The sequence below is a fragment of the Chryseobacterium sp. SG20098 genome (assembly GCF_031844745.1).
GTDB classification, from domain to species: Bacteria; Bacteroidota; Bacteroidia; order Flavobacteriales; family Weeksellaceae; genus Chryseobacterium; species Chryseobacterium cucumeris.
In genome coordinates this window covers 3,900,001-3,957,671 of the sequence record NZ_CP134622.1, presented here as the reverse complement: position 1 = coordinate 3,957,671, position 57,671 = coordinate 3,900,001, and the positions used below count along the sequence as shown (strand labels likewise).

Genomic DNA, 57,671 nt, shown 5'->3' with positions numbered 1-57,671 from the left:
TAATCTGATCATTTGGTACGAAATTCATCCTTCGTCAGAAATCGAAGATTCGACGTAGTCAATGACAAACGGAGTGCTTATTTTTTCTGGTTTCCAAGCAGGCCGAAAAGAATTTTCTCTCTGATTTCTTCGGTAATTTCATCCGTAGAATCGCTGCTTCTTTTGAACCAGAAATAGGAATTATTTAAAGTATGAAGGATAAATCTGGTGGTAAATGATGGTGATTTCAGTTCCCAGTTTTCTGCTTTGTAGATCTCAGAAATCAGTTCTTCTACTTCCTGCTGGTAGTTTTTCCTTAATTCTACAAATTCGGGAAGCCTTTCTTCAAGATGTTTCCATTCATTGGAATAGATATGGGTAACATCACGATTTTTAAGAACAACAGATAAGTGTTTATCCAATAAGAGATTCAGTTTTTCTCTGGGAGCGATATTGGTATTTTTTACTTCCTGAAGTTCATCGAAAAACTCCTGGGCAATACCGAAACAAATCCATTCCAGAATTTCTTCCTTTGAACGGATATGTGCATACAGTGATGCTGCTTTGATATTGAGTTTCGTAGCCAGGTCTCTTACTGAGCTCCCCATATACCCTTTCTCTTTGAAAAGTTCTACGGCTACTTCTAATATTTTTCTCTGTTTTTCTTTTAGTTCCATCTGGTAAAATGCAAAAGTAATTATTCTGAATTAAACTGTTCATTTTTTGAGCATAAAAAGAAAAAAGACCCATCGCCTAGAGTCTCAAGCTTTAGTTATTTTCTGTTACTATGACTTTTTGTTCATGGATTTCCAAGAAATAATTACGAAATCGGAAATTCTGTCAAGTTAAATTTCCGTTAAAAATACAATATCCGGAAAATTTGTCCTATTTTTTTGTAAATTTAATAATTGAATAGTTTTTGCGATACAGTCATCGAATAAATGATTAAATAATTGATGGCATTAAGAAACTAAGCCTCAGAATTTGGTTTCTTGATGTTTTTAAAAACTAAACTTTAAACAAACCATTACCAAAAATATATAAAAATATGAACTTAAACCAATATACCGTAAAATCACAGGAAGCCATCCAGGCAGCACAACAGGTTGCTATGGAACTGGGCAATCAAAGTATCGAACCTCAACATCTTCTTGAAGGAATCTTCCAGGTAGATGAAAATATATCACCTTTCTTATTAAAAAAATCTGAAGCAGATGCTAATTTAGTAAGAGAGCGCAACCGTGAAAATTTAGAAAAACTTCCAAAAGTACAAGGAGGAAACATTTATCTATCACAATCTGCCAACAAAGTATTGCTGGATGCACCCAACATCGCTAAGAAAATGGGTGATGAATATGTAACGATTGAACATTTATGGTTATCCCTTTTGGAAACCACTTCTGAAGTATCAAAAATGCTGAAAGATATGGGTGTGACCAAAAATCTTTTGGAAGGTGCTATCAAAGAATTAAGAAAAGGAAGCAAAGCAACTTCTGCCAGTTCAGAGGAAACTTATCAATCCTTAAATAAGTATGCTAAAAACTTCAACGAGTTGGCAGCAGAGGGCAAACTGGATCCGGTGATCGGGCGTGATGAAGAGATCAGAAGGGTTTTACAAATCCTTTCCAGAAGAACCAAAAACAACCCCATCCTTATTGGAGAACCGGGTGTGGGTAAAACAGCGATCGCGGAAGGAATTGCCCATAGAATTATCAGTGGTGACGTTCCTGAAAACCTGATGGATAAAACTTTATTCTCGTTGGATATGGGAGCTTTGATCGCCGGAGCAAAATATAAAGGTGAATTTGAAGAGCGTTTAAAATCCGTTGTGAATGAGGTAATTAAGTCTGATGGACAGATTATTCTTTTCATTGATGAGATCCACACTTTGGTAGGAGCCGGAGGTGGTGAAGGAGCAATGGATGCAGCCAACATTCTGAAACCTGCTCTGGCAAGAGGAGAATTAAGAGCGATTGGTGCCACTACATTGAATGAATACCAAAAGTATTTTGAAAAAGATAAAGCGTTGGAAAGACGTTTCCAGAAAGTAATGGTGGAAGAACCGGATACTGAATCTGCAATTTCCATCCTTCGTGGGATTAAAGATAAATATGAAGCGCACCACAAAGTAAGAATCAAAGACGAGGCAATTATTGCTGCGGTGGAAATGTCTCAAAGATACATTTCAGACCGTTTTTTACCCGATAAAGCGATTGACCTTATTGATGAAGCTTCTGCAAAACTGAGAATGGAAATCAATTCCAAGCCGGAAGAGCTGGACGTTCTGGACAGAAAACTCATGCAGATGGAAATTGAGCTTGCTGCTATTTCAAGAGAAGGCAACCAGACCAAGATTGATCACCTTAAGGAAGATATTGCAAAAATATCCGAACAGAGAAATGAGATCAATGCCAAATGGCTGAAAGAAAAACAGAAAAGTGAAGATCTTACCCAGATCAAAAAAGATATAGAATCTCTGAAACACGAAGCGGAAAGAGCTTCCAGAGCCGGAGATTATGCAAAAGTAGCGGAGATCCAATACGGAAAGCTTCGTGAAAAAGAGGAAGAACTTACCAAGGTTGAACTTGAAATGCAGAATCATCAGAATGAGCTGATCAAAGAAGAAGTTACTGCTGAAAATATCTCTGAAGTGATTGCGAAATGGACAGGTATTCCTGTCACCAAATTGCTACAATCAGAAAGAGATAAGTTATTGAATCTTGAAACTGAGCTACACCACAGAGTTGTAGGACAGGATGAAGCTATTCAGGCAGTTGCTGATGCGATCAGAAGAAACAGAGCCGGTTTAAGTGATGATAAAAAGCCAATTGGATCTTTCTTATTCCTGGGAACAACCGGAGTCGGTAAAACCGAGCTGGCAAAAGCACTGGCAGAGTTCTTATTCGATGATGAAAACAATATGACCAGAATTGATATGAGTGAGTATCAGGAACGTCACAGTGTGTCGAGATTGGTAGGAGCGCCTCCAGGATACGTAGGTTATGACGAAGGTGGACAATTGACTGAGGCAGTAAGAAGGAGACCTTATTCCGTAGTGCTTTTAGACGAGATTGAAAAAGCACACCCTGATGTTTTCAACACATTGCTTCAGGTTCTGGATGATGGACGTCTGACGGATAATAAGGGGCGGGTAGTGAATTTTAAAAATTCTATCATCATCATGACTTCTAATTTAGGTTCACACCTGATTCAGGAGAATTTTGAAAACCTTACAGAGGAAAATCAGGATGAAATTGTGGATAAAACAAAAGATGAAGTTTTTGATCTTTTAAAACAGACCCTGCGTCCGGAATTCCTGAACAGAATTGATGAAATTGTACTTTTCCAACCTCTAAGAAAAAAAGAAATCGGAAAAATTGTTCAGTATCAGCTGAGAGGGTTTAATGAAATGTTGTCTAAACGAAACATCATTATGACTTTCACTCAGGATGCGGTAGATTATCTGATGGATAAAGGTTATGATCCTGCTTTCGGAGCAAGACCATTGAAAAGAGTAATCCAACAGGAAGTTCTAAACAAATTATCTAAAGAGATTCTTGCCGGAAATGTGAATGACGGAGACAGAATTACGCTTGATTATTTTGTAGAAACAGGATTAGTTTTCCGACCTACCGAACAATAAAATAGTTTTTTTCATATACATTATTTTTGTGAATAAGTGCTGCAGAATACTCTGCAGCACTTATTTTTTTCACTTTTTATCCTAATTAAGTGAAATAAACTTATCTTTACTATACTAATAACTAAAACAGAATCAGTATGAAAAAGCTAAAAAGAAATGATTTGAAGAAAATTGATGGCGGTCTTATCACTCCTATCATTATGTGTGATGAAAATATGAATTGTCCGGTCAATTTATGTTGTACATCAGGATACATTTGCAGGGATTGGAGAAAGTATCCATGCATTTAAAGAATAGGCGGAGAAAGGTATTTTCTCCGTTTTTTTTGTAACATCCATACAGATTTCAATCGCATGAAAGCTGTATTCTTTACATACAATCCGTAAAAACACGGTAAAAATAACAGTGTAATTCCCAATTAGCAAATACATTTTCTATAATATTTTTTACGAGATTTGCATATTAATTGAGTTTTACCGTAAACCACTAAGCTATGAATACAGAATCAAACAACCCATTACAGCCTGGCACTATGTCAAAAAGCCTTATCCAGGCTCTGATTGACAACTACCGTCAAAATCATCTAAATGTTATTAACACTGCTTTAGGGACACAAGATGCTCATTCCATCTGGTTTGACCTTCCGAAATTAAAAAATTTCATTGCTACTATTGAAGCTGAAGCTGCAAAAGTGAATCCGGATGTATCTACGGAAGATTTAGGAATAAGATTTTATTATGCTGCTTATCCAAAAGAAGACAACTGGTCTATAATGGACTCTCACCCTGTTCCTACCGAATATGCAGGAAAGCATACATTAGTAATGATTCCGACGTTAAAAAAAGCTGATGAAACAGGAGAGTTTCATGATTACGATTTCAATCAATCTCCAGATATCGATGGCAAACCTTTAGCATTAAATGCACGATCTGCCAAAGGTATTGGAGGAGAAGAAGATGATGATACAGGTCTTGGAGAAAATAATGGACAACTAACGCCTCCCAAGAACTCGTTTGGTGAATTATATTAATAATTAAATAACAAATACATGACGGATTTCCAAGAGTTTGCAAGCAAAAGCATGCTTTGGGCTGAGGGACTTGCTGCGTTTGTTGGCCTTTTGTATTACAATCGTATAAGAAAAGAATATTGGAAATTTTTTGTATTTTTCTTAGTTTTTATCTTTCTTAGTGAAGCATATGGCAGATGGGGAAAATTTGCTTATTTTTCTAAAGCCTATTTTTATAATTATTTTTTAATGCCTATCCAGTTTATTTTTTTTTACTGGTTATATGCAGCCAAATCCTTAGGAAAGCCAAAGCTTTTTTACGGATTATCCATCCTTTATCTTCTTTCATTTATTCCCAATGAATTGTATTTTTCGGGCAATAAAATTGTATTTGCTTTTAACTATACTTTTGGATGCCTCATCTTAATGCTTTTGGTAGTGATGGAATACTACAAACAAATTAACTCCCAGGATATTCTTCACTTTAATAAAAACAGAATGTTTTATATTAATTTAGGTATAACACTTTCTTATATAGGAACGCTACCTTTTATGGCATTTTATTCAATTCTGTTGAATTATATGGAAATCTGGGATATTTATTTTAGTTATTTTCTAATGTCAGGTGTGGTCATGTATATTTTATTTGCAAGTTCTTTCATATGGGGAAAACAGAGCTCTTAATTGTTATCATTCTATTCAATTTACTTTTTGTAATGTTTGTAACAGCGGTATTAATTTATATCAGAAGTTACAAACAACGCAAAAAGGAGCATCTGAATGAAATTGAAAGAAAAAATGAACTTCATCAGAGAGAACTTCTGTCTACCCAATTGGAAATACAACAAGCCACCATGCAGCAGATTGGTCGGGAACTGCATGACAATATCGGCCAGAAACTTACCCTCGTAAGTCTGTATGTACAACAGATGCTTTATGAAAACAAAGTTTCTGAAGCAAGTGAAAGAATTGATCAGGTTTCACAGATTATTAATCAATCTCTGCAGGATCTTAGAAGCTTGTCAAAAACATTGACAGATGATAATATCAACCAGAAGGAAATTGTAACTTTGATACAGGAAGAAGTGGATAACACCAATTCCTTCAAAAAATGTCATGTGAGTTTTGAACACAATTTCAAACAACTGGATCTGGGCTTTGTTCATAAAAATGTTTTACTAAGGATTACTCAGGAATTTATTCAAAACAGTATAAAACATTCCCATTGTAAAAATATTTTTATAAACCTGAATACTTCAGAAGATACTCTTTGGGAGCTTGACATTCGTGATGATGGAATCGGGTTTGACACCTCACAGATCAAGTCCAACGGAATAGGACTCACGAATATGAAAAACAGAGCTGAAATCATAGGAGCAAGTTTCTGTATGGAAAGCCAGGAAAATGCAGGAACACAAATCAATATTATTTTAAAAAAACAGTCATGAAAAAATCTATTGTCATTGTTGACGACCATATACTTATTGCAAAAGCTCTGGAAGGAATTATTGGTAACTTCAGTGAATTTGAAGTAATCTATGTAAGTGAAAACGGGAAAGATCTTATCCAGAAATTCGAAGAGGGCAATACCATTCCTGATATTATTCTTTTGGATATCAGCATGCCTATTATGGACGGTTTTGAAACCGCAGCCTGGCTTAGCAAAAATCATCCTGATATTAAAATCATGGCTCTCAGCATGCAGGGAGATGACAATAGTGTGATTAAGATGATTAGGAGCGGTGCCAAAGGTTATCTGCTAAAAAACACCCATCCAAGAGATCTTGAAACTGCACTTACCCGTCTCAATAGTGATGGCTTTTTTTATCCGGACTGGGCTTCAAAGATCATATTCTCCAATCTTAACAAGGAGACAGAATCTGAGATCGCAATAAGAATTTCGGACAGAGAAAAAGAATTCCTGAAATATACAGTCACTGAACTCAGTTATAAAGAAATTGCAGATAGAATGTGCTGCAGCCCAAGAACAGTAGAAAGTTATCGTGATCAGCTATGTGAAAAGCTGGATCTTAAAACCCGTGTAGGGCTTGCCGTTTTTGCCATTAAAAATGGTTTCGCAAATTAGACTCTACCATAAAAAAATTCTTTCAAAAGCAAATTTAAACGAAAAGCATTCTTATAAAATAATTAAAACTAAGATCATATTAGCATACTGTTTCAAATTAATTAAAATTCAATACATTTCAAAAAACATTAAATTAAAACCAACAACACTCAACAATATTTAACGAAATCACAAATAAAAAAGAAAATCATTTGCATATTAATTTTAAATAATATAATTTCACATTCTCAACCTAAATGATTTTGATATGAAAAAACTATTATTTGGAGCTTTTATGCTCACTGTAATGGCTGCATGTAACAATGACAGCATTACCAATCAAAATGAAAACAAAACCGACGAAGCTGCAACTCTTGCAGGTTTAGCTCAAAGAGGCTGTGCTTCTGAGGAGATCAGACAAGAAGCATTGAAAAAAAGCCCTGAACTTCAACAAAGATTTGCGGCATTAGAAAGCAATACAGAAAAATTCGCCAATGATGTGAAATTCGGAAAAGTTCTTGCTGATGGTACTGTAGAAATCCCTGTTGTCGTAAATGTTATCTACAAAACTACAGCTGAAAACGTTTCTGATGCAAGAATTGCAGAGCAAATTGCAGTATTGAACGCAGACTATGCAGGTACGAACAGTGATATTAATAAAATTCCAACCGAATTCCAACCCGTAAGTTCTGGTGATACAAAAGTAAAATTCAGACTGGTAAACACCGTTAGAAAATCCACTTCAAAAACAAGCTGGGCAACTAATGATGATATGAAAAAAGCCTCTAAAGGAGGAATTGATGCTACTAACCCTACCAATTATTTAAACTTATGGGTTGTGGGCAAAATGACCAGCCAGGGACGCACTATTCTCGGATATGCCACTTTCCCTGAATCTGCAGGTTTATGGAATGATGGTGTTGTAATAGCCGCTCCATATTTTGGAAAAACCGGAGCTTCTTCTCCTTTCAACCTGGGAAGAACTGCAACACATGAAGTAGGTCACTATCTGAACTTAAGACATATCTGGGGTGATGCCAATTGTGGAAACGACCAGGTAAGTGATACACCTACACAAACTACTGCTAATTATGGAAAACCTTCTTACCCGCTATACAATACCTGTAGCGGTGTACAAAGATCTGTAATGTTTATGAACTACATGGATTATGTGGATGACGCAGCTATGTTTATGTTCTCTGCAGGACAAAAAACAAGAATGCAATCTGTAGTAGCTTCTTCTGGAGCAAGATCCGGCTTAAGAGTGTATTAAAAATAAAATCTTTTTGCATATTTACAATCTGTCTCAAGTTTGAGACAGATTTTTTTTCTATCCGTCCTCAAATGAAAAATACTAAAATCAATGGTTTCTTGTTTTTAAAACCTGTATCAGTCGGATTTATTATAAAAAACATTCTACAAAAAACATAAAAACGATAAAATTATTTACCATTAAAATACACTTGAATGTGAAATATAAAACAAATAATAGATTTTAGCTAAAATTCAATACATTAATAATTCAATTGATTTTAATTCAAATAAATCAACCAAAGATTGTTTATTTGTTAAATATTTGTGAAAATAATTTGCATATTAATTTCAAATGATATAATTTCACGCCCTCAACCAAATTATATTATAACGATATGAAAAAATTCTTATTTGGAGCCCTGATTCTGGGCCTTATGTCGGCATGCAACAACGACAGCTTAACCAACCAAAATGAGACTTCTCCGGATCAGGAAAACATTGTTCCGAGTGCTCTTAAAAGAGGTTGTCCATCAGAAGAAATCAGACAGGCAATGCTTCTGAAAAACCCTGCATTAAAACAAAAAATGGCTGATATTGAATTCAGTACTGAAAAATTTGCAGAAAATCTTAAAGTGGGAAAAGTTCTTGCAGACGGAACTGTTGAGATCCCTGTTGTTTTTAACGTAATTTACAACACTTCTGCTCAAAATGTTTCCGATGCAAGAATTGCAGAACAAATTGCAGTCCTTAATGCCGATTATGGTGCTACTAATTCTGATATCACGAAAATCCCTTCTGCATTCCAACCTTCAGCAGCAGGTGATGTAAAAATCCGTTTCAAATTAGTAGCTACCAACCGTAAGCAGAGCACGAAGACAGGTTGGAGATCTGATCTGGAACAAATGAAAAAAGCCAGTACTGGAGGTATTGATGCTACTGATGTAAATAAAAACATGAATATCTGGGTTGTTAATTCAATTCTTGACGAAAACAACCAACCTGGAACTCTAGGCTACGCTTATTATCCTGAAAATGCCGGGCAATGGTATGATGGTCTTGTAATTGGATATCAGTATATCGGAAAAACAGGTGCATCTGCTCCATTCAATTTAGGAAGAACAGTAACGCATGAAGTAGGACATTATCTGAATCTTCCTCACCTTTGGGGATCATCCGATGCGGGTTGTCAGACAGATTACTCTAATGACACTCCTACCTCTCCTGGTCCTAACTATGGAAATCCGACCTATCCTCTAAACAGAGTTTGCGGAGGGGTAAGCCGTTCTCAGATGTTCATGAACTATATGGATTATGTGGATGACAAATCTATGTATATGTTCTCTGCGAATCAAAAAACAAGAATGCAGGCTGTAGTATCCGCATCAGGGCCAAGAGCTGGATTAAGATAACCAACAACCTCGATTAGAAAATTATAAAAATATTAAAATAGTCTATCTCAATTTTTGGGATAGATTTTTTTTATATTTTTATACGATTTAAATTTCAACACCACTAAGATGAAAAAAATAGCATTAGCATCAGGAATACTATTGCATTTATACTTTATTAAAGCTCAGGATACGATCAAAATTAAAACACTGCTGGATACCATCCCATCCAGAAATCTCAAAGAAGATCTGGCAATTATCAATTCAGGATATTCTATTCAGGAGAAAACTCCTTTTTTTCAAAAAGAATGGGTAAAAAAATCTGTAGCTCCAGCTATTCTTTTTACTGCTGCTGCTGCAACATGGGGAGAAAAAGAAAATATACGTGAAGTAAGAAACCGCTATCTTCCCAACTTCAAAGTGAAATATGATGATTATCTGCAATATGCTCCTGCTGTAGCTGTTTACGGGTTGAAACTAGCAGGTATAAAGGGGCGTAACAATATAGGAAGAGCAACTTTATCTTATGGTACAAGTTTAGCCATCATGGCCATTTTAGTTAATTCCATTAAATACACAACAAAAGTAGAACGTCCGGATGGATCCAAAAACAACTCTTTTCCATCAGGACATGCGGCAATGGCTTTTACCAATGCCAGTTTTCTGCATAAAGAATATGGTTTGGTAAATCCAGCCTACAGTATTGCGGGCTATGGTTCTGCAACTCTTACGGGACTTGGACGAAATTTAAATAACAGACACTGGGTTCCGGATATTCTGGCTGGTGCGGGTATCGGGATTATATCAACAGAACTGGGATATTTCTTTATTGATAAAATTTATAAGAACAAAGGAGATAATTTAAGCATCTTATCAAGAATACAGGGAAATGATTACCCGTCTTTTCTTGCACTGAAAATGGGAACTGCTTTAGGAACCACCAATTTCCTGAAGGAATCTGAACTGGATGATAAAAAACAAATTGGTTTCGAGGGAGGACTGGAAGGTGCTTACTTCTTTTCAAAAAAATGGGGTGTGGGTGCCGATGTATCCTTCAGCAGCTTCCCTATTAAATCCCAAAGAATAACATTTGATGACGAACAGGATTTTGGCAATCACGAAATCAAAACACAATCTATGGGATTTCTTTCTGCAGGCATCGGACCTTATTTTTCTCATGAACTATCAAAAAAATGGCAGCTTACTTTAAAGGTAACCGGAGGATATGCTGCAACAGCAAGTGGAAAAGTATTTTTAAAAGGAAACGATATTGATGCTCCCAACAACGAACTTCAGATCGCCAGATACAAACCCAGACCGGCTTTCCGCTGGAATACAGGGGCTTCCATGACCTACAAGTTCAATCCGGGATTAGGCCTTACTTTCTATACAGATTATAATAAGATCAACTCCACAATTCAATATTCCTTCAGCGATGAGATCAAGGAAAGTGAAGAACTGGATCAGGAACTGAACAACCTGATTGCTAAAGAAAAAATCAGTTATATTACATTAGGCTTAAGATTAACTGCCTATTTCTAAAAACAAAAAAAGCCTTCGTATTCTGAAGGCTTTTTTTTATAACTTTTTACGATTATCATCCGGAGTATAATCCATAAAGATATCTCCATCCAGCTGTACAGATTTTACTTTCTTTTTAATAGGAATCACCAGATCAGTCAGTTTCTGATCTTTTTCCCAAACTGAAGGAGAAAAATGAATTTTCTCCGTAGTTCCATCATCATAAGACAATATAGCATCAAACGGAATGGCAAAACCTCCTACATTTGCAACGTTTATGGTAAGCATGTCATTCATCTGGGATGCTCCTGTTACTTTTAAGTCAATATAATTATTGGTATAAAACCAATTCTGGAAGAACCAGTTCAGATTTTTTCCTGATCCTGTATTCATAGAATTAAAATAATCCCATGGAACAGGATGTTTTCCCTTCCAGTTGTCCATATAATGGTGCAATGCTTTTTTGAAGAGTTCATCTCCCAAATAATCTTTCAAAGCCAGATAAGACAATGATGATTTTACATAAGAGTTGTTTCCGTATCCGGCGCCACTTACCTGCGTACTCATCGTGATCACTGGTTGATCCTGCTCAGCAGAAGGATCATTGATCCATTTTTTAACACGGAAGTTTTTATAAAATTCTTTAGCTGCAGCCTCACCTTTTTCATCAATTCCTATAAGATATTCCAGCGTGGTTGCCCAGCCTTCATCCATAAATGCATATCTTGTTTCATTGATTCCCATATAGAAAGGGAAATAAGTATGGGCAATTTCATGATCTGCCGTCAACCTGGCATCATTAAGATCATCAGGAATACTGGTATCATTAATCATCATAGGATATTCCATATCTGCATATCCCTGAATAGCCGTCATTACATTGTAAGGATATTCTACACCCGGCCAGTTTTTTGAAAACCAATCCAGATTATAGCGCATCCAGTCTACATAATGTTCAAAATCTTTCGCTCCGTTTTTATATCCTGCCTGAACGCTGGCTCTTTTTGTTTTTAACTCAACACTGGCAGCATCCCACACATAATGGTTACTCATTGCAAAACAGAAATCTGTAATATGATTTGCTTTAAATTTCCAGATATTCCACTTGTTCTGCTTGGTTACTTTTCCGGACTTCATTTCCTGCTCTGTGGCAATATGCATCAGCTTATCACTTTTCAGGGAAGCTTTATACCTTTTTAAATATTCCGGCTGAAGAACAGCTTCCGGGTTCAGAAAATCTCCGGTTGCCCAAACTACATAATTTTTTGGTGCAGTGATGGCAAAACTGTAATCATTGAAATCATTGTAAAATTCCTGTCTGTCTGAGTGCTGAAGCATATCCCATCCATTATAATCATCATACACGGAAATTCTTGGAAAAGAGTATGCCACATAGAATGTTTCAGGATCAATCTGCCCTTCTCTTCCACTCTGAACTGACAATGGATATTCCCACTCTATTTTAACCTCAGCTTTTGATTTAGATTTTAAAGCAGATTTTAATTGTACTTTTTCAACAGTACTCCAGTCATCACTGTTGATCTCATATTTTATGTTGTTTACAGTAAAGGATTTAATTTTCAGTCCGGATGAAAGGAAATCTTTGGATACAAATCCTGATCTTGGCGACTGTGGTTTGTGAAGGTTATTCACAAATCGTATAGCCAGTTCATTCAGATTATCCGGGCTGTTGTTGGTATAAACAATAGTTTCTTTTCCGGAAACTATTTTTGTAGCAGCATCTACTTTCACCTCTACATTATAAACTCCTTTATTCTGCCAGTAGTTTTTTCCTGGCGCTCCGGAGATATCACGTGTTCCTCTCTCGTACGCTTTTTTGATATTCCTCGGCATATACAATTCCTGAGCTGACAATTGCAGTAAACAAACTGCAATCAGCATTCCGGAAAAAATTTTCTTCATAGCAATCTTTTTAAAGATAAGCATCAAAAATAGCGAAAATGTACCATCAGACGATTATTCTTTCGCGATAATATTTCACTGTAATAAACTTTTACATTAAAATATTCTACAATCGATCCTGTTCAGCGGTCTTCTTAATTGTTTTTGCATTTTTAACCGATTGATTTCCAAAGTTGAATTTCAATGAAAATGTTACTCCCTGAGTATCGGTATAATCAAGAAAATAATTATCCTGATTTGCATATTTTGTACTGACTTTCTGCTCTGTAGATCTGAAAATATCGCTAAAAATAAGGCTGGCTTCCAGTTTTTTACTAAAGAATTTTCTATTCATTACAAAATAGGCTGACCATAAAGAAGATATTCTGAAAGTTCCCTGTATGCCTGGAGAATAGTAACGGTGTCCCATTTCCATTTTCCAGTCGCTGCTTTTATCCAGCGTAAAGCTTGTTGAGATGTTAGATACCCAGTTCCAGACTTTATTTTTATACAACATTCCATCAATTCCTTTGAAATAATTTTCATTATGCTCAAGATTTTCAGAAAGGATAATATTCCACCAGGATTTCACCTGGAAATTTTTGTACAAGCTTACTCCAAAAGCTTCTCCTTTCTCAATATTGGTAAAATAATAAATTAAACTGTTGGTACTTGGTTCCTGATAGGAGATTTCCATGGAAGGATATATTTCTTTTCTGTAATACAAATCCAGATTCCAGTCTTTCCAGGAATAAGTAAGATTGAGATTATGAGTAATTGTAGCTTTTAATTTTGGATCTCCCTGATAATAGGAAAAAAGATTATAATAAGATTTTGCAGGATTCAACCATGAATAGGAAGGTCTGCTGATTCTTTTCCCATAGGAGAACCCAAATTCCTGTTTGTTTTCTGTGGTATATTGTGCATAAAAAGTGGGAAAGAATTTCCAATAGTTACTTTTATTCAATTCATGAGGTTCTGAAACCACCCCTTCAAGATTTGTCATTTCCGCACGAAGTCCACCTTTGAAGCTCCATTTCCCGACATTGTAGGCTAACGAAGAATATAGGGCAAAATTGTGTTCTTTATAATCAAAAACACTGCTTTTTTCCGGCCTGTATTGTAATGCTCCGTTCTCATTATCTGAAAAATCAAGCTGACTGCTTGTCTTTACAAAACTATATTTTGTACCGGATTCAAGTTCAAGCCTATCATCTTTCCACTGATAATCGAATTGGGTAGAATACAGCTGAACATCCGCTTTATTCTGAGTGAGGAAATTATCTTCTTTCGGTGGCTGTCCTGCAAAGTTTAAGTATGTAATTACATTTTGGTATTTATCCACATTATTTCCGGTAAAATAATTGATCCATGAAAGACTGCTTTTCTTATTCAGCTTGCGATCTATCTGAAAACTTACCGAGTTATTGATGGAACGGGAACGGTGATCATTGATTGTTGTATAATCAGATTCCACTATATCCTGCTGGTTATAGATCAATGTAGGAACATTATAAGTTCCGAAGGACTTTGGAGAAAAATACCCTGAGTAGTTGAGGCTTAGATTGGTTAAACTGTCCAGTTCATATTCCGCATTAAAATTCAGGGTATTCTGGTTATTGTTTTTATCCTTCCTGTTCATCGTACTTACCCATCGGGTTTGGCTTTCCGGATAGTTTACATAATCTGTTCCTTCCCGGTAGTACGTTCCCAGCCCTTTATAATAGCTTCCCATTAAGGAAAGTTTATCTTTTTTATAATATTGAGAGAGACCAAATACACCCTTCGCATATTGTGTCTGCACATATTTGGATGAAAGAATACCACGGTAGCCTTCAATTTTATTCTTTTTCAGAACGATATTCAGTACTGCGCTTCCTGAAGCTTCATATTTGGCAGGCGGATTGGTAATCACTTCTACAGATTTCACTTCATCTCCCTGTGTATTTTCCAGAAGATTTTTAAGCTCATCCCCTGTCAGCATTACTTTTTTATCATTAATCGTCACCAGAATTCCGGTACTTCCCTTTACACTCAATACACTGTTGTTAATAGTAACACTGGGTGTATTTTTTAGAATTTCCCAGGCATTGAGTGAGGAAATATTACTGTTTTCCACATTAAATTCAAGACGGTCTACCTTTCTTTTCACCAAAGGTTTACGTTTCGTCATGACTACTCCTTCTATTTCCTGAGATTCTTTTTTAAGAACAATGTTCAGAGGTTCAAACTCTTTTAAATCCACTTTTTTCTCAAATAAAGAATATCCCTGATTTTTAATGACCAGCTTTATATATTCCTCTGCAATATCCTCCAGTACAAATTTCCCATTGTCATCCGTTTCTAATTCTTTAATTAATTTATCCTGAGTATTATACACTTTCACTTTTACAGATGAGAGCTTTTCGTTTTCAGTATTCACCACTGTTCCTCCAGCTTTTTGTTTCTGGGCAAGAATCAAAATGGGAAAACACAAAAGAAAAAGAATTTTATACATGGTTATTTTTTTATCCTTTCCAACAAAAACTGCTGTTCTGTTCTATGGGGACAAAATTCCATATTGACTGGAAAAAATACGGTTAACAGAAGGTTAATGATGGGTTAATGTCTTTTCTGGTTTCAAAACATCCAGATTCAGACAGAAGGATAAATCTTTATTTTGGAAGATTCAAAACTATGGTTAATGGAAGGTTAATAATAAAATAATCATTTCCTGAAAATGGCTAAAGTTTTATCTTTGTTTTAATGATAGCCAAGAGTAAAATTCTCATCCCGGTTTTTGCCGCTCTATTCCTGCTTTTACTGGGAATTCAGGTTTATTTTATGTATAAAACCTATCAGGTAAAAGAGAGGGACATCTACAGATCTGTGAATGATGGGCTTACCAATTATACAGATAATCTTGAGGACATTCAGGAGGCTAAAGAAAGAAATGATGATTCTCTTCAGGAAATCATTATACAGTATCATAATAAGGAGATCAACAAAAAAGATTTTCTCCGTTATTTCATAGAAAACAGAAAATCTGCCAGAGAAAGGCTGATTCATTATATCGACAGCCGCTACCAAAAAGACGGTTACGAAATCTCTGCAAGAATACGGTATCTTTCCATTGTTCATCTACCGGACAGCTCAAAAGTGATTACCGAACCTATTGTCATTTTTGAAACGCAGGATAAACTAAAAAATCCACGCATTGCCAGTAACGGAAGCTGGGAAACCTCAACCACCAAAAGAGATGATACGGAAACAGGGCAAGTTGAAAAAAAGAATACTTTTCTTGTGAAAACCCAGACCGATTTTGAAATCAGAAATATAAAAAGCATTGTTTTCAAAGAGCTTACCTTATTGATCATTTGTTGCATTATTCTTCTTTCAGGAGTTCTTCTGCTTTATATTTTCACGATAAGAAATCTTATTCAGCAGCAGAAGCAGGTGGAAGTTCTCCACAACATTGTGGATAACATTTCACATGAGTTTAAAACGCCTATCGCTACTTTAAAAATAGCTTCGAAAGCATTAAAAAAAGAATGGAATCCTGAAACGCTTCCTCTTATTGACAGACAGATTTCACGTCTTGAAAGCCTGATGTTTCAGCTTCATAAAGATGAAATTCCTGATGATATGACCGCCATACAACCTGAAGACTGGAACTTTTTTATTCAGGATCTTTCCGTTACTTATCCAACTACAGATTTTAAGCTTGAAAATACAGTTTCACAAGAGCTTCCTTTTGATAAAAACTTAATGGAAACGGTCATTAAAAACCTTTGTGAAAACAGTATAAAATATGGAGCATCGGTTATTACAATACATGTGCGAAACGGTTCTCAACAATTAGAATTTGAAGTTTCCGACAACGGTCAGGGCATGGAAACAAAAGAGCTGAATAATATTTTCGAAAAATTTTACAGAATACAGAATAACAATATTCACAATAGCAAAGGTCTTGGCCTGGGCCTCTATTTCGTAAAAAAGATCATTACAAACTATGGTGGAAAAATAGAAGTTTCCAGCCATCTTCATACAGGCAGTACTTTTAAAATATTAATTCCTTATGAAAACTAAAATCCTTCTGGCAGAAGATGATCCGGATTTCGGAATGATTCTTAAGCAGTATCTTGAATTGGAAGATTTTGAAGTCAGCTGGTTTCAGAATCCGGAAGATATCGTACCATTGGTTCAGGCTGATTTTCCCTTTCAGATAGGAATTCTGGATGTGATGATGCCCAATATCGATGGCTTCTCACTGGCGAAAATGATCATTAAGGAAAGAAGTAATTTCCCTTTATTATTTTTAACGGCTAAAAATCAAAAAATAGACCGATTGACCGGATTGAAAATAGGTGCCGACGATTATATTTCCAAGCCTTGCGACCCTGAAGAACTTGTTTTACGAATTAAAAATATTCTGAAAAGAACACTTCCCGCCGTGATAGAAAGTCAGATAAAAATCGGAGAGTTTTCACTGGACACCACCAAACTTCTGTTGTCACATCCTAACGGAAATAATCGGCTGACTATACGGGAACAGGAACTTTTATTATATCTTCTGAAGCATAACCGGACGATCATCACCAGAGATAATATCCTGGATAATCTCTGGGAAACCAATGATTATTTTACCGGAAGAAGCCTTGATGTGTTTATCAGCAGACTTCGAAAATATTTCATCAGTGATCCCCAAATAAAAATCCAATCCCTGAGAGGAATTGGATTTGAAATTGATTTTCCAACCAATTGATTTTTATAGAGAAAGATTCACAATCACCGGAAAATGGTCTGAAGGATACAAAAGATTTTCTCTTCTGTCATTGATGTGTCGGTGAGATCTTATTTTAAAGCCTTGTGTAAAAATATAATCTATTCTGTCTTTTGGAACTTCATTCACATTGAAGCCTGTGAAAGTTCCTACCGGGCCGTAATGCTTTGTCTCTGAATGATAGAAAGTATCTTTCATATTCTGGGAAAGGATTTTAATCGGTTCTGAATCATCTGTAAGGTTAAAGTCTCCGCTCAGCGTTACCGGAAGATTTTTTGGATTCAGTTCTTGGATCTTTTTCAGAATCAATTCCGAAGATTTTACTCTTGCCACATTTCCTACATGATCAAAATGAAGATTCATGGCCAGGAATTCTTTCTTCGATTTTTTATCTTTAAATATGGCGTAAGTACAGATCCTGTTCAGTGCCGCATCCCAGCCTTTTGACGGTTTTTCCGGAGTTTCAGATAACCAGAATGTTCCTGATTTTACTGCTTCAAGTCTGTTTGTGTCATAAAAGATGGCAGAAAACTCTCCTTTCTCTTTGCCGTCATCTCTTCCTACTCCGATATAATCATAGTTTTTTAATCCTGATTTAATATCTTTCATCTGTTCCGGAAGCGCTTCCTGTACTCCCAAATAATCAGGATGATAATACGTCAGTAAATCGGCAACGTCCTGCTTTCTTTTTGGCCAGGCATTGTCTTTATCCGACTCTACATTCAGTCTGATATTAAAACTCATTACGGTAAGGTCCTGTGAAAATCCCAATGCAAAAAACATCAGAAACACCATTGAAAATCTGAAATTCATATGTTATTTTATCATTAAGAGACAAAAATAAAACTTCTCTGTGACAGAAAAGCCTTATTGATGTGATTATATTGTTAAATTATCTTTTTCTTCTTCTATAGATATAAAATACTCCTGAAATTCAGACTCCAAAATGGAAATGTTACTTTCTAGCTTTACAACACCAATGGTTTTGTAGTGAGCAGCCAGTTTTATGCCTTTATTTTTGAGGAAAACTTCAAGCTTTTTTAAATTTATATCTTTCTTTAAAACTGCGAGATAAGTGATCATAAGTATATCTGTATTAAACCGTTTCCAATATCTCTGTATTTTATACCTTCAATAGGTCTTGCTTTGTTTTCAATCAGTTCCCAGATCTCTTTTGCTGATTTGTTAGGAAACTGTTCCATATACAAAGCGGCAAGTCCGGAAACATGTGGTGCAGCCATACTTGTACCGCTCATGCTGTAGTACAAATTACTTTTATTTTTTGCATTTTTAGGATACGAACTGATAATATCGACTCCGGGAGCACAGACATTGATACTTCCTCCTGTAGACGGGTTGAGGCCTGCATTTGAAAATCTTGCAATCTTCATCTGAGCGTCAATAGCTCCTACGGCCATAATTGATTTTGAATTGGCCGGCATTGAAACAGGTTGTGGAATCTGCGGTCTGTTGCTGTCATTTCCAGCCGCTGCGATAATAAGGCAGTTATTTTCCAGTGCTCTTTCTCCAATGGTTTCAAAAAGAACAGACGGCTGATCATCAAACTTCACAGGAGAAGCTAGTGAAAGAGACAATATTCTGAAATTCTTCGAAATGGCCCAGTCTATCGCATCAATGACACTGCTGGTAGTTCCTCTTCCATTATCTGCGAGTACTTTTGCTATTTTCAGGTTGCAATCCTTAGCTATTCCGTAACGTCTTCCGGTATCACTTCTTGTATTTCCTGTAGCTACTCCTGCGCAGTGTGTACCGTGACCATTCGGATCTCTGTTCCAGTCTTCACCATCTACGAAAGATTTCCCTTCAATTTCTTCAGCGGAAAAATCGGGATGGGACGTTTCAAGGCCGGTATCAAGAATGCAGACATCAATTCCTTTTCCTGTATAATTTGCATTTTCCAGTCCGATTGCTTTTAATCCCCATTCCATTTCAATGAATGATTTTTGAGGCAAAGGTTTATTTGTGATATATTTTTCAAGTTCTGAAATTTTTTCTGCAAGCCCGGCCGACTGCTTTTTAAGCTCATTAATCAATTGCAATTCATCTGCAGGAAAAAACTCTCTTTCTTTTTCGTAGTATACAATAGAATTGGATTCATCTTTCACAGCACTTTTCAATTGATCTTCATCCATATTTTCCACCACCAAAACCCCAAGATTTTTGTAAAGTACGCCATTGTCCTTATTAATGATTTCAAAAGAACGGTTTTCTTTAGACAGCAATTCTGAAGAGGTGATACTCACTTCCAGCTCTTTTTCAATTTTTTTAAGTGCATTTTTCTGCTGGTTCTGCAACAGAACAATATATCTTCCGGTTTCCATAATGATCTTTTTTAAATTAATTTCAGAAATATCTTTTCGAGAATAAGAAAAATATCCTCCGGAATAATGGTCAGTCTAAGTTTCTTATTAATCCCGGATATCGCTGTATTCTGTTCAGCCAGTGAAGTCCAGAAACGTTCAATTTTAGGAACGGAATTCATATCTTTCAGCTTTTCATCATCCAGAATGCCATTTTGATATAATGAGACAATGATTCCTGAAATAAGTTCTTCCGCATCCTCAAGTTTTTTGTTTTCCCTGGCATATATTTCCATGAGAATATCATAAATACTTTCCATCCCGTTAAATGAGAATCCTGCGAGCATTTCTCTTCTTCCCGTTATTATTTTTTCCATTTTAATAGGATTAAAGCCTCTTTTAACGGTAGAAATCATATTCATTACCTTCAGCACTTCAGATTCATGACTGGTGTTTCCTTTGGTACGGAAATACTCCAGAACCTCGTTGAGAAACGCATCGAACCGGGCATCAAAGTCAAATGATTTTGACAGGTATAAAGCCTGAACTTCATTGAACTGTTCCAGCAGTTCTTTGATTTTCTGTACCGTAAAGTGAATAAGTTCCTGCATTACTCAAAAGTTATCTGTTCTATTTCGTTGCCGTCTTTATCTTTGTAAGACACAATCCTGATTCCTTCCTCCTCCATTTCCACATGAAGATTGATGAATAGTTTATCTTTATCTTCTGCTGCGCTTGTATTGGGATCTATGTAAATGCTGTTCAGCTTTGCATTCACCAGCGTATATTTATTCAGCAGAACTTTTGAAAAAATTTCTTTCAGTTCATCAGTTTCTTCTTCTGTTCCTTCCTGAGGTCTAAATATTCCGGAATTAAGAAGCTGCATTTTATTTCTGAGATCCAGTTTGAGCACTTCATTGGCTGGGAGCTGCCCGAATTTCTGATCATTTTTTTCCAGCTTGCTGAACAGGGTTTTAAACTCTTCAGTTTGAATCTGTCTTTTATTTATTTCAGGAATATTAAATTTCTTCTCCTTATTCACCAGACGGATTCTTTCATTTATTTCTGTTACAAACTGATCTTCATTCAGTTTAAAATTATATTTGGAATCCGAATCGATATCCGTGATTTTAATCGGAATATCCATCTTTACACTAGGCAGAGCATAGCGCGGAACCTTAAAATACTTAAGATATTCATGGCGGGCATATTCTTTGGCAATAAGAACCGCATTTTCGTCTGCTTTTTTACGAGCCTGAATTATCTCGTTGTTGAGATAATCCAGGTAATCTGATAGTTTTATCATCTTTCGTAAAATCTTTTATTGTGAAAGAAGTCCAAGCACTTTTTCAAGCCCTGCAGGCATTTCGTCATTGGTGGCACGCACTTTTACCCCAAGAGAATATTCTTTTTCCACTTTGATTCCTGTACTGGAAGTTCTTTTATAGGATACGTCCACTTTGAATTTCACAGGTCCCCATCCACCGGATACTCCGGCATTGATCCCGAATTCATCACTTACGTCTTTTGTGTATGTAGAATTAAGTTTAACATTAAAGTCTACTTCACAGGTCTCAATTCTGAAGCTCGGAACATTCAGCAATGCAATAAAAGGCACTGAAATTTCCACGTCGTTCGGAATCGTTTTTGGGTTACTAGCACTTACCGGCTCATCTTCTTTAAAATCGGGATTCGGAATATTTTTTTTGTACTTGAATTCTGCCATTCTCAGTTTTTTAGGACTGGCAGCATTGGCCGGATCTGTAAGCTCGAACCCGACTTCGTTGATGAAATTAACGGTGGCAATTGAGGCATTGGACTGTGCTTTTACACAAGCATCCAAAGGTCCGCCAATAATAGTCGCAAAGTCGATGCTTCCCAATTCTGCTGCAAAATCTGCATTGGCAGCATCTGAAGTTCTGAAGATCTCCTCATCGGCAGCCATTCTACCGGCAATCAGTTTCATGATCTCAGAAGAGGCACCGGAAAAAGATTTTTCCCACTTTTCATCATAATTCTTTTTGAACTCGTCTACGATGGCTAATAATTCTTTATTCGTCAATGAACTCAGTTCTGAGGTTTCAATTCCTGACACTTTTTCATAGACTGCCGGAGTCAGTACTTTTTCTACTCCCGATAAAAGGTCGATTAACTCATTTTTTGTTTTTTTGGCGTGGCTTGCTTCAAGCACCGATTTTAATGTTTCCATGTTTTTTGTTTTGATTAATATTGTGGGACAAAATTATATCACTGACTACCAAAAAATTGTAGGGAAACCCCTCTACTTATCCCGGAAAAACACCCTAAAAATAAAAAGCCTGAACTTACTGTTGTAAGTTCAGGCTTTTATACTGCACAATTTTATCTTATATGAACTATGCAGGTCTTCTACTATTATTTTCCAGATTGACATCCGGAACAACAGAATTCGGATCCAGTTTCACCTCATCAATTTCCTTGCTGGATTCTACCTTGAATGTCCATTCAGTATTTCTTTTCCAAACTTCAACAGGAATTTTTACCATCTGTGTTGTTCCGTCTTTGAATTTGATTTGTACGGTTGTAGGCATTGGCAGCTGTCCAATATTTTCAACCGTAATCTGAACGCCGTTTTTAAAGTTTCCGTTTACATATTGTACGTTCTTAACCGCCTGATCAATTTTCCATTTATTAAAGAACCATCCTCTCCAGAACCAGTTCAGTTCTTCTCCGGAAACGTTTTCCATCGTATGGAAGAAATCCCATGGCGTCGGATGTTTGAATGCCCAACGGTCAATATAGGTTCTGAATGCTTTGTCAAACTTTTCAGGTCCCAGAATTGCTTCTCTTAAAACTTCCAATCCTGTTCCCGGCTTATAGTAAGCCAATGCTCCGATACTTCTTTCTTTCATATTATCCGGACCTACCATTACAGGCTCCAGGCTGTCGGTTAGCAGATACGTTCCTGATCTTGCTAGATTCGGTTTACGGTAATATTCTCCTTTATTGAAAGCTTCCGTTGAAAGCCCGTTAATGAATGTATTGAACCCTTCATCCATCCATGCAAAAAGTCTTTCATTAGATCCAACGATCATAGGAAACCAGTTGTGTCCGAACTCATGGTCTGTAACCCCCCAAAGATCTTCTCCTTTGGAATCCATATGACAGAAAACAATTCCCGGATATTCCATTCCACCTTCGTTTCCTGCTACATTGGTGGCAGCCGGATAGGTATATTCATACCACTTTTTTGAATAATGCTCTATGGCCGCTTTAGTATACTCTGTAGATCTTCCCCACGCTTTATCACCGGCACTTTCTACTGGATAAGCAGAAATAGCTAAAGATTTCTTTCCACTGGGTAAATTGATTTTTGCAGCATCTAAAATAAATCCCGCAGATGATGCCCATGCAAAATCTCTTGTCTGATTAATTTTAAATTTCCAGGTCTTTGTTCCTGAAGTTTTATTTTTACCGATTTCAGACTCAGTGCGGATCATTACCGTTTTATCACTGTTTCTTGCCTCATTCCATCTGTTGATTTCTTCTTTGCTGTACACTTCTTTCTCATTCAGAAGTTCTCCGGATGCTACGACATAATGATTAGCCGGAACGGTAATATTGGCTGTGATATTTCCATATTCCAGATAAAACTCCGAAGCACCAAGGTAAGGAAGCGTATTCCATCCCATGACATCATCATATACGCACATTCTCGGATACCACTGTGCGATGGTAAATATTTTACCGTTTTTAGTATCCTGAACTCCCATTCTGTCTGAACCATACTCAGGAGAAATAAAAGAATATTCTATTTCTATCTTTGCCACACCTCCATTGGCTTTCAGCTCTTTGGGAAGATCAATCTGCATCCTTGTATCGGTAATGGTGTATTTTACATCTTTCTTACCATCCAGTTTGACTGATTTAATGGTATATCCACCATTAAATTCTTCACCATGAGCTCCGTTTCTGCTCCCGGAGAGCGGCACTACACCATTTCCTCTGGAATCTTTTGCAAACAGATTCTGATCCAGCTGCAGCCAGAGAAAGCCTAATTTATCAGGACTGTTGTTGGTATAGGTAATCTGCGATGTACCGGTAATTTCTTTTTTATCTTCATTCAGGCTGACGTTCAAATGATAATCTGCTGAATTCTGCCAGTAAGCATGTCCCGGCTGTCCGCTTGCAGAACGGGTAGCTGTACCTGTCTGCGGATAAAAGAACGGCTTAAATGCTTCTACATAATCATATTTCGGAGTCTGCTGTGCATATGCAGATCCTGAAAAGAGGACAACTGCAAGCGTCGAAACAAGGGTTGGAAGTTTAAATTTCATTTGAAAAAGTATTATTTAGTGTATAGGTAAAAAAAAATCCCGGATTTGTTACATATCCGGGAACTTTTTTAATATAAGTTTAATTTAATTTGACTTTTTTGCTTTAATCATAGCTTCCAAAGCATCCCACATTTCACGAGGAATCGCCTCAAGCATATTAAATTCTCCAGCTCCCTGAAGCCATTCTCCACCATCAATGGTTACCACTTCCCCATTCATATACGCTGAATAATCGGAAACCAGATAAGCCGCAAGGTTTGCAAGCTCCTGATGTTCCCCCACTCTTCTCAACGGAACTTTTTTCTTCATATCAAATTTCTCCTGCAGATCTCCCGGAAGAAGTCTGTCCCAAGCTCCTTTGGTTGGGAAAGGTCCTGGTGCAATGGCATTGAAACGGATTCCATATTTTGCCCATTCTACAGCCAGTGATCTGGTCATCGCCAGAACTCCTGCTTTTGCACAGGCTGATGGCACTACATAGGCAGAACCTGTCCATGCATAAGTGGTTACGATATTCAGTACTGTTCCCGGAGTTTTAGAATCGATCCAGTGTTTTCCTACTGAAAGGGTACAGTTTTTTGTTCCTTTTAAAACAATATCAAGGATAGAGTCAAACGCAGAGTGAGTCAGTTTTTCTGTGGGAGAGATAAAGTTTCCCGCAGCATTATTCAATAAAATATCAATCTTTCCGAATTCTTTCAGAGTTGCTTCTTTCATGGCTTCCACCTCATCCCAGTTTCTTACATCACAAGCTACACAAAGCACTTTCCCTCCTGTTTCCTCTTCCAGTTCCTTGGCTGTTCCCTGTAATTTTTCCAGGTTTCTGGAAGTAATCACTACTTTGGCACCCAGTTCAAGAAAGTATTTGGTCATTGCTTTTCCAAGGCCGCTTCCGCCTCCTGTTACAATCGCTACTTTATCTTTTAGTGCACCTTCGCGCAGCATAGGTTGTGTATATAGACTCATAAAATATTTTTTCTTAAAAATACTAAATATTGAAATGCAATCCTTTAAAATGGGTTGATAAATAATGCTACAAATAATTGTTCCTTATATTATTCTTAAATATAGATCAACCATTTTAAAAAGAAAATAGCCTGATAATAATTACCCGGCTATTTTTTCATTTGTTAAAACAATATATTAAGAAGCTACCACTCCTTTGAAAGAAAGTGTCTTAGGAGTTTTGCTGTCACTAGTAGTAACGTTTACAGTCTTCATAAATGGTCCTACTGCTGCTGCGTTATAGCTGGCTTCTACAAATCCTTTTTTCCCTGGCTGGATAGGTGTTTTTGTATAATCTGCAGTGGTACATCCGCAAGAAGGAGCTACATTCTGGATAATGATTGGTTTTGAACTTGTATTCGTAAATTCAAATCTGATCAATTTCGGTTTTCCCTGAGGAATATTTCCTACATCGATAGATTCTGATTTCCATTTAATAGCATCTGCTACCATTTTCACAATGGATGGAGCGTCTGCGGTAAGTACATTAGCATAAAAAGGAGAGAATGCCAACACTGCCAAAAGAGCTGTAATTTTTAGTTTTTTCATGAGTATAAATTTTAATATTTGAAACTGATTATTTTCTTTCAATATAGCAAATGTAAAGCAGACTGTGATTACAACTTGTTAACCGCTATCTAACATTTGTTAACGAGTTGTTAATAATAAAAGATAAATAGATATTTTTGGATAATATTGTTTCAGGAAATGAAAATAAAAAGACTCAATATTATTATAACGCTTGGATTCGTCGCTATTATCGGAATTTTAATAGCACAATTGATGTGGACGATACAGGCTTATAATCTTGAAGACAAAAAATTTAACCAGAAAGTCAATATTGCCTTAATGGAAGTCGCAGAAAAACTTTCCGGAGGAAAGACATCCTATACTGAAAATCCCGTACAGAATATTGCCAACGATTATTATGTGGTTAATATCAACAATGAATTTCACCCCGTAGTTCTTGAATATTATCTGAAAACAGAGTTTACCCGCTTCCAGATCAACACAGATTATGTGTATGCATTATACAATTGCCACAGCGATAAAATGATCTATGGAAAATACATGACCTCTCATCAGGAAAGTCCCGGCAGCAAGGTGATCAATTTTCCGAAGCATAAAAATCTGATCTATTACTTTTCCATACGCTTCCCGGACAAAACTACTTACCTGATCAGTTCATTACGGTTCTGGTATCTGCTTACATTTGCTCTTATTATTATACTTCTGGTATATGTATATTCTATCTATACCATTATTCAGCAGAAAAAGTTCTCGGAACTGCAGCGTGATTTTATCAATAATATGACTCATGAGTTTAAGACTCCTTTATCCTCTATACTTTTAGCTTCGGAAGCGCTTAATAAACAGGAAATGGTACAGGAAAACTCTAAACTACAGACGTATACTTCCATTATCATCAATCAAAGCCACAAGCTCAATAGCCACATTGAGAAAATTTTGAATATTGCGAAGAACGATGCAGCCGGACTATCATTAAAACCTCAAAAAATCCTGTTACAACCTTTTATTCAAGAGATTGCAGATAATATACAGCACAAAAATAAAGATCTCAGCATCGAAATCAATATTGAAAACAGTACTTCGGTAATGGCAGATGAATTTCACTTTACCAACATCATTTATAACCTGTTGGATAACTCCATTAAGTATTGTGAAATAAAACCTGTCATTAAAATTTCAGCTCACAAAGATTCAAAAGGATTATATTTAAAGTTTAAAGACAACGGAATGGGAATTCCCGCTAAAAATATTCCTCATATTTTTGAAAAATTTTATCGGGTACATACCAAAAGAAGTGAAGAAGTGAATGGTTTTGGTCTTGGATTATTTTATGTAAAAAAAGTAGTTCAGCAGCATCACTGGAAAATTTTTGTAGAAAATAATGAAGATAAAGGAATTACTACAACGCTCTTCTTTCCGTTTTCAAATTAATCTTGTGTAAGTATGGAGAAATCTAAAATTTTATATGCCGAAGATGACAAAACAATAGCTTTTCTGGTGGAAGACAGTTTGGAAAGTTATTATGATATCAGCTGTTATTCTGATGGAGAATCTGCGTTGGAAGCGTTTAACAGCCAGGATTTTGATATCTGCCTTCTGGATATTATGATGCCTGGCATGAACGGATTTGAGGTGGCACAGCAAATCCGCAGTAAAAATGCTGAGGTTCCGATTATTTTTATCTCTGCAAAAGCATTAAAAGAGGACAGAATCAAAGGGCTTAAAATTGGAGCTGATGATTATCTGGTAAAACCATTCAGTATTGAAGAACTGATGTTGAAAATCGAGGTTTTCCTTAAACGTACTAAGAAAACAGATACTTCTCCTTTACAATATACGGTGGGAAAATATAATTTTGATCCTAAAAACTATACCCTTCAAGGGCTAGAGAACAGCATTACTCTTACCCAGAGAGAATCAGATCTCCTCTTATATTTTATCCGCCATAAAAATCTGGTGGTTAAAAGACAGGAAATTCTGAAGGCCATCTGGGGAGATGATGATTATTTTATGGGACGAAGCCTTGATGTATTTATTTCCCGATTAAGAAAAGTACTGGCTGAAGAGCAAAACGTTTTAATAGAAAACCTCCACGGAATAGGTTTCCGTTTTTCTGAAAAAGAGTAAATAGAATTCAAACTAATTTAAAACACAACAGAAAATGATGATTTTAATTAATTTTAAACTTTGAAAAATTGTCATTAATGAAAAATCGAAAGTCTATTGTTTTTCTTTCTCTAGCATTTTTAAGTGCAACCTTTCATGCCCAAAAATTTGAAAAATTAATACAATATGTCAATCCTCTGATCGGAACTGAAAAGATGGGACATACGTATCCGGGAGCCACCGTTCCTTTTGGTGCCGTACAGTTAAGCCCTGAAACAGACACCATTTCCTATGAACTCAATGGAAAATATAATGGTGAGGTTTATAAATACTGCGCCGGCTACCGTTATGAAGATAAAACCATAGTGGGATTCAGTTCTACCCATTTCAGTGGTACAGGACATTCTGATCTGGGAGATTTTCTGGTAATGCCTACTGTTGGAAAACTTCAGTTGAATCCGGGAACAGATTCCCATCCGGAAAGTGGCTACAGAAGCAGATTTTCACACCAGAACGAAACAGCAGAAGCCGGATATTATAAAGTAAAACTGGATGATCACAATATCCTTGCAGAACTGACTGCCACACCAAGAGTAGGAATTCATCGCTATACTTTCCCGAAATCTGACCAGGCTCATATTATTCTTGATCTGATGGCTGGTATTTATAATTATGACGGGAAAAATGTATGGACATACGTTCGGGTAGAAAACGGAAATACCATCACAGGTTATCGGCAGACCAATGGCTGGGCAAGGACCAGAACCGTTTATTTCGCCATGAAGTTTTCAAAACCTTTTAAATCTTACGGTCAGCAAAACTATGATGAAAAGCAGGTTTACAAAGGATTCTGGAGAAAATTCAACCAAAATCAGAATTTCCCGGAGATTGCAGGAAAGAACCTGAAAATGTATTTTGATTTTGATACCAATGAAAATGAAGCGATTGAAGTAAAATTGGCCATTTCTCCTGTAAGCCAGATCAATGCTTTGGAAAACCTCGAAAAAGAAGCCGGAAATGTAACCTTCGATCAGGCCAAAGCTCAAGCCCAGGACAATTGGAATAAGGAATTAAATAAAATTGTCATCAAAGGTTCTGATACGGAAAAAACCAACTTCTATACAGCAATGTATCATACCTTCATTAATCCTACCACTTATATGGACGTCAATGGAGAATATAAAGGGCTGGATCAGAATGTTCATAAAGCAGATGGCTTTACCAATTATACAACCTTCTCTCTGTGGGATACTTACCGCACGCTTCATCCTTTCTTTAATATCATTCAGCCTAAACGGAATGGTGACATGGTAAAATCTATGATGGCTCATTATAGTCAGTTTTCAATGAAAATGCTGCCCATCTGGTCACATTATGCAAACGACAACTGGTGTATGAGCGGATACCACAGTGTAAGTGTAGTAGCTGATGCCATTATTAAAGGAAATTATAAAGGTGATCCTGAAGAAGCATTGAAAGCTTGCATAGAAACTGCTAATAAAAGAAATTATGAAGGCATCGGACAATACATTGATCTTGGATATATTCCTGCTGAAAAGAACGGAACTTCAGTTTCCAATACATTAGAATATGCCTATGACGACTGGGCGATTGCTCAACTGGCAAAGTATTTAAACAAAACAGAAATTTATAATCAGTTTATCAAACGATCTGAAAACTGGAAAAATAATTTTGACAAAACCATCGGGTTTATGCGTCCACGTCTGGCAGATGGAAGCTTTAAGAAAGATTTTGATGTGCTAAGTACTCATGGGCAAGGTTTTATTGAAGGTAACTCGTGGAACTACAGTTTCTTTGTCCCGCAAAATCCTGATGAACTGATTACGATGATGGGTGGAAAGAAGAAATTTGCATCAAAACTTGATGAGTTGTTCTCCATGCATTTACCTGATGAATTCTTTGCAGACACTGAAGATATTACAAGGGAAGGAATTATCGGTGGATATGTTCACGGAAACGAACCTGCTCACCATGTTGCCTATTTTTATAACTGGGCCGGACAGCCATGGAAAGCACAGGCACAAATCCGCCGTATTCTTGAAATGCAATACAAAGCAACACCAGACGGGCTGGGCGGAAATGATGATGCCGGGCAAATGAGTGCATGGTATATTTTAAGTTCATTAGGTTTTTATCCTGTAGCTCCTGGATCAGAGAACTATTCTATAGGAAGCCCGGCGATTGATCACGCTGTACTGAATCTGGAAAATGGAAAAACCTTTGAAATTGAAGCAATCAACCAAAGTCCGGAAAATGTGTATGTTCAGAAAGTTCTTTTGAATGGAAAAGAGATTAAAAACTTTACATTAAAACATTCTGAGATTATGAATGGAGGAAAACTTACTTTTTACATGGGGAATAAAGCGAAAAGGTAAGATATTCTCGAAGATTGAGCGGATGAGCGGGTTTAAAAATCTGCGTAATCTCCTACATCTATGAGAATTAAGAATAGGTTTTGGCTGAAGCCAATGTGGGAGATCTAAAATAAAAAGAGCGGGCTAAAGCCCGCTCCTATTGAATTATAATATTTACTGATTAATCTCTAGGTTCAAAAAGCAATCGCTCTCCAAATTTCTCTTCTGCAATTGTACCATTGTCATACACCAAATGACCATTGACAAAAGTATGGGTAACTTTAGAGTGAAAATTCATCCCTTCCAATGGACTCCAGCCACATTTGTACAGTAAATTGTCTTTGGAAACCGTCCAGTCCCGGTTTAAATCTACTAAAACAAGATCAGCTTTATACCCTTCTCTCACAAAACCTCTTTTTTCAATTTTGAAAAGGATTGCCGGATTATGAGCCATCTTTTCAACAATTTTCTCAAGGGATATTTTACCGTTCTTATAGTTTTCAAGCATTACCACCAATGAATGCTGTACCAAAGGTGCACCAGAAGGACATTTTGTGTATACGTTATTCTTCTCTTCTGCCGTATGCGGAGCGTGATCTGTAGCAATCACGTCTATTCTGTCGTCCAGTAATGCTTCCCAAAGAGCATCTTTATCTTTCTGGGTTTTTACAGCAGGATTCCATTTGATGAGACCACCTCTTGTTTCATAATCCTCGTTGGTAAATGTAAGATGGTGAACACATACCTCAGCAGTAATTTTTTTATCTTTTAAAGGAATATCATTTCGGAAAAGCTCCATTTCCTTTGCTGTTGAAAGATGGAAAACATGAAGTCTCGCTCCTGTTTTTTTTGCAAGCTCAATGGCTTTGGATGAAGACTTATAACACGCTTCTTCACTTCTGATCAAATGATGGAATTTTACAGGAATATCATCCCCATACTCATCCATATATTTCTGTGTATTGGCTTTGATGGTAGCTTCATCTTCACAGTGCACAGCAATCAGCATTTTAGTATTACTGAAAATATTTTCCAGCGTTTCCGGATTATCCACAAGCATATTTCCTGTAGACGAACCTAAAAATAACTTGATTCCCGGAACATTTCTAGGGTTTGTTTTCAAAACTTCCTCCAGATTATCATTCGTTCCACCCATCATAAAACCGTAATTGGCATATGCTTTTTGGGAAGCGATCTCATACTTGTCTGCTAATAATTCCTGGGTTACTGCATTGGGAACAGTATTTGGCTGATCGATAAAACTCGTTATTCCTCCAGCTATGGCAGACCTTGATTCGCTTTCAATGTCTCCTTTATGAGTAAGTCCCGGCTCACGGAAATGCACCTGATCATCTATTACTCCGGGAAGAAGATACTTTCCTGAGCCATCAATAATCTGATCTGCATCTTCAGAAATGCCGGCAGCTATTTTAGAAATCAAATCATTTTCTATCAGGATATCACTTTCAAAGACTTTTCCTTCGTTAACGATATTTACGTTTTTTATAAGAACTTTCATTTCAATTTATTTCGCTGTAAAATTAAGATTTTAAGTTTTAATTCACCCCAAAATCGCAAAACGAATGCTTAAAGTTTTACATTTGCAAAAAAATTCGGCTTTGTACAAGAAACTATTAGGACAGACCATCATCTACGGAGTAGGAGCAATAGCGCCAAGAATCATTCTATTCATCCTTAATCCACTTTTGATCTATAAGATTCCCAATGAAGGTTTTGCGATTTTCACTCAACTTTATGCGTGGATTTCATTTGTTAATATTATCCTTTCTTTTGGTTTTGAAACAGCCTATTTCAGATTTTCAGCAGAAGAGGATAACGAGAAAAAAACGTTCAACACTTCGTTTTGGTTTTTATTTTCAACCTCTACCATTTTCCTGGTATTGTGTTATTTATTCAATCAGCCTATTGCAGATTATGCGGGATACCACGATAACCCTGAATACATCAGATGGTTTGCTATGATTGCCTTTTTTGACAATTTATTGGTGATCCCTTTTGCATGGCTTCGTTTCCACAATAAACCCATCAAATATTCTGCAGTAAGAGTTGTTCAGGCTATATTTCAGGCTGTTTTTACAGCCGCATTATTCTTCTGGATTCCGGAAAACATATCAAGAAGTATGGGGCTGGATCAAAATGTAGATTATCCGTTCTTCAGTAATCTGGCTGGAAGTGCCTTAGGCTTTTTATTATTACTTCCCATTATATTAAAGGTAAGATTTCAGTTTGTCACTTCATTGTTCGGGCGTATGATCAAATACTCCTTCCCACTGATGCTGGCAGGCCTTGCTTTTATGGTAAATGAAAATTTTGATAAATCCATACAGAGAAATCATATTTCAGACGAAGAAGCAGGCGCTTATGGAGGATGCTATAAACTTGCTGTACTGATGACATTATTTGTTACCGCATACAGAATGGGTATTGAGCCATTCTTTTTTAAACAGATGGATAAAGGTGATGCTAAAAAGACTTATGCCAACGTAGCAGAATACTTTGCCTTTTTTGCATGTGCCGTTGCTTTAGGGATCATTGCCAATATATCCTGGCTGAAAGCCGTTTTTATTCCTAATAAATCCTATTGGATCGCGATAGATATCATTCCGATTATCGTCATTGCCAACCTTTGCTTCGGAATCTATTATAACTTTTCAACCTGGTATAAAGTAACGGACAGAACCAGTATGGGAACTGTTATTTCATGGCTTGGGGCAGGGATCAATATAGGACTTAATCTTCTTGCTTTAAATTACTATCACAGCATGATGGGTTCCGCATGGGCTACTTTTGGAGCTTATATAATTATGATGATTGTTTCTTACCTTTTAGGTCAAAAATATTATCCTATTCCTTACAGAATGAAGAAAATGTCTTTCTTTATGATACTGCTTGGGGTTTTTAGTTTCATCATTGTAAAATATCTCAACTATAATATTCTAGCGAGTAATCTCCTCTTTTTCATCTTTACCGGAATTTTGATTTATTCTGAGAAAAACCTGATTTTATCGAGAATCAGAAAGAATTAAACTTTGGTCTTTATTTTGCTTGTACACCAACCTATTGTTAATTTAAACAATTATTTAAAAAGATATAAATCATACTTCGTTAAAGGTTTTAATTATTATCTTTAACCTAAATATTAAAAACAACTAATAAAACATCTTTTATACATATAATTTATGAAAATTATTGTCCCTATGGCTGGACGTGGTTCCAGATTACGTCCACATACACTGACAGTTCCAAAACCTCTTATACCTATTGCTGGAAAACCTATTGTACAGAGATTGGTAGAAGATATTGCTAAAGTTGCAGGAGAAAATATTGAAGAGGTAGCTTTTATCATCGGAGATTTTGGTCCTGAGATCGAAAGATCCCTTATTCAGATTGCTGAAAAGCTGGGAGCAAAGGGAAGTATTTATTATCAGAACGATCCTCTTGGTACAGCTCATGCGATCAAGTGTGCTGAGCAGTCTATGAAGGGAGATATCGTTATTGCTTTTGCAGATACTCTTTTCCGTGCAGACTTCCAACTGGATAAAAATTCTGATGGTGTAATCTGGGTGAAAAGTGTTGAAGACCCATCTGCTTTCGGAGTAGTAAAATTGGATAACTACGGCTTTATTACCGACTTTGTAGAAAAACCTAAGACTTACGTTTCTGATCTTGCTATCATTGGTATTTATTATTTCAACAGCGCTGAAAAGCTAATGGAAGAAATCAATTATATCATGGATAATGATATTAAAAATGGTGGTGAATATCAATTGACAACTGCTCTTGAAAACCTTAGAGCTAAAGGCGCTAAGTTTACCCTTGGAAAAGTAAATGACTGGATGGATTGTGGTAACAAAAATGCTACCGTAGAAACCAACAGCAAAATTCTTGAATATGAAAGAGAGGAAATGACTCATTTTCCTGCTTCTGCTGTGATTGAAAACTCCCTGATCATTCAACCATGCTTTATTGGAGAAAATGTAAAAATATCCAATTCAAAAGTAGGACCTGGTGTTTCATTAGGAAACAATACCATCATTGTCAATTCAAATATTGAAAATTCCCTGATCCAGGAAAATACAAGAATCAACCATGGAAATCTATCCAATTCTATGATCGGTAATTCTGCACAATATTTCGGGGTTTCCAGAGAAATTTCTTTAGGTGACTATTCTGTTTTAGATTTTCTATCTAAATAAGAATAAAAATATTTAACTTAAACAACACATCATCAAGCCACACAAAACATTTTGTGTGGTTTGGCGTTAATATTGCAACGTATTTTTAATTAAAGATAAATACATGAAAAATTGGATCCCTTTTCTTTTATTCCTTCTTACCTTATCATCCTGTAAGACCCGTAATGCTGCTCAAAGCGATACTGATCATACAAGGGACAGCATCAATACTACAAAAGATAATGGAGATCCAAAAGACGTAAATGAACCGGTAAGCGACAAATTTACTTTCTATGAACATGTATTAATTCCACCAAAATTCGAGCAGATCAAAATAGACAGTAAAATAAAGGTAGAAACAGGAAGCTATGTCCCTACCCTCGATGCAACCATCTATATTGAAAATGATAAAAAGGTATGGATGAATCTCAGAGCCTTGTTCATTAATGCAGCCAGAGGTATTGCAACTCCGGAAGGGATAAAAGGACAGGACAAGATTAATAAAACCTTTATAGATTCTGATTTTGATTATCTTAATAATCTGCTGAATGTTAACTTCATTGATTATAAATCTCTGGAAAAAATCTTAATGGGAAGAACTTTTGTAAAAATAAATGACAAACAGTTTACGCTAACCCAAAATGCACAAGGATTCAAAATGGTTTCTAACGTCAATCAGAAAATTGTGACGGATGAAAAAAACAGAGAATATAAAATAGCCCTTCAGTACGATACCAATTATGATTTATTGAATGTCAATTTAAAAGATATTCTGTCTTCGGACGAGCTCGATATTTCTTACAGCGACTGGAATGAATACGATGGCGTCCGTCTTCCGAAAAATGTTAAAATAATTATAAAAGGCTCAAAATCTAGTCAGATTTTAATGGAAAATACGAAATTTGACTTTTCGAGGATGGAAACACCTTATTCTGTACCATCCAGTTATAAGAAAATTGAGATTAAATGATTAAAAAATTTAGCTTTTTAATAGGTGTTTTGATGTTCGGACTGCACCAGGGACAGCAGACCAAAGAACAGCTGCAAAAGCAGAATGCCGAACTTAAAAAACAAATTGCACAAATAAATACCGATTTAGCCAAAACCAGAAGTGAATCTAAACTTTCCGTAGCCTACCTTTCCAATGTCAACCAAAAATTGGTTTTAAGAGAAAAGGTTTATAACAACACGCAGAAAGAAAAAAGGTTTATTGAAGATGACATCTATTTACGTCAGCTGGAAATTAACCGTCAGAATAAAGAACTGGCTGTTTTAAGAAAAAACTATGCTGAAGTTTTGGTGAATGCTTATAAAAACAAAGGTGTACAGAACAAAGTAACGTTTATACTTTCTGCTAAAAATTTAGGAGAGGCCATACGAAGAGTTCAATATCTGAAACAATACTCAGACTATCAGGATAAAAAAGCAGCTGAAATTACAGACGCCGCTAATCTCATCAAAAAAACCATCGCTCAGAAACAAAACTCTGTAAAAGCGAAGGAAAATCTATTGATAAACCAACAAAAAGACCTGGCAACCATCAATGCTGAAAGAGCTCAAAAAGAACAATTAGTAGCCGAATTCAAGAAAAATGAATCCAAATTAACAGCTGAACTGAAGCAAAAACAAGTTCAGTCTAAAGCATTGGAAGGACAGATCAGAGCTATTATTGCAGAAGAGATCAGAATTGCCAAAGCGGAAGAAGAAGCCAGGAAAAAAGCGGAAGCCGAAAAAATACGTTTAGCAAAACTAGCTGCTGAAAGAGAAAAAGCAAGAATCGAAGCCGAAGCTAAAGCAAGAGCTGAAGCCCTTGAAAGAGAAAGAAGACTGGCAGAAGCAGAAGCTAAGAGAGCCGCAGAACTTGCAGCAAAAAGAGCTGAAGAAGAGAGGAAACGTAATGAAGAAGCAGCAAAGGCAGAAGCCAATGCAAGAGATGAAGCCAGAAGAGTAGCTGCTAAAAAGGCATCTGATGAAGCCAATGCAAGAGCTAAAGAAGCTGCTGATAAATTGACAGCAGCAAGAGCAGCAGAAGCAGCTCTTACGAAAAGAAAAGAAGAAGAGAAAAAAGCAGCTGAGACTAAAGCTATGACAAGCTACGGAGTTTCCACCGCTACTGGAAACAGTTTTGCAGATAGCAGAGGAAGACTTGGTTATCCTGCAGACAGAGCCGGACAAATTACCCACCGTTTCGGAAGACAGCCACACCCGGTTTTCAAAAATATTACTGAAGAAAATAACGGGATTAAAATTTCCGTTCCTTCAGGTACACGTGCAAAATCAGTGTTCCCGGGATCGGTATCTTCGGTTCTTGCCAATAATGACGGAACAAAGACTGTAATCATTAAACACGGCAGTTATTTTACCATTTATTCCAACTTAGGAAATGTAAGTGTTTCCAAAGGACAGCAGGTTTCCTCAGGAACTCCGGTAGGTACAATAGCTCAGGATTTTGATGGTGCTTATACCCTTGATTTCCAAGTATGGAACGGAAGTACACCAGTTGATCCATTAGGTTGGATTTCATATTAAAAAAAGTGTAACTTTGCAAAAATTTTAAGAGATGAATACACTAACAATACTTGCCTTATCTTGGCAGCACATCCTTATCGTAGCAATACTTTTGGTATTACTTTTTGGAGGAAAGAAAATCCCGGAATTAATGAGAGGAGTAGGTTCTGGGATCAAGGAATTTAAAGATGCAGTGAAAGAAGAAGACAAGCCAGGTGCTGAAAATAAATCTTCTTCAAACAACAACAATAATAATTCTTCAAGCAACTAAAATTCCTTAGAATTAATGAAATTTACTGAGACTGCATGGAAAGTCTTCAATCAAGCTATTGAAGACTATCACGTGTCTGATGACGTTAACACTCTAATTAATAACCCGTTCGAAAAAGATAGTTTGGAACGGATTTTGTATGCAAAGAACTGGATTGATACCGTTCAATGGCATTTGGAAGATATAATTAGAGATGAAAATATTGATCCGGCAGAAGCTCTTCAACTGAAGAGAACAATAGACGCCTCCAATCAGAAAAGAACTGATCTGGTAGAATATATTGACGGCTGGTTTCTTAATAAGTTTGAAAATATAACTCCTAAACCTGAAGCAAAAATAAATACGGAAACTCCCGCTTGGGCAGTAGACAGGCTATCAATTCTTGCATTAAAGGTTTATCATATGTCGTTAGAAGCTAATAGAGCATCCGCTTCTGAGGAACACAGAAATAACTGCCAGGCTAAACTGGACGTTCTGCTTACTCAGAAAGAAGACCTATCAACTTCTATAGATCAGTTGCTTACTGATATTGAAAACGGTGACGTTAAGATGAAAGTGTACAAACAAATGAAAATGTACAACGATGAAAGTCTTAACCCAATCCTTTATCAAAAAGGGCAACAAAAATGAAACGACTATTTTTCTTTGGAGTACTTATCATATTAACATCTTCCTGCGCAACGGAAAAGCTTAATCTTTCTCCGTTGTCAAATAATTTTTATAGTGATGCTAAAGGGTCTGATTCAGACAGAAGCTCAAAGAAGAATTTTAATATCAATATCAAACAGAATGTCAATGCTTCTGAAATTTCAAACATGATCTCTACTTTTCCCAAGTTTAAAAACAACGGATTAAATGATGAGATTACCAGCTTGAAATATAGTCTTCAGAATTATTTATACGCTATTGATGCCAGCAATTCTGCAGGAAAGAGCAGGGCCCTTAAAAGCTTCGAAAAGTCATACAAAAAAATTCAAAAGCTAAGGCAAAATCTTGACAGAGACGACGATGAAGTGCTTAATAGATATCTGGTTCGTTTAAAAACCAACATTTCTGTTATTGAAGATACTTTGCCAGGAAGTTAAAAACTAATTGAACTATCAATGATTAAAATTCAGGCGGAAGCCAATGTTCCCACAGAGCACGGCACTTTCCGAATGATAGCTTTCTCCGAAAACGAAAACGACTGGATGCCTCATATGGCCATTGTTGCTGAAAATACAGATTTTTCAAAACCGGTCAATGTTCGTTTCCATTCAGAATGTATTACCGGAGAAGTTTTCCATTCAAAAAAATGTGAATGCGGCCAACAATTGGATGCTGCAATGAAATATATCCATGAAAACGGTGGAATTATCGTTTACCTTCGTCAGGAAGGAAGAAACATAGGGATCATCAACAAACTTAAGGCTTACTCACTACAGGAAAAAGGATTGGATACCGTACAGGCCAATCTGGAGTTGGGACTTCCTGCAGATGACAGAAACTTTGGTGTAGCCATTGAAATTCTGAATCTATTGGATGTAAAAGATATTAATCTTCTGACCAATAATCCTGAAAAGGTAAAATATGTGGTAAACAGCAATATTCACCTTAATTCAAGAATACCGCTACAGATTCCTGCCAATGAAATAAGCAAAGGATACCTGCAGACAAAAAAAGATTTCTTTGGACATCTTCTGGATGACAATGATAATTAGATAAAATAATAAAAGCCTCGGAAATTTCTGAGGCTTTTTATTAACATTTTCCGGCTCATACAAGCCCAAAATTACCTTCTGAATATCTGACGGAAAGATTATATTAAGTAAAAAAAACTCTCATTAAAAGCTTAATTGGTCAATATCTTCCTTACCTATAATAATAAATCAAAAGCCCCGAAAGATATTCTCCCGGGACTTTTTTAATTATAAAAAACTGAAAAGATATTTCTAAATTATTTAGTCTTAATTTTAGACTCGTCGATATTATAATATTTGATTACACTCTTATAATCATTATAATCTACAGCAGTACCTTTAGCCATTTTTGCACCACCAGTTCCTGTTCCGTTTGCAGGAAGAATAAGAACTCTGAATTTTTTATTCTGATAGTATGATGGATTAGCTGTTAAGCTAAACGTATTGCTAGAATTAATATTTATAGTAGCAGCATACTTACTGAATTCATAAATATAATCTAAAGCGTCATTATTGGCATTCCCTACATAATAAGTATATGGTAAAAGTTTCCATACAGGAGAATCTCCATCCATTCCAATCTGCATATAGATAAGTACCATATCGGATTGTATTAATGGCTTATTAAAATCATCACTCCATCTGTAAAGATTATCGTTAACTCTTGTAAAAGTAGGAGATATATCAAATGATTGGTTTATGGTATCATAATCTGTTCCTTGTACTACAGTATCATCACTATTATCACAGCTATACGCAGTAAAACCTACAGCTCCTAGGAATAAGAAAAGAAGTATTTTTTTCATTTTTAGTAAAGTTTAGTTATTATTTATATTGCGTATTCAAATCATATACCAAAAATCTCAAAAACTTTGTTTTCCTCACTTTTTTAATTGTATTTTTGTTCTTATTCAAAAAAGTTATGAAGAAATTATTGTATACTTCACTCTTTATTGCCGCATTGATAAGCCCTAAAGTGAAAGCTCAGTATCAGCCAAAAAATGCTTCCAAGGAAGATGTAAAAAAAGCACAGCAATGGGTTGATAAAACATATAAAAATCTTTCTCAGGATGAAAAACTAGGACAGCTTTTTATTGTGGCATTGTATACCAACAGAGGGGAAGAGTATATCAGCCAGGTAAGAAATATTGTTACGAATGATAAAATAGGCGGTCTGATCTTAATGCAGGATGATGCCGCAAGAGAAATCAATCTCGTCAATGAATTTCAGCAAAAGTCTAAAGTTCCTTTGATGATTGGTATGGATGCTGAATGGGGAATCTACCAGAGAATTGCTACCGCTCACAAATTTCCATGGGCCATGACATTAGGCGCTATTCAGGATAAAAATCTGGTGTATCAGATGGCGGCTAAAATTGCAGAAGATTGCCACAGAATGGGTATCAACTGGGATTTTGCACCTGTGGTAGATGTCAATACCAATCCTAATAATCCGATTATAGGGAACAGAAGCTTTGGCTCTGAAGTGAATAATGTAATCAGCTCTGCCCTATCCTATTCCAACGGTCTTCAGGATCATAATATCTTAGCTGCAATTAAACACTTCCCGGGACATGGAGATACCAGCACAGACTCCCACCTTGATCTGCCTGTAGTTTCTCACACTACCGAAAGGCTTGACGCCGTGGAATTGGCACCTTTCAAAGCATTGATGAATAAAGGAATCGGCGGCGTAATGGTGGCTCATTTATATGTTCCAAGCTTAGAATCAGGAAAAGGAATTCCTGCTTCTGTTTCTAAAAATATTATTACGGGATTATTGAAAGAAAAGCTGGGTTATAAAGGTTTAATCATTACTGATGCCTTAAACATGGCCGCTGTAGCTAATAAATACCAACCGGGCGAACTGGATGCTATGGCCTTTAAAGCAGGAAATGACATTATGCTTTTCTCACAAGGTGTTTCTGAAGGTAAAAAACTGATCCAGAAAGCTATTGATAAAGGAGAAATTTCACAATCCAGAGTAGAGGAAAGTGTGAAAAAAATCCTTTTAACCAAATATTTCCTCGGTCTTACACAATATACTCCTAAAAACCCTGAAAATATCAATAAGGATTTAAATAATGATTCTCATATCCAATTGGTACAGAATCTTTACTCCAATGCATTGACTTTACTAAAGGATGAAAAGAAATTACTGCCTCTCACGGGAAAACAGACTTATTATGTTCCTCTTGAAGAAGCTCCTTATCAGACTTTTGCCAACAGATTGGGTAACAATGTTATCATTAAAAAAGCAGGAGAAATTAATACAATTCCAGCTGGTTCTACAGTTATCGTAGGTTTCCATAAGGATAATTCAACAGCTTATAAGCCATATAAAATCTCAGCAGAATCTAAAAAAGTACTTTCTGATCTTACCAAAAATCAAAATGTTATATTGAATGTTTTCGGAAGTGCTTATGCATTAAAAGATATTGACATCTCAAAAGTTTCAACCGTTCTTGTTTCTTATGAAAACAATGATGATTCTATGAATGCAACTGCGGATGCTCTTAATGGAAAAACAAAAATATGGGGAAAACTTCCCGTATTGGTTAATGATCAGTTGAAGCCAGGAATGGGTATAGATCTTAATGTGACAACCTCAACAAAAACCAAATAATACAAAATTAAAACAACAATAATCTAATGAAAATAGGCATACTTTGCTATCCCACCTATGGAGGAAGCGGAATTGTAGCAACAGAATTAGGAATGTCTTTGGCCAACAAAGGCTATGAAGTACATTTCATCAGTTCTGCACTTCCTGCAAGATTAGATATCACCAACCCGAATATTTTCTTTCACAGGGTAAATGTTCAGACGTATCCCCTTTTCCAGTATCAGCCTTATGATATTGCGTTAAGCTCTATGATTTACAGGGTTGTCAATCTTTACAAACTGGATCTTCTTCATGCACATTATGCCATTCCTTATGCATATGCTGCTTTTACGGCAAAACAAATGCTCAAGGAAGACAATAATGATATTCCGTTGGTCACTACATTACACGGTACAGATATTACCCTTGTAGGGCAGCACCCAAGTTATAAACACGCAGTAGAATTTTCGATCAATCAGTCTGATGCTATTACTTCAGTTTCTGAAAGTCTGAAAAAAGATACCCTTCAGTTTTTCAATATCAAAAAAGAGATTCAGGTGATTACCAATTTTATTGATAATTCCGAATTTGATGACTGCTCTGAGTGCCAGAGAACCCAGTTTGCCAATCCGGATGAAAAAATCCTGATCCACGTGTCCAACCTTCGTCCTGTAAAACGTGTAGACGAAGTGTTGCAGATCTTTAAGAATGTGGAAAGAAAAGTGAAATCCAAGCTGATTATCATTGGTGAAGGCCCCGATATGGAAAAAGTAAATCAGTTTCTGGAAGAAAATCCCGATCTTATTTCCAAAATCCGCCTTTTAGGAAAGGTAAACGATCTATATAAAATCTTACAGCTTTCAGATGTATTTCTCCTGCCTTCCGAGCAGGAAAGTTTCGGTCTTGCAGCATTGGAAGCCATGGCAGCATATACTCCAGTTATAAGTTCCAATGCAGGTGGAATTCCTGAGGTGAATATTCAGGGGGAAACCGGATATCTTGCTGAAATCGGAAATGTAGAAGCTATGAGCAACTACACGATCAAGCTGTTGAGCAATGATGAACTTTTAGCCAAAATGAAGCAAAATGCGAAAGATCAGGCAATAAAATTCGATTTGAAAAACATTCTTCCTATCTATGAGAAAATGTATAGAACAACCATAGAAAATTTTAATAAGGAGCTGACGAAAGTATAATATTTCTATTATATTTACGTCACACTTATGACGGAAAAATTACTTCAATATCTTTGGAACTATAAGGTTTTCAAAAATTTTAACTTCAAGGATATTGAAGGAAATTCCGTTGAGATCATCCATTTCGGAAAATGGAATAAAAATGCTGGCCCTGATTTTCTTGATGCTAAAATCAAAATTAACGGCTTACTTCTCGCAGGAAATATAGAACTGCATGTACGCTCTTCAGACTGGATTTTCCACAATCATTCCCAGGATCCCAATTACCGGAATATTATTCTTCATGTGGTATTCCAGCACGACATAGAAATTCGTGAACTTACAGAAAAGCAAGTTCCAACATTGGAATTGCATAGTTACATTGATGAAAATATCATTTCGAAATATGAAAAACTGGTTGATGGAGAGGAATTTATTGCCTGTGAAAAGATTTTTGATCCGAAAAAATTACCCGTCAATTTTCATGAAGAAAATATCCTGAAAAAACTGGATGAGAAATCTTCAGAGCTTGAACAGAGCTTACATCAATATAAAAATAATTTTGAAGCCGTTTTATTTCACAGTTTTGCCTACTCATTCGGTTTAAAAGTAAATGCTTCTATTTTCCGGCAGATTGCGGAAAGTATAGATTACAGTATTATCAATAAAATACGTCAGAATCCTCTGCAGCTTGAAGCCCTGTTATTTGGAATTTCGGGATGGCTTGAGAAACCACAGGACGGACAAATGAAAATATGGAAAAGAGAATTCGATTTTATTAAGGCAAAATTTTCAATTTCTGATTTAAAATTTCATCCCAAGTTTTTAAGACTGAGACCACCGAATTTTCCAACAATCCGGTTATCACAATTGGCTGACCTGTACAGGCAGCAGAATTTATTTTCAAAAATCATGGAAGCAAGAAGTGCAGAACAACTCTACACTATTTTCAAATCTATAAAAGCCTCTGAGTACTGGGATTTTCATTTTAATTTCGGAAGTATTTCTAAAGTACAGCCTAAAACATTGAGTAAAGATTTTGTAGATCTTCTCATTGTAAACACAATAATTCCTTTACAATATGCTTATTACAGATATCATCAGGAAGATATTGCAGACGAAATCATTGAGCTTTATAAGACAATTGATGGTGAGAAAAATACCCTCATTAATGGCTGGAAAAAACTTGGATTACAGGTCACCAACACTCTGGAAAGTCAAAGTCTTATTTATCATCATAAAACCTTTTGTGAACCAAAAAACTGTTTATCCTGCGCTATCGGATTCAAACTTTTAAAAGAATAACAGGATCTGAACCGGATATATCATTAAAAAACTTTGTAAAAAAAATTCCTTAACTTTGAGTATTAGATTAACTCTTAAATAACAATCTGGAAATGCTGAGTAATATCCGTCATAAAATGGAAAGAGAATGGTTTGGTGTACTGACAAGAACAGGTGCCAAGCTGGGAATTCCTGTTTCTAAATTGAGAATTTTCTTCATCTACTCTACTTTTGCAACCGCTGGGTTTTTCTTTCTGATCTATTTAGGATTAGCATTTACCCTCTGGATTAAAGATATTTTCATCACCAGAAGACCTAGTGTCTTTGATTTATAAATTATGGAATTTTTACCGATTACTTCTTCAGAAGATCCTAGAGTTCAGGAAATCTATACTTCTTACTCGACGACTTTTCCTGTAGACGAACAAAGAGATAAAGATCAGTTTGATAGCTTATTCTCAAATCCTTATGTAGAATTTATGTCTGTTATCCACGAATCGGAAGCTATCGGCTACCTCATCCTGTGGAAGCTGAGTTCTTTTGTTTTTGTAGAGCATTTTGAAGTGTTTGAAGCATTCAGAAGTAAAAAATTAGGTTCTCATATCATGAATCATTTATCGGACAATTATCTGCAGATTATCCTCGAAATTGAGCCTGCAGAGTTGAGTGAAGATGCTTCAAGACGTTATTCTTTTTATCAGAGAAATAATTTCAGCCTGATTGATACCAATCATGTACAGCCTAGCTATGGCGAAGGAAAAAAATCCTTGAATTTATGGCTGCTTGCTAACTACACTCCTGAAAATGTGGAGGAAGCTAAAAAAGAAATTCATAAAATTATTTATGCTTAAAATATAAAACGCCGGAAAGCTATTCCGGCGTTTTTCTTTTACTGAAATTTATGTTAATTTACTTCATACTCCAGTTTGATGGTAATACTGGCTTCTTTTTCTTTGGATGAAGTATTGAAAGTTCCACCGTAAGAGTAATCCTCATTGGAATTGGGTGCCGTAATCTGAATTACACCCATGGTTGCCTTTTTCAGATTTCCCAGACTGCTTCCCGAGTTTTCCGCAATTTTTTCAGCACGTTCTTTTGCATCTTTTGTAGCACTGGCAATCATTTCCTGTTTCACTGTAGCCAGTTTGGTGTAGAAATAAGCTGGTGAAGAAGAAGTGAATTCAATGCCACGGTTGATAATTTCGGTAATATTTCTGGACAGGTTTTCTATTTTTCCCACTTCTTTACTTTCAATAGAAACCTTTTGGGTAAGATTATATCCGGAGAATTCTCCCTGAACATAGTTTCCGTTTGAATCATTATAACTTCTGAACTGTTTCTGAATATCTACCGAAGAAAATACGATCTCCTTCTGTTGTATTCCTTTTGAAAGCAGATAGTCATTGATTACTTTTCGATCCATTGCCAGCTCATCATAGGCTGATTTCAGGTCCACATTATTTTTGGAAAAACTTCCGGACCAGGTGATCAGATCCGATGTAAACTGCTTGGTTCCTAATCCTGTTACGGAAATGGTGTTTTCAGATTTATTTCTGTTTTTAATAGCATTTCCTAAAAACCCGAGACCAATGACAAATCCTAGTGCTGCAATAGCTACTGCAAAAATGTTTTTATTCATAAAATTTAAGAATTTGGATTGTTATTTCATACTGTATCAATTTCTATTCCAATATTTTAAGAATTTATTAACATTCAAATTACTTTTGATTTTGCTGCAACCTCTCTATAAAAAGTGGAGCTGTCTCTTCCAATCTCAGCATAACGCCGGAAAGATTTCTTGCTTTTACATAGGTTCGTACCTGAGGTTTTGCTAAAAATGAAAATTGAATAAATTCAGAGATTCTGTCACCAGGAATTCCTGCTTTGATAAAATATTCATCCTCTATTCTGTCCCGAACCCAGGCAATATGTTCCTGAAGATCGTCATATCTGTATTGTCTCTTCTGCCTTCGGGCTTTCCCGCTGATCAGATCATACACTCCCTGAACATTAAGGTTTCCTAAAAGTATCGGTAAAAGAACACTTTTCACTTCTGCCGGCTTCTCCCTCATTTTCCCTACCGGCTGTGGAAGGCCAACGGCATCTCTTACCTGCTCTCCTTTATCTACTTTGGCTACTATCCGGGAATCTGTTTCCAGATCTCCGGTGAGCTTTTTCACAATTTTAACTTCACCCACATCTCTCGGAATCTGACGAAGTGTAATAAACAGAGGTAAGTTATTACCATTGGTCAGAACTCTTCTGGAGACTCTGTTGAAATCTTCTTTTACAAATCTTAACTCATCGTTAGGATTGGCTTCAATAGAAAATATACCATCAGAATCGGAATATACTTTCTTATCAGTAGACATATTAATCACGATCACTTTACTCAAATTTTCGCCATTGTCATCAACTATTCGCCCCGTTACTTTCTGTTGAGACCAAACAAAAGTACTGCAAAGAAGCAGCAGGAAAAGAAAAGTATTTCTTTGCTTTGATATTTCAATATTTTCAGTGATATAAGCCAACTTTTAATGTATATATTATTCTTGAGTTCCTTCTAATTTATGGGTTTTACTATATTCTGCGAAGGCAACTTTAAGTTCATATTCAACGACACTTATACTAAAATCTTTTCGATATCTTTTTGCCAATAAACGCGTTTTATCAGCATACAGAAGAAATGCATCAATCTGTTCTTCATCCATTCCGTACTTTTTCAGGAAATTCAGGTTCACTTCATTTTTTACTCTCCTCAGGAAATCCTGAGTTTCAATGTAATTCGCTTTGGTAATTTTAGGTTGTGTTGCCTTCTTTACCAAACCTGATACAGCATTAAAAACGCCAAACAGATTTACCTGGCCCACATTAAAATCATGACCTGTAAAAGTTTTTGATATAGCATTATTGGGTAAGGGTTGATTCAATGGACTTTTCATATAATCATCCATATCTGATTTTAAGGCCTGAAGTTTTCTGGATTCATTATAGTGCTGATTATCTTTTGCCAGATTTCCGGTAGGCTTGTACTTAATTTTAACCTCGGGAATTTGAATTTCTATTTTCTTCAGAATAATATTGAACGGAGTATTGATCTCTTCTTTGGTCATTTTTTTATCAACACGATAATATCCTTCTTTTACAAATCTGATCTCATCATTTTCTTTGGCTTCAATTTCAAAATTCCCGGACATATCACTTAATGAGCTTTTATTCCCGGAGATATTAACAACGAGTACAGGTACTAAATCCAGTTCATCTCCTGTTATTACCTTTCCTGATATTTTTTGTTGTCCCCACAATTTCGGGGTGATACAAAAAAGCACAAACAATAGAAATCTTTTGATATATCTTATTTCCATATTATCTTTGAGTTTGTGGAGCACGATAGGATGAAATTCTTGTCAGAACAAAACGCTGAAACCTGTTCAGGTCTGCATCGCTACAGAACCCATATTTCAGGATCTTTTTCCTTTCAAAACCGCCTGCAAAAACATAATAAATAAAATGTTCTATCAGAGGTTTCTCAATTTTAAGATTGGTAAAATAATCATCACCAAGGCTTGCTCTGATATATTTCATTAAGTCTACATCATCCCATTTATTTTTAACTTTTCCTATAGAAAACCCTTCCCCTTTCGGCTGTACAAATTCTCCAGGTCTCGCCGCCAATATTCTTGGATCTGATTTCTGAGAAATATACCGATCCATTTCTTTGAGCAGTTTTTCAACCTTTTGAGGTTTATTATAAAGTTTCGAATCAATTTTAAGGTTTCCGGTAAGCCCTTGTTTTATTTCCACTTCAGGAATCTGGATGGTTTGGCGTACAAGCCTTATATTCATAGGAGACTCTGTATTTTCCTGAGAAACTATTTTTGTAAGACGTTCATAACCCGCTTTTATAAAACGTAATTCATCTCCCTGTCTTCCGGAAATCATAAAATGACCATCCCGGTTTGAAACCACTATTTCGTCTGTTCTGATATTGACAACATTCACATCCTGCATTTCAGTACCGCTTTCGGAAATAATTTTACCAAATATATAACTTTGGGCATGGGTATGGATAAAAATAATAAAGGATAAGAAAAAGAATAGTTTAAGTTTCACGGGCTATTTTTTATAAAGCAAAGCTAAAATTATTTTTAATTTATCCCATAAGTTTAACCACAGTTAACGCGTTTTAATATTTCTTTTTAATTTTTGCCATCTAAACTGTTAAATCAGCTGATTAAATTGTTAAAATTTCTTTTAAATTTTAGCTAACTTGCAGTCTCAATTCTCTTTCAACAATGCAAAATTCTTACACAGTCATCAATGCTTCTGCCGGATCCGGGAAAACCTATGCTCTGGTACAAAGGCTTCTGATGATCTGTCTCCGCTATCCTAATCAGCAGCAGTCGATCAGGAATATTCTCGCACTGACTTTCACCAACAAAGCGGCCAATGAGATGAAGGAAAGAATTTTATCGTGGCTGGGAAATTTCTCAGCGAAAGATTATGCTGAAAATACAGATCTGAACAATATCCAGAAAGCATTTGAAGAACAGGGTTTGAAAATTACCATTGATGAGCTTCATCACCGTTCTAAAAAATTACTGGACTACGTTCTCCACAATTATTCCACACTTAATATCGGAACTATTGACCGTTTTAACTCAAGATTGGTAAGAAGTTTTTCTTATGAACTGGGATTGGCGAAAAATTTTAATCTTGAAATTGAAGCTGAGCCGTTTCTGATAGAAGCCGTTGATAAAATGCTGGATCAGATTGGTGAGAATGAAAACATCTCCAATTCTTTCATGGATTATGTAGATTACAGTCTCGAAAATAATGAAAGGATTAACCTTAATAAAAACCTTTATGATTCTGCGAAGGAATTTGTAAAGGATATTCACTACGAGCATCTGAAAAGCAATAAAAGTTTTGACGATGCCAATTATGAAAATATAAAGAATACACTTCGTAAAGAGATTGTTCTCAACAAAAAACAGTCTGCAGAACTCGCTGCCGGTTCTATTGAATTATTCAAATCAAGAAATATTGATATTGAAGATTTTGCTCAGGGTAAAAACGGAATTGGGGGCTTCTTTACTAAGGTTATAGATTTTTATCAGCAGAAAAGAGCCGGATTTCCTTTTCCTACTACGCAGGAGGAATCTGTTATCAATAATTACAGAAAAGGAGCGTCTTCAAAATCGAAACATAAAGAAGCCGAAATTTTCGAAATCCTGGATCAGCTTCTCGACAACAGAATGAAACTGATTCTTCTGTATATTGAGACTCAAAAGAAAGAGAAAGTTTTATCTGCTCTTCTTCCTTTAAAGGTCAATAAGGATATTCAGGATGAGCTACAAAAAATTGAGGAAGAAAATGATCTTGTTCTGCTTTCTAAATTTAATATTCTGATCAATGAAAATCTTAAAAATGAACCTTCGGCTTTTATTTATGAAAAAGTAGGTTCACAGTTTCAGCATTATTTCTTTGATGAGTTTCAGGATACATCAGAACTGCAATGGCAGAATTTTGTACCACTGAGAGATCATAGTGTTTCTACAGAATACACTTCATTTACATTGGTGGGTGATCCCAAACAGAGTATTTACCGATTCCGTGGTGGAGAAAGTAAACTGATGCTGGACATTATCAACAAAAAGGAGTTTTCACCTAAGGAAGCAGATCTTCTGGTATTAAAAGATAACTGGAGAAGTGCCAGAAACATTGTACAATTCAACAATGAGTTATACCGTTTTCATTCTGAAGGACTACTTGAAGAGCATAAAAATATTTTTGGGGAAGATGCTGAGCAAAATCCAAAATCCAAAATGGATGGACGCGTAAAGGTAAATCTGATTGAAAATCTTACGAATGAAGAATTCTACACAGATACTTCGGAAAGAATGCAGAAAGATATTCAGGAATGTCTGGATAATGGTTTTAAGTTTTCTGATATTACGATTCTTTGCCGTGGAAATTTTGATATTTTCAGTTATTCTCAAAAGCTGGGAAGCTTAAAAGTTAAGTATAAAGGAGAAGAAACCAATATTAAAACGATTTCTGATAAAGGGCTTACGCTGGAACTTTCCAATACCTTAAAAGCGGTTATTGAATTTCTTCGCTGGGAGCTCAATCCAAAGAATAAACATTGTCTGATTATGATGATGTACCACCTGAATACATTGGGCAAGATTAATATGCCGGATTTCACTTTAGGAATGAAAGAAATTCTGGATATCGAAGGCCATGAAGAAATTCTGCAGTTTATTCAGCAAAAATATTCGCTACAGCTTAAACAGGATAATTTCCCAAGATTCAATCTTTATAATTTCATCGAATATTACATCAATGAATTTTCTGTTGAAAATAAAGAAACAGACTTTTTACTGAATTTCCTGGAAATGCTTTTCAACTTTACACAGAATGCAGGTGCAAGTACCAAAGAGTTTCTGAAATATTGGGACGAAGAGGCTTCTTCATACACTATTCAGGCTTCAGAAAATATTGATGCTGTCCAGATCATGACGATCCACAAGTCTAAAGGGCTGGAATTTCCCATTGTTTTTATCCCTATGATGAACAAAAACCGGGACAGTGAATTTACCAACTGGTTTGATACCAATGAGAATGAAGCATTAAAATCAGTCAACATTAATCAGTTCAGCAAAAACCTGGAAGCTTATGATGACGAAATTCTGTTCTTCAACACTAAAAACTCTTATAAAAACCTGATTGACAGATTATGTCTCCAGTATGTTGCCACAACAAGACCTGTTGAACAATTATTTTTTTATCTTCAAAAAGCCAATAAAACTTCTAATAATCTGGAGCTTTTGGAATTCCTTCAAACCAAAAATCCCGAGCAGGCTGATGAGTTTGACGTGTATACCGTAAATCCTGAGATGCTGAAAAAATATTCGAAAGATAAAAGTTCCTCTTTTAAGACTCAGAATATTGAGAATCTGAAAAACGTCAATGAAAAAAGCACATCCATCAAAATTGCCACGCCTTCAAAAAACTATCAGGTACGAAATGAAAAGGTAAGAATCGGGCTTTTTGTGCATGAACTTTTATCGAAAATCAATACGGAAAAGGATATTGCAAAGGTATTGGATGGCTATGCTTTAGAAGGACAGATTACGCTGGAGGAGAAAAATGAGATACAGGTCACGCTGCAGGAAATTGTCAGAACTTATGCAGAGTTCTTTGATGAAAAATGGGAAGTAATCAATGAAAAAGATATCATGATTTCTGAAAGAGGAGAAAGCCATATATTTAGGCCAGACCGCATTCTAAAGGGCGAAGAAGGATATATCATTGTTGATTTCAAAACCGGTGAACAAAAAGCGAAGGATGAGGCACAGGTAGAAGGGTATAAAAATATTCTTGAGCGTCTGGGCAAAAAAGTACTCAAAACTCAGATCATCTATTTATAATTTAAACATTTCCAAAAGGTTAATATCATAATTCTTGTAAAAAAGGCTTTAAAATACAAAAGGTTTTATTATTTTTATTCAGTACGAATAAAATATAACCTTTGATTATATTTTGATTAGAACTAACCAGCCATGAGAATATATTTAACTTCCTTTGTAATAAGTCTGATTATGATGTTGTTTTCTACAATGGTCATTTATCATATTGTGGATTACTCAGATTCATCTGCTACAGAAGATAACCGTCATTATATGTCTACTGAAAACATTGCCAATTCATTGTTTCTGAGCTTTATATTGGGAGCAGTCGTTTTTATTTCTGCAGTGAGAATACAAAGACCTGCGTATAAGAAATAACGATATAATCCTACAATAAAAAACCGCTATTCCTGAGGATAACGGTTTTATATTTTGAAGAATTTTCAATTTTAAGCAGTTGTATCAGGAGTAAATACTCTTTGAGACAATTCCTGATCAAAAAGGTATAATGCAGATGGATTATCACATACCATTTTGATTTTTGTTACATATTGAGAAGCACTTGCTTCTTCTTCTACCTGTTCGTTGATAAACCACTGCAGGAATGATGTTGTTGCAAAATCTCCCTCTTCATTTGCATTTTTTACAATATTGAAAATACTTTTAGTTACGATTTTCTCATGTGCTAATGCTTTTTCAAAAATATCTGTTGCATTTTCGAACTCGTGGGGTGGTTTTGGAATTTCCCCGATGATAATTTCGCCTCCTACATCATTCAAATAATCAAACATTTTATCTGCATGCATCAATTCTTCTTTGCTCTGTACTCTGAAATAGTTGGCAATTCCATCCAGGTCTTTTCCAGAAAACCATGCAGACATTGAAAGATAATATTGAGCAGCGTATTGTTCGTGGGCAATTTGTTCGTTAATTAATTTTGCAATTTTTTCGCTAACCATAAGTATTAAATTTATAGTCAAAAATAGGGAATAAAAGCCCGAAATCAAAAGTTTTAAAGAAAATTAATACAAAAAGGATGGAACAATATCCATCCTTAACACATTAAAAAACTAAAATTACAAGCTGTTATTTTACTTCAGCAGTTCCTGTATTCATCGGCTTTTTCATCATTCTTCTTTCTTTCATTGCCATTTTCATTTTTTCTGCTTTAGCTTTTCTGTCAGCCTGCCATTTATCATATTGATCAGGAGTAAGGATGTTTTTCATATCAGTATCCATTTGTGCCCTTTTGGCCTGCATTTCCTGCATCTTAGCTTGTCTGTCTACTCTATTTTTGTCAAATTCCGCCTTCATTTCAGCTTTTCTTTTATTCTGAAGAGCCTTTATCTGTGCTACCTGAGATGGATTAAGATTAAGGTCTTTCTGCATCTGGTCTAGACGTTCCTGTTGTTTCTGTTCCATTTTCTGCTTCATTTCAACGGCTCTTGCCTGTCTGTCTTGTGGAGTTGTAGTTTGTTGTGCCATTGCAAAACCTCCTATTCCGATAAATGCTATTGCTAAAACTAATTTTTTCATCTTTTTAAAATTTAATTAATTGTTATTTTGTTATTATATCTTTTTGATTATGAACTAAAACATAAGTTAAATTGAGAAATTCATAAATAATGTTAAATTTTAATAAAAATAAATTAACAAAACATCAAAAAAAAGGACAGATTATAAAAACCTGCCCTTCACACCACTTAAATATAATATATGAAAATTAATTCCTTACTAAACTGCCTCTAAAACCGCCACCGCCATTACCACGGTTCTCTTGTCTTGGTGCAGAATTTTCAGATTTTTGTCTGAAACCTCCATTATTTCCTCTGAATCCGCCATTATCTTCTCTTTTAGGAGCTTCTCTTCTTACTTCACTGTTCCCTCTGAAACCGCCTCCATTATTATTTCTGAAGCCTCCGTTATCGGCATTTCCTCTGTTTCCTCCATTATCAGAATTCCCTCTGAAACCGCCTTCGCTGTTGTTTCTGAAACCACCATTATTCTCATTTCTGAAACCAGAATTATTGTTATTTCCGTTATTTCCACGGAACCCTCCTGAGTTTCCATTGTTTCTTGTGTTTCTGAAACCATTATCTGGTCTGCTGTCTCTTCTGATAATATCAAAAGTAGGATTCTCCATTCTGCGGAATCTTGATCGGTCTACCCTGTAAATATTGATATTAATATTTCTATATCTTGGCATTACCGTATATCTCGGTACATAATAAGTTCTTCTGTAATTCTGGAAATAAACTATCGGGCTGTTTCCTCTGTAATAGTTATTCTGGAAAACCACAAATACTCTTGGTCCTAAAATTCTTTCCAGAGCATAAAATCTGTCATAGTACCATCTGTCCGGATTATATCTGTAGAAATTATTCCATGCTGTAAAGCTTGCATACAGGTTATTCAATCTCATAATCTGATCTACCTGCCATCTGCTTAATCTGTTCTGTACGAAAAAGCCGTTCCAGTCGATATTAATAATACTTCCTCTGTAGTCGTTATAATAGCTTTGGTAATAATTGCTTGGATAATAGTCCTGTGGATAATTGTAATAATAATCGTCAGGAAAATAATTTCTATCATCTTGATCACTGTAATAACCTCCATCATTCTGATAATAACCATCATCATCCCAACCATTATTTGGATACTGCTGAGCTGACGTCAAAACGCCTAACCCAAAAGCTAATCCCAAAAATATTTTTTTCATCTCTATAGTCGTTAATTGGTTAATATATAGCAGAATATCTTAATTCTATCTTTTTGATACAAATAAAAAAAAGAAGTTAAATCATAAGATTAAACTTCTTTCAAAATATTTACAACTACCTGATAATCAATTGTTAAATTTACACTCTTCCACTATCTTTTACCCAGTGAGCAATTTTTTGATTGAAAGATTTTTTCTCTTTCAGATCTTCAAGCTTGATATGCATTCTGTAGCGCCAATAATGGGGGAAAACGGCAGGATTGTTGATTCTTTCGTTATCCATTTTCTTATTGGTAAGTTCTGCATCTGTGGCCAGAAACTCCTGAATCGGGAAAATAGCCAGCATAGCCTCATTATATAAATGCTGCTTCATGATGATCTCTGCAAGATGAGGATTGAGATCTTCAGGAGCTTTTCCATACTGGATCAGCTGTTGATTGTAGTATTTCTGTGTCAATACAGGATCTTCTTTCCACCATTGTCTCAATGTTGAACTGTCGTGAGAAGAGGCTGTTACTACATTCATATAATTCGCATTCTTAGGATTATAGAATGGAATATTTTCAGAAGGCATTCTTTGTACTTTAAGTGCTATAATAGCCAATTCATCCATCACAATGGGTACGCAGGCAGGAACCATTCCCAGGTCTTCACCGCAGATCAGCATTTTAGTAGCATTCAGGATAACCGGAAGTTTCTCCATGGCCTTTTCAAACCATAAGTGATCCTGTCTTCTGAAAAAGTAATCATGGTAGAGGTCATAAATACTCTTTTGTTCTGCTTCAGGAAGGTATTGATAAGATTCTGTATTGTAAACATTGAATCTCGGATGGTAAACTGTTTTCCCATTTCTTTCTTCTGTTAAAAACAAAACGTTGGCACAAAGGGAAACTAATTTTTCTTCAAGAGAACCATGTGGTTTTTTCTTAAAGAAGTTAACGAGTTTTCTTTGAGTATCGAACTCTTCTTTGAAAGTATAAGTACCATCTTCATTACGGTTCATAAACTCAAGAGCTTTTCCGCTTTCTTCCCCAAAATAATCCCATAAGATCTTATTGTTGATAAAAGGCTTACAATACCTGTTAAAATTGAACGGAATCTGCCAGGCTTTAAATTCATCCGCTACAATAGGAACAGCCGGATAAAAGTACCCTAAAATTCCCTGTACAGCAGAAACCGGCATTCTCCATATTCTGAAGAATCCTAAAATATGATCAATTCTCATGGCATCAAAGTACTGTTCCAGAGCTTTGAACCTGTTTTTCCACCATTTGTAATCGTCTGCTTTCATCGCTTCCCAGTTGTATGTTGGGAACTCCCAGTTTTGTCCTAATTCAGTAAACTGGTCAGGAGGTGCACCAGCCTGGAAATCCATACCGAATAATTCCGGTTCTGTCCAAGCTTCTACAGAATATCTGTAAATACCAATAGGAAGATCTCCCTTCAACGAAACTCCTAGGTTATGGGTATAATCAACAGCATCCTTCAGCTGTACATGCAATTGATATTGTACCCAGGCATGAAGCATTGAAGTATCATAATCTTTATTTTTCGTTGTAAAAAACTGTGAGATCTTTCCGGCAATGTATTTTTTGTGGGTCTTCCACTCGTTGAAATTAGGTGTTTTATACTTGTCCCTCAAAACACAGAATGCAGAATAAGGAACAAGCCAGTATTCATTATCCTTGATGAATTTTTTGAAATTTCTGTCCTTATAAATTTTGTCTTTTTCCTTGTGGAAAACAGCAGTAAGATATTTCCACTTGCCTTCTATCATCTTTTCATAATCGATCAGATCCAAAGAGTTTAATTTCTCTTTTTCAGACACATACTCATCAACTAATTCTTTCGGTAAAGAATAATCAAGATTTTCTAAAGAGATATACTGTGGATGCAAAGCATATACGGATACAGCTGCATAAGGATAAGAGTCCGTCCAGGAATAATTAGCAGTTGTATCATTGATCGGGAGAATCTGAATAATTCCAAGATTGGTTTCTTTCGTCCAATCTGCCAGTTTTTTAAGATCTGTAAATTCTCCTACTCCAAATCCGTCTTCGCTTCTCAAAGAAAATACAGGAATTGCTACACCTGCATCATGATACATCTGATATCCTTTAAACCTGAAATAATGGTTGGAAACAACCTGTAAAACGTCGGATAATTGGTTAGCTACCGTGAATCTGTTTTCTCCGGTTTCTACATCTATAACCCTATTTTCTTTAGTATCGTAAACACAATATTTAAATTGGATAAATTCATTCTCCGGAATTTCAACGGAGGCTTCCCACATTCCAAAATCTGTCTGATTAAGATGAATAACTTTGTCATAACTCCAGTTTCCTAAAGATGCCGTACTTCCGAAAAGAACAATCCTCCAATCCGAATTATAAATAGGAGCTTCTATTCTAAAGAGATGGGTATGTCTTTTTAAAACAGTAACTTTTTCAGGAATAAAGTCGTGTAGTTTATTATAAAGAATTTTATTATTTAAATAATTCTCAGGAAAGTTTTTGTTATTCCATTCATCAAAAATGATAAACTCTTTATAATTATGTGGAAAACTCAAATGATGCCCCACAAATTCTTCCTTTACTACATTTCCTTTTTCATTCACTACGCGGTAATGATAGGAAATGAATTTTGAAAAATAGTCTACTTCACATTTCCATAAACCATTCTCCGCGTAAAACATAGTATGGACATGTAAGGTATTCTCCTCTTCACCAAATACCAGCTGCAGGTTTTCTCCAGCATTTACAATATATCCTACATTAAAGTATAGTTTCATCTATATTTTTTTATAAAAGTACATTTTAATATCGAAAAATAAAACTTATTGGATATCAAATAATCATTAAAAAACCTTCTCAAAATAATTTGAAAAGGTCTTTATATGCTGACTAATAGCATCCTACTATTTTGTAACTAAAATCTTTTTATTGAATATAACTTTTCCTGATTCATCGACAATATTTACAATATAAGCTCCTGTCACCAATCCCTTAAGATATACTTTTTCATCTAATGAACCCTCTTTCACAGATAGGTTCTGAGTCATTACATTTTTACCTGCCATATCAAAAATATTCAGTTTAATAGAACCTTTTACATTATTATTAATATGCACATTGATATAGCGCTCATCAACCCTTGTTGGATAAATATCTAGATTTGTAGCCAAACTATTAACTGCTGCAGATTTATCATTAGCAAAATATTTGCTTGCTAAATCATAAATATGAAGTCCCTGTTCTCCCTGAAGCTGTTTAGCCTGCAAAGTTGCCAGATCGACCTCATATAAAGCACCTCCTTTTGCACTTGCTACGACTACTTTACCCTGAGCATTTACTGCAGAACCGTTTACCGAATAGTTATCAGGAATACCTGTAATTTTACCTATAAATTTAGCTATTAAATCCTTTGTCACAACTTTAAAAACATTCCCTGAAGCAGCAAATACATAGAAATTATTATCTGCATCTGCAATCATATCACCTCCAAAACCGGTTTCCATTGCAGTAAATGAGTTTCTGCCATTTGAGGCATCATCTTTTATGATTCCAAGATCATTTACAGTGTATTGTCCGGCTTCTTTTCTGATTTCTAAAAACTGTGTTCCTGCATTATTTACAGCATAAA

At 35.8% G+C, this 57,671-nt stretch carries 51 protein-coding genes (1 of these 51 running past the window's edge); 28 read left to right on the top strand and 23 right to left on the bottom strand.

The features are described 5' to 3' along the window. Positions 1-77: 77 nt before the first annotated feature. Complete coding sequence (locus RHP76_RS18150) at positions 78-656, bottom strand: TetR/AcrR family transcriptional regulator (RefSeq protein ID WP_062672216.1); 579 nt, start codon at positions 654-656, stop codon at positions 78-80. Between the two features lie 371 nt (positions 657-1,027). Between RHP76_RS18150 and clpB the strand changes: the two genes are divergently transcribed. The 8 genes from clpB (at position 1,028) to RHP76_RS18110 (ending at position 10,880) form a co-directional block, all read left to right on the top strand. Beyond that, entirely contained in the window at positions 1,028-3,622 is a 2,595-nt protein-coding gene (gene clpB / locus RHP76_RS18145; protein ID WP_062672218.1) for an ATP-dependent chaperone ClpB, read from the top strand. A gap of 493 nt (positions 3,623-4,115) precedes the next feature. Next, complete coding sequence (locus tag RHP76_RS18140) at positions 4,116-4,652, top strand: hypothetical protein (RefSeq protein WP_062672220.1); 537 nt, start codon at positions 4,116-4,118, stop codon at positions 4,650-4,652. An 18-nt stretch (positions 4,653-4,670) separates the two neighbouring features. After that, positions 4,671-5,315, top strand: a complete 645-nt coding sequence (locus tag RHP76_RS18135) for a hypothetical protein (protein ID WP_062672222.1) — start codon at positions 4,671-4,673, stop codon at positions 5,313-5,315. A 32-nt stretch (positions 5,316-5,347) separates the two neighbouring features. Further along, on the top strand, positions 5,348-6,079 hold the full coding sequence (locus RHP76_RS18130) for a sensor histidine kinase (protein WP_228432463.1): 732 nt from the start codon (positions 5,348-5,350) through the stop codon (positions 6,077-6,079). Then, positions 6,076-6,717 (top strand): response regulator transcription factor, encoded by a 642-nt coding sequence (locus RHP76_RS18125; protein ID WP_062672226.1) that lies wholly within the window; start codon positions 6,076-6,078, stop codon positions 6,715-6,717. Before RHP76_RS18130 ends, RHP76_RS18125 begins: the two co-directional genes overlap by 4 nt. Positions 6,718-6,964: 247 nt before the next feature. Beyond that, positions 6,965-7,969 carry a zinc metalloprotease gene (locus RHP76_RS18120; RefSeq protein WP_062672228.1) on the top strand — a complete coding sequence of 335 codons (1,005 nt, stop codon included), beginning with the start codon at positions 6,965-6,967 and terminating at the stop codon, positions 7,967-7,969. Between the two features lie 376 nt (positions 7,970-8,345). Further along, the gene (locus RHP76_RS18115; RefSeq protein ID WP_062672230.1) at positions 8,346-9,359 is read left to right on the top strand and encodes a zinc metalloprotease; all 1,014 of its coding nucleotides are present in this window, start codon (positions 8,346-8,348) and stop codon (positions 9,357-9,359) included. A 108-nt stretch (positions 9,360-9,467) separates the two neighbouring features. After that, complete coding sequence (locus RHP76_RS18110) at positions 9,468-10,880, top strand: phosphatase PAP2 family protein (protein WP_062672232.1); 1,413 nt, start codon at positions 9,468-9,470, stop codon at positions 10,878-10,880. A gap of 36 nt (positions 10,881-10,916) precedes the next feature. On the opposite strand, the gene RHP76_RS18105 is transcribed toward RHP76_RS18110, so the two are convergent. Beyond that, positions 10,917-12,782, bottom strand: coding sequence for a M1 family metallopeptidase (locus tag RHP76_RS18105; protein ID WP_120233650.1), 1,866 nt, complete (start codon positions 12,780-12,782; stop codon positions 10,917-10,919). Between the two features lie 106 nt (positions 12,783-12,888). Next, on the bottom strand, positions 12,889-15,258 hold the full coding sequence (locus RHP76_RS18100) for an outer membrane beta-barrel protein (protein ID WP_311228731.1): 2,370 nt from the start codon (positions 15,256-15,258) through the stop codon (positions 12,889-12,891). Positions 15,259-15,506: 248 nt separating this feature from the next. Here RHP76_RS18100 and RHP76_RS18095 point away from each other — a divergent pair, with 248 nt between their 5' ends. Together RHP76_RS18095 and RHP76_RS18090 are read left to right on the top strand one after the other, a co-directional pair. Beyond that, positions 15,507-16,829, top strand: a complete 1,323-nt coding sequence (locus tag RHP76_RS18095) for a sensor histidine kinase (RefSeq protein ID WP_311228730.1) — start codon at positions 15,507-15,509, stop codon at positions 16,827-16,829. After that, positions 16,819-17,505: a response regulator transcription factor gene (locus RHP76_RS18090; RefSeq protein WP_288441275.1), complete on the top strand. Its 687-nt coding sequence runs from the start codon at positions 16,819-16,821 to the stop codon at positions 17,503-17,505. Before RHP76_RS18095 ends, RHP76_RS18090 begins: the two co-directional genes overlap by 11 nt. 3 nt (positions 17,506-17,508) lie before the next feature. Here RHP76_RS18090 and RHP76_RS18085 read toward each other — a convergent pair whose 3' ends face one another. The 9 genes from RHP76_RS18085 to RHP76_RS18045 all read right to left on the bottom strand — a co-directional run bounded on the left by RHP76_RS18085 (position 17,509) and on the right by RHP76_RS18045 (position 25,714). Then, positions 17,509-18,336, bottom strand: coding sequence for an endonuclease/exonuclease/phosphatase family protein (locus RHP76_RS18085; RefSeq protein ID WP_288441274.1), 828 nt, complete (start codon positions 18,334-18,336; stop codon positions 17,509-17,511). 66 nt (positions 18,337-18,402) lie between these two features. After that, on the bottom strand, positions 18,403-18,606 hold the full coding sequence (locus tag RHP76_RS18080) for a hypothetical protein (protein ID WP_062672242.1): 204 nt from the start codon (positions 18,604-18,606) through the stop codon (positions 18,403-18,405). Further along, positions 18,603-19,865, bottom strand: a complete 1,263-nt coding sequence (locus RHP76_RS18075; protein WP_311228729.1) for a S8 family peptidase — start codon at positions 19,863-19,865, stop codon at positions 18,603-18,605. Before RHP76_RS18075 ends, RHP76_RS18080 begins: the two co-directional genes overlap by 4 nt. An 11-nt stretch (positions 19,866-19,876) precedes the next feature. Beyond that, the gene (locus RHP76_RS18070; RefSeq protein ID WP_062672246.1) at positions 19,877-20,455 is read right to left on the bottom strand and encodes a hypothetical protein; all 579 of its coding nucleotides are present in this window, start codon (positions 20,453-20,455) and stop codon (positions 19,877-19,879) included. Beyond that, on the bottom strand, positions 20,455-21,150 hold the full coding sequence (locus RHP76_RS18065; RefSeq protein WP_062672247.1) for a hypothetical protein: 696 nt from the start codon (positions 21,148-21,150) through the stop codon (positions 20,455-20,457). The genes RHP76_RS18070 and RHP76_RS18065 overlap by 1 nt, the downstream gene beginning before the upstream one ends. A 15-nt stretch (positions 21,151-21,165) precedes the next feature. Then, positions 21,166-22,053: a DUF2589 domain-containing protein gene (locus tag RHP76_RS18060; RefSeq protein WP_062672248.1), complete on the bottom strand. Its 888-nt coding sequence runs from the start codon at positions 22,051-22,053 to the stop codon at positions 21,166-21,168. A gap of 166 nt (positions 22,054-22,219) precedes the next feature. After that, positions 22,220-24,160, bottom strand: coding sequence for a M1 family metallopeptidase (locus RHP76_RS18055; protein WP_311228728.1), 1,941 nt, complete (start codon positions 24,158-24,160; stop codon positions 22,220-22,222). 84 nt (positions 24,161-24,244) lie between these two features. Next, a complete protein-coding gene (locus RHP76_RS18050; RefSeq protein WP_062672250.1) occupies positions 24,245-25,126 on the bottom strand; it encodes an SDR family oxidoreductase in 882 nt (293 codons plus the stop codon). Between the two features lie 177 nt (positions 25,127-25,303). Further along, complete coding sequence (locus RHP76_RS18045; RefSeq protein WP_062672251.1) at positions 25,304-25,714, bottom strand: DUF1573 domain-containing protein; 411 nt, start codon at positions 25,712-25,714, stop codon at positions 25,304-25,306. Positions 25,715-25,873: 159 nt separating this feature from the next. Between RHP76_RS18045 and RHP76_RS18040 the strand changes: the two genes are divergently transcribed. From RHP76_RS18040 to RHP76_RS18030, 3 genes are all read left to right on the top strand, one after another. Further along, positions 25,874-27,127: a sensor histidine kinase gene (locus RHP76_RS18040; protein ID WP_311228727.1), complete on the top strand. Its 1,254-nt coding sequence runs from the start codon at positions 25,874-25,876 to the stop codon at positions 27,125-27,127. 12 nt (positions 27,128-27,139) lie between these two features. Continuing rightward, complete coding sequence (locus RHP76_RS18035; RefSeq protein WP_311228726.1) at positions 27,140-27,823, top strand: response regulator transcription factor; 684 nt, start codon at positions 27,140-27,142, stop codon at positions 27,821-27,823. A gap of 77 nt (positions 27,824-27,900) precedes the next feature. After that, on the top strand, positions 27,901-30,198 hold the full coding sequence (locus RHP76_RS18030; protein WP_311228725.1) for a GH92 family glycosyl hydrolase: 2,298 nt from the start codon (positions 27,901-27,903) through the stop codon (positions 30,196-30,198). A gap of 160 nt (positions 30,199-30,358) precedes the next feature. Here RHP76_RS18030 and RHP76_RS18025 read toward each other — a convergent pair whose 3' ends face one another. Next, on the bottom strand, positions 30,359-31,696 hold the full coding sequence (locus RHP76_RS18025; protein WP_311228724.1) for a dihydroorotase: 1,338 nt from the start codon (positions 31,694-31,696) through the stop codon (positions 30,359-30,361). A 100-nt stretch (positions 31,697-31,796) separates the two neighbouring features. On the opposite strand from RHP76_RS18025, the gene RHP76_RS18020 reads away from it, so the two are divergent. From RHP76_RS18020 to ribA, 8 genes are all read left to right on the top strand, one after another. After that, a complete protein-coding gene (locus RHP76_RS18020; RefSeq protein WP_228432465.1) occupies positions 31,797-33,224 on the top strand; it encodes an oligosaccharide flippase family protein in 1,428 nt (475 codons plus the stop codon). Positions 33,225-33,377: 153 nt separating this feature from the next. Beyond that, entirely contained in the window at positions 33,378-34,394 is a 1,017-nt protein-coding gene (locus tag RHP76_RS18015; RefSeq protein ID WP_311228723.1) for a sugar phosphate nucleotidyltransferase, read from the top strand. Positions 34,395-34,497: 103 nt separating this feature from the next. Continuing rightward, the gene (locus RHP76_RS18010; RefSeq protein WP_311228722.1) at positions 34,498-35,343 is read left to right on the top strand and encodes a lipoprotein insertase outer membrane protein LolB1; all 846 of its coding nucleotides are present in this window, start codon (positions 34,498-34,500) and stop codon (positions 35,341-35,343) included. Continuing rightward, positions 35,340-36,902 (top strand): peptidoglycan DD-metalloendopeptidase family protein, encoded by a 1,563-nt coding sequence (locus RHP76_RS18005; protein ID WP_120233638.1) that lies wholly within the window; start codon positions 35,340-35,342, stop codon positions 36,900-36,902. Before RHP76_RS18010 ends, RHP76_RS18005 begins: the two co-directional genes overlap by 4 nt. Before the next feature lie 31 nt (positions 36,903-36,933). Next, complete coding sequence (locus RHP76_RS18000) at positions 36,934-37,152, top strand: Sec-independent protein translocase subunit TatA (protein WP_062672268.1); 219 nt, start codon at positions 36,934-36,936, stop codon at positions 37,150-37,152. A 15-nt stretch (positions 37,153-37,167) separates the two neighbouring features. Next, on the top strand, positions 37,168-37,782 hold the full coding sequence (locus RHP76_RS17995) for a DUF4254 domain-containing protein (protein WP_311228721.1): 615 nt from the start codon (positions 37,168-37,170) through the stop codon (positions 37,780-37,782). Continuing rightward, positions 37,779-38,237 carry a hypothetical protein gene (locus tag RHP76_RS17990; RefSeq protein WP_079240316.1) on the top strand — a complete coding sequence of 153 codons (459 nt, stop codon included), beginning with the start codon at positions 37,779-37,781 and terminating at the stop codon, positions 38,235-38,237. The genes RHP76_RS17995 and RHP76_RS17990 overlap by 4 nt, the downstream gene beginning before the upstream one ends. An 18-nt stretch (positions 38,238-38,255) precedes the next feature. Further along, a complete protein-coding gene (gene ribA / locus RHP76_RS17985; protein ID WP_311228720.1) occupies positions 38,256-38,852 on the top strand; it encodes a GTP cyclohydrolase II in 597 nt (198 codons plus the stop codon). A gap of 236 nt (positions 38,853-39,088) precedes the next feature. On the opposite strand, the gene RHP76_RS17980 is transcribed toward ribA, so the two are convergent. Further along, on the bottom strand, positions 39,089-39,637 hold the full coding sequence (locus RHP76_RS17980; RefSeq protein WP_311228719.1) for a hypothetical protein: 549 nt from the start codon (positions 39,635-39,637) through the stop codon (positions 39,089-39,091). A gap of 116 nt (positions 39,638-39,753) precedes the next feature. On the opposite strand from RHP76_RS17980, the gene RHP76_RS17975 reads away from it, so the two are divergent. From RHP76_RS17975 to RHP76_RS17955, 5 genes are all read left to right on the top strand, one after another. Next, positions 39,754-41,457: a glycoside hydrolase family 3 protein gene (locus RHP76_RS17975; protein WP_216443358.1), complete on the top strand. Its 1,704-nt coding sequence runs from the start codon at positions 39,754-39,756 to the stop codon at positions 41,455-41,457. A gap of 26 nt (positions 41,458-41,483) precedes the next feature. Next, complete coding sequence (gene bshA, locus RHP76_RS17970) at positions 41,484-42,632, top strand: N-acetyl-alpha-D-glucosaminyl L-malate synthase BshA (RefSeq protein ID WP_034695707.1); 1,149 nt, start codon at positions 41,484-41,486, stop codon at positions 42,630-42,632. Positions 42,633-42,659: 27 nt separating this feature from the next. Continuing rightward, positions 42,660-43,916, top strand: coding sequence for a DUF2851 family protein (locus RHP76_RS17965; RefSeq protein WP_311228718.1), 1,257 nt, complete (start codon positions 42,660-42,662; stop codon positions 43,914-43,916). 92 nt (positions 43,917-44,008) lie between these two features. Next, positions 44,009-44,230: a PspC family transcriptional regulator gene (locus RHP76_RS17960; protein WP_034695702.1), complete on the top strand. Its 222-nt coding sequence runs from the start codon at positions 44,009-44,011 to the stop codon at positions 44,228-44,230. 3 nt (positions 44,231-44,233) lie between these two features. Then, positions 44,234-44,746: a GNAT family N-acetyltransferase gene (locus tag RHP76_RS17955; RefSeq protein ID WP_311228717.1), complete on the top strand. Its 513-nt coding sequence runs from the start codon at positions 44,234-44,236 to the stop codon at positions 44,744-44,746. Positions 44,747-44,799: 53 nt separating this feature from the next. On the opposite strand, the gene RHP76_RS17950 is transcribed toward RHP76_RS17955, so the two are convergent. The 4 genes from RHP76_RS17950 to RHP76_RS17935 form a co-directional block, all read right to left on the bottom strand. Next, a complete protein-coding gene (locus RHP76_RS17950) occupies positions 44,800-45,534 on the bottom strand; it encodes an SIMPL domain-containing protein (RefSeq protein WP_076596918.1) in 735 nt (244 codons plus the stop codon). 79 nt (positions 45,535-45,613) lie between these two features. Beyond that, on the bottom strand, positions 45,614-46,426 hold the full coding sequence (locus RHP76_RS17945; protein WP_253297026.1) for a carboxypeptidase-like regulatory domain-containing protein: 813 nt from the start codon (positions 46,424-46,426) through the stop codon (positions 45,614-45,616). A gap of 15 nt (positions 46,427-46,441) precedes the next feature. Then, positions 46,442-47,260, bottom strand: a complete 819-nt coding sequence (locus tag RHP76_RS17940; RefSeq protein WP_311228716.1) for a hypothetical protein — start codon at positions 47,258-47,260, stop codon at positions 46,442-46,444. Position 47,261: 1 nt separating this feature from the next. Beyond that, positions 47,262-48,008, bottom strand: a complete 747-nt coding sequence (locus tag RHP76_RS17935; RefSeq protein ID WP_311228715.1) for a hypothetical protein — start codon at positions 48,006-48,008, stop codon at positions 47,262-47,264. A 182-nt stretch (positions 48,009-48,190) separates the two neighbouring features. Here RHP76_RS17935 and RHP76_RS17930 point away from each other — a divergent pair, with 182 nt between their 5' ends. Both RHP76_RS17930 and RHP76_RS17925 read left to right on the top strand, forming a co-directional pair. Continuing rightward, the gene (locus tag RHP76_RS17930; protein ID WP_311228714.1) at positions 48,191-51,331 is read left to right on the top strand and encodes a UvrD-helicase domain-containing protein; all 3,141 of its coding nucleotides are present in this window, start codon (positions 48,191-48,193) and stop codon (positions 51,329-51,331) included. A 132-nt stretch (positions 51,332-51,463) separates the two neighbouring features. Further along, entirely contained in the window at positions 51,464-51,688 is a 225-nt protein-coding gene (locus tag RHP76_RS17925) for a hypothetical protein (protein WP_311228713.1), read from the top strand. Between the two features lie 71 nt (positions 51,689-51,759). Here the strand turns inward: RHP76_RS17925 and RHP76_RS17920 are convergent, their stop codons facing one another. From RHP76_RS17920 to RHP76_RS17900, 5 genes are all read right to left on the bottom strand, one after another. After that, positions 51,760-52,269, bottom strand: coding sequence for a ferritin (locus RHP76_RS17920; RefSeq protein WP_002981834.1), 510 nt, complete (start codon positions 52,267-52,269; stop codon positions 51,760-51,762). Between the two features lie 127 nt (positions 52,270-52,396). Beyond that, positions 52,397-52,846 (bottom strand): DUF4890 domain-containing protein, encoded by a 450-nt coding sequence (locus RHP76_RS17915; protein ID WP_311228712.1) that lies wholly within the window; start codon positions 52,844-52,846, stop codon positions 52,397-52,399. A gap of 187 nt (positions 52,847-53,033) precedes the next feature. After that, positions 53,034-54,029 carry a hypothetical protein gene (locus tag RHP76_RS17910; protein ID WP_311228711.1) on the bottom strand — a complete coding sequence of 332 codons (996 nt, stop codon included), beginning with the start codon at positions 54,027-54,029 and terminating at the stop codon, positions 53,034-53,036. A gap of 139 nt (positions 54,030-54,168) precedes the next feature. Beyond that, positions 54,169-56,820 (bottom strand): 4-alpha-glucanotransferase, encoded by a 2,652-nt coding sequence (locus RHP76_RS17905; protein WP_311228710.1) that lies wholly within the window; start codon positions 56,818-56,820, stop codon positions 54,169-54,171. A gap of 126 nt (positions 56,821-56,946) precedes the next feature. After that, positions 56,947-57,671, bottom strand: partial view of a T9SS type A sorting domain-containing protein gene (locus RHP76_RS17900; protein ID WP_311228709.1) — the 3' portion only. Its footprint extends 442 nt past the window's final position; the window shows 725 of its 1,167 coding nt (coding positions 443-1,167); its start codon lies beyond the right edge, outside the window; the stop codon is at positions 56,947-56,949.

What these genes read in the sequence shown, in the direction of transcription:
- RHP76_RS18150 (WP_062672216.1), bottom strand. Translation starts at nt 656, where the DNA reads ATGGAACTAAAAGAAAAACAGAGAAAAATATTAGAAGTAGCCGTAGAA.
- clpB (WP_062672218.1), top strand. Translation starts at nt 1,028, where the DNA reads ATGAACTTAAACCAATATACCGTAAAATCACAGGAAGCCATCCAGGCA.
- RHP76_RS18140 (WP_062672220.1), top strand. Translation starts at nt 4,116, where the DNA reads ATGAATACAGAATCAAACAACCCATTACAGCCTGGCACTATGTCAAAA.
- RHP76_RS18135 (WP_062672222.1), top strand. Translation starts at nt 4,671, where the DNA reads ATGACGGATTTCCAAGAGTTTGCAAGCAAAAGCATGCTTTGGGCTGAG.
- RHP76_RS18130 (WP_228432463.1), top strand. Translation starts at nt 5,348, where the DNA reads ATGTTTGTAACAGCGGTATTAATTTATATCAGAAGTTACAAACAACGC.
- RHP76_RS18125 (WP_062672226.1), top strand. Translation starts at nt 6,076, where the DNA reads ATGAAAAAATCTATTGTCATTGTTGACGACCATATACTTATTGCAAAA.
- RHP76_RS18120 (WP_062672228.1), top strand. Translation starts at nt 6,965, where the DNA reads ATGAAAAAACTATTATTTGGAGCTTTTATGCTCACTGTAATGGCTGCA.
- RHP76_RS18115 (WP_062672230.1), top strand. Translation starts at nt 8,346, where the DNA reads ATGAAAAAATTCTTATTTGGAGCCCTGATTCTGGGCCTTATGTCGGCA.
- RHP76_RS18110 (WP_062672232.1), top strand. Translation starts at nt 9,468, where the DNA reads ATGAAAAAAATAGCATTAGCATCAGGAATACTATTGCATTTATACTTT.
- RHP76_RS18105 (WP_120233650.1), bottom strand. Translation starts at nt 12,782, where the DNA reads ATGAAGAAAATTTTTTCCGGAATGCTGATTGCAGTTTGTTTACTGCAA.
- RHP76_RS18100 (WP_311228731.1), bottom strand. Translation starts at nt 15,258, where the DNA reads ATGTATAAAATTCTTTTTCTTTTGTGTTTTCCCATTTTGATTCTTGCC.
- RHP76_RS18095 (WP_311228730.1), top strand. Translation starts at nt 15,507, where the DNA reads ATGATAGCCAAGAGTAAAATTCTCATCCCGGTTTTTGCCGCTCTATTC.
- RHP76_RS18090 (WP_288441275.1), top strand. Translation starts at nt 16,819, where the DNA reads ATGAAAACTAAAATCCTTCTGGCAGAAGATGATCCGGATTTCGGAATG.
- RHP76_RS18085 (WP_288441274.1), bottom strand. Translation starts at nt 18,336, where the DNA reads ATGAATTTCAGATTTTCAATGGTGTTTCTGATGTTTTTTGCATTGGGA.
- RHP76_RS18080 (WP_062672242.1), bottom strand. Translation starts at nt 18,606, where the DNA reads ATGATCACTTATCTCGCAGTTTTAAAGAAAGATATAAATTTAAAAAAG.
- RHP76_RS18075 (WP_311228729.1), bottom strand. Translation starts at nt 19,865, where the DNA reads ATGGAAACCGGAAGATATATTGTTCTGTTGCAGAACCAGCAGAAAAAT.
- RHP76_RS18070 (WP_062672246.1), bottom strand. Translation starts at nt 20,455, where the DNA reads ATGCAGGAACTTATTCACTTTACGGTACAGAAAATCAAAGAACTGCTG.
- RHP76_RS18065 (WP_062672247.1), bottom strand. Translation starts at nt 21,150, where the DNA reads ATGATAAAACTATCAGATTACCTGGATTATCTCAACAACGAGATAATT.
- RHP76_RS18060 (WP_062672248.1), bottom strand. Translation starts at nt 22,053, where the DNA reads ATGGAAACATTAAAATCGGTGCTTGAAGCAAGCCACGCCAAAAAAACA.
- RHP76_RS18055 (WP_311228728.1), bottom strand. Translation starts at nt 24,160, where the DNA reads ATGAAATTTAAACTTCCAACCCTTGTTTCGACGCTTGCAGTTGTCCTC.
- RHP76_RS18050 (WP_062672250.1), bottom strand. Translation starts at nt 25,126, where the DNA reads ATGAGTCTATATACACAACCTATGCTGCGCGAAGGTGCACTAAAAGAT.
- RHP76_RS18045 (WP_062672251.1), bottom strand. Translation starts at nt 25,714, where the DNA reads ATGAAAAAACTAAAAATTACAGCTCTTTTGGCAGTGTTGGCATTCTCT.
- RHP76_RS18040 (WP_311228727.1), top strand. Translation starts at nt 25,874, where the DNA reads ATGAAAATAAAAAGACTCAATATTATTATAACGCTTGGATTCGTCGCT.
- RHP76_RS18035 (WP_311228726.1), top strand. Translation starts at nt 27,140, where the DNA reads ATGGAGAAATCTAAAATTTTATATGCCGAAGATGACAAAACAATAGCT.
- RHP76_RS18030 (WP_311228725.1), top strand. Translation starts at nt 27,901, where the DNA reads ATGAAAAATCGAAAGTCTATTGTTTTTCTTTCTCTAGCATTTTTAAGT.
- RHP76_RS18025 (WP_311228724.1), bottom strand. Translation starts at nt 31,696, where the DNA reads ATGAAAGTTCTTATAAAAAACGTAAATATCGTTAACGAAGGAAAAGTC.
- RHP76_RS18015 (WP_311228723.1), top strand. Translation starts at nt 33,378, where the DNA reads ATGAAAATTATTGTCCCTATGGCTGGACGTGGTTCCAGATTACGTCCA.
- RHP76_RS18010 (WP_311228722.1), top strand. Translation starts at nt 34,498, where the DNA reads ATGAAAAATTGGATCCCTTTTCTTTTATTCCTTCTTACCTTATCATCC.
- RHP76_RS18005 (WP_120233638.1), top strand. Translation starts at nt 35,340, where the DNA reads ATGATTAAAAAATTTAGCTTTTTAATAGGTGTTTTGATGTTCGGACTG.
- RHP76_RS18000 (WP_062672268.1), top strand. Translation starts at nt 36,934, where the DNA reads ATGAATACACTAACAATACTTGCCTTATCTTGGCAGCACATCCTTATC.
- RHP76_RS17995 (WP_311228721.1), top strand. Translation starts at nt 37,168, where the DNA reads ATGAAATTTACTGAGACTGCATGGAAAGTCTTCAATCAAGCTATTGAA.
- RHP76_RS17990 (WP_079240316.1), top strand. Translation starts at nt 37,779, where the DNA reads ATGAAACGACTATTTTTCTTTGGAGTACTTATCATATTAACATCTTCC.
- ribA (WP_311228720.1), top strand. Translation starts at nt 38,256, where the DNA reads ATGATTAAAATTCAGGCGGAAGCCAATGTTCCCACAGAGCACGGCACT.
- RHP76_RS17980 (WP_311228719.1), bottom strand. Translation starts at nt 39,637, where the DNA reads ATGAAAAAAATACTTCTTTTCTTATTCCTAGGAGCTGTAGGTTTTACT.
- RHP76_RS17975 (WP_216443358.1), top strand. Translation starts at nt 39,754, where the DNA reads ATGAAGAAATTATTGTATACTTCACTCTTTATTGCCGCATTGATAAGC.
- bshA (WP_034695707.1), top strand. Translation starts at nt 41,484, where the DNA reads ATGAAAATAGGCATACTTTGCTATCCCACCTATGGAGGAAGCGGAATT.
- RHP76_RS17965 (WP_311228718.1), top strand. Translation starts at nt 42,660, where the DNA reads ATGACGGAAAAATTACTTCAATATCTTTGGAACTATAAGGTTTTCAAA.
- RHP76_RS17960 (WP_034695702.1), top strand. Translation starts at nt 44,009, where the DNA reads ATGCTGAGTAATATCCGTCATAAAATGGAAAGAGAATGGTTTGGTGTA.
- RHP76_RS17955 (WP_311228717.1), top strand. Translation starts at nt 44,234, where the DNA reads ATGGAATTTTTACCGATTACTTCTTCAGAAGATCCTAGAGTTCAGGAA.
- RHP76_RS17950 (WP_076596918.1), bottom strand. Translation starts at nt 45,534, where the DNA reads ATGAATAAAAACATTTTTGCAGTAGCTATTGCAGCACTAGGATTTGTC.
- RHP76_RS17940 (WP_311228716.1), bottom strand. Translation starts at nt 47,260, where the DNA reads ATGGAAATAAGATATATCAAAAGATTTCTATTGTTTGTGCTTTTTTGT.
- RHP76_RS17930 (WP_311228714.1), top strand. Translation starts at nt 48,191, where the DNA reads ATGCAAAATTCTTACACAGTCATCAATGCTTCTGCCGGATCCGGGAAA.
- RHP76_RS17925 (WP_311228713.1), top strand. Translation starts at nt 51,464, where the DNA reads ATGAGAATATATTTAACTTCCTTTGTAATAAGTCTGATTATGATGTTG.
- RHP76_RS17920 (WP_002981834.1), bottom strand. Translation starts at nt 52,269, where the DNA reads ATGGTTAGCGAAAAAATTGCAAAATTAATTAACGAACAAATTGCCCAC.
- RHP76_RS17915 (WP_311228712.1), bottom strand. Translation starts at nt 52,846, where the DNA reads ATGAAAAAATTAGTTTTAGCAATAGCATTTATCGGAATAGGAGGTTTT.
- RHP76_RS17910 (WP_311228711.1), bottom strand. Translation starts at nt 54,029, where the DNA reads ATGAAAAAAATATTTTTGGGATTAGCTTTTGGGTTAGGCGTTTTGACG.
- RHP76_RS17905 (WP_311228710.1), bottom strand. Translation starts at nt 56,820, where the DNA reads ATGAAACTATACTTTAATGTAGGATATATTGTAAATGCTGGAGAAAAC.